Here is a 53502-nt window from a genome sequence, read left to right on the forward strand (position 1 = left end):
TTTATTACGGGCGCTTCTTTGTGTATGGTGTTGGCCGCTAACCCGCGCGGGGGCTCACCCCGCCCGGGAATCGGCCCCGCGCGGGCCCCTCCGTGCGGAGGAGCCGGGCCGTCGGTGCTGCCGGGGGTCAGACCGAGGCGGTCTGCGGGGCCCGGGCGGGCAGCTGATCGGCGGCCGCCGCGTCCGCGCGGGTGCGCAGGGCGAGCGGGACGCGCAGCGCGGCGATCCAGGTGAGGGCGGCGAGCAGCATGTGCAGGCCGACCATGAGCTCGGGCGCGTCGGTGAAGTACTGGACGAAGCCGAGCACGCCCTGCAGCAGCAGGACGGCGAGCAGTTCCTTGGCCCGGGCGCGGGCGGGCTGCGGGGCCTTGACGGCGGCGAAGACGAAGATCACCGCGATGGCCAGGCCGACCGAGACGAACGCGAAGTCGGCGTGGAACTGGGCGAGGCGGTCGTAGTCGATCGGGATGCGCGGGACGATCTTGTTGTCCTTGGGCGTGCCGGGGTGGTGGCCGGCGCCGGTCACCAGGGTGCCGGCCGCGACGAGCAGGCCGATCACGGTGACCAGGACGTACGAGAGCTGGTGGATCGGCCGGGCCACCGAGAGGCGGGGCGGGCCGTCGCCCTCCTTGGACCGCTCCCACATCAGCAGCGCGACCCAGACCAGGGCCATCGCGGCGATCATGTGCAGCGCCACGGTGTACGGGTTGAGGCCGGTCAGCACGGTGATGCCGCCGAGCACGGCGTTGCTCATCACCAGCCAGAACTGCGCCCAGCCGAGCCGGGTCATGCTGTGCCGCCAGGGCCGGTGGCAGCGGGCGGCCAGGATGGCCCAGCCGACGGCGGCGCTCAGCACGTAGGTGAGCATCCGGTTGGTGAACTCGACGACGCCGTGGAAGCCCATCTCGGCGGTGGGCGTCAGGCTCTCGTCGGTGCATCGGGGCCAGGTCGTACAGCCGAGGCCGGAGGCGGTGAGCCGGACGGCGCCGCCGGTGACGACGATCACCACGCTCATCACCAGCGCGGCGAACGTGGCGCGGCGGACCATCTCGGCGGATGGCTGCCAGCGCTCGGCGAGCAGGGAGAAGGGGTTAGGCACGGGGTCAATCGTAGGCGGCCTTACAGGCGATCTTGGGGCGGGGCACGGCTGCGCGCGGCCGTGGGCGGCGGAGTCCGGGGCCGGCGACACGCCGGGACGGGACACGCGGACAAAGGGGGTGAATCCCTCAAGATGCGCATTGGTCTTGACCAATTGTGGTTCGGGTGGAGAGAGTGCGCCTCTGGTCCATACCTTTTTTCGGACCTCTCTCCCACCTCCTCCCGCACGTAAGCGGAGACCTGCACATGCGCATATCCACTTCCGCCGCCGCGCTCGCCGTCGGTGGCTCCCTCGCACTGGCCGGCCTCATCGCGCCGGCCGCCCAGGCCGTCGGCGCCGACCAGGAGTGCCGCGGTCTCGGGGTCGCCAACCTCTACGGCGAATTCATCGAGGGCGACGACACCCACACCCCCGACGCCGAGGGCGCGGTCGCGGTCGGCGGCAACGCCGACTTCACCGGCGGCTTCTCGGTCGGCCAGGAGCTCACCGCGGCCCAGGTCGACGCCCTGCCCGGCAAGAACGCCCTGGTCGTGGCCGGCCGGATCACCGGCCACAACACCCAGGTGATGAAGGGCAACGGCGTCTTCGGCTCCAAGGCCGACGGCGCCACCGTCCAGGCCCACCAGGGGGCCGTCGCCCAGGGCTCCTCGCCGATCGACTTCAAGGCCGAGTTCGCCAAGCTGCGCGCCGCCGCGACCTCGCTGGCCGCCGTGCCGCAGACCGCCGGCGCCACCGTCCAGGCCGAGGGCGCCAAGCTGACGTTCACCGGCGGGGACGCGAAGTACAACAGCTTCACCGTCGACGCGGCCAGGCTGCAGGGCGCCAAGGACGTCTTCCTCAAGGTCCCGGCCGGCTCGGTGACGGTGGTCAACGTGACCGGCGGCTCGTACGACATGGCGGCGGCCGGGACCACCGGCTTCCACCTGTGGGACGAGGGCCGGAAGGCCTTCGTGCTGGACGACAAGCTGCAGAGCGCCGCGGGCGGGGCGATCCGCTCCAAGCTGCTCTGGAACTTCCCGACCGCCACCAAGGTGGTCAAGAACAGCCAGGCCGCCTGGGCCGGGACCGTGCTCGCGCCGAACGCCGCCTTCGACCTCGGCAGCGGCGGTCCGGTCAACGGCTCGGTGATCGCCGCCTCGCTGACCGGCAAGGGCGGTGCGGAGACGCACCACTACCCCTTCACCGGCTGCCTGCCGGGCACCGTGCCGACGCCGTCCGGCACGCCGACGGTGCCGCCGACCGTGCCGAGCGGCTCGCCGTCGGCCACGCCGAGCGCCTCGACCTCCCCGAGCGGTTCGGCGAGCCCCTCGGGCGGCCCGTCCGCCCCGGCGACCGGCACGCCCGGCGCGAGCGGTTCGCCCAGCGCGTCGGCCGGTGGCGCGACCACCGCCCCGTCGGCCTCGGGCAGCCCGTCCGCCCAGCCGGACGCGGGCGGCAACCTGGCGCACACCGGCTCCGGCCCGGTGCTGCCGCTGGCGATCGGCGGTGCGGTCGTGCTCGCGGCCGGCGGCGCGATCGTGGTGGCGGCCAGGCGCAAGGCGGCCAGGAAGGCCTGAGCCGGTCGAGCCCGCCCCGGCCGCGGCCCCGGCCGCGGAGGGGCGGAATCGACGGAAAGGCCGGAATGGCCCGCTGTTCGTCGGCTGACTGAATAGGAGCCCTCGGTGATTGAACCCGATCACCGAGGGCTCCGTTCTGTCTTGAAGGTGACGAAGTCCATTCAGGTTTGTCGAATCCGCGTTCCGCGAGGTGACAGCTGTGATGGGCTGGTCATGCACATCGGAAGACGGACGGACAGTCGATATCCGGTCGTACGGCGGGGTGTGGCGGGGTGCGGGACTGCCGGTAGAGTCCCCCGGACAGTCGTAGCGGGCCACCGCGAACCACTCAACACGCCTGCTGCACAAGACCGTTCGGAGGGGAACAAAGTAATGGCACGACAGCAGCGGCACTTCGCGATCGGTGCGACGGCGCTTGCCGGAACGGCTGCGGCCGGTTTTCTCCTGCCCCTGGCGCTGGCCACCAATGCCTCGGCGCACGTGCCGAGTTGGACGGTGACCTGCGACAAGATCGTGATCGATCTGATCAACTACAGCGGCAACGAGACCGTGAAGAACACCGTCAGCCTCACCATCGACGGCGAGAAGGTCCTGGACGGCAAGACCTTCCCGAAGGAGTACCACGGCACCTTCCCGGTGAAGGATCACAACGCCCCGATCAAGGCGAACCTGGTGGTCACCACCACGGAGAACCCGAACGAGAAGGGCTGGAACATCAACGAGACCAAGACCATCGAGCCGTGCCACACGCCGACTCCCACCCCCACGCCCACCCCCACCAAGACGCCGACCCCGACGCCGACGCCGACCGCGACCCCGACCCCCACGCCGTCGACCACGCCCCCGGCCACGCCGACCCCGTCGGCCACGCCCACCCCGAGCAAGACCCCGACGCCGACCCCGACGCCCACCACCAGCGCGCCGGCGCTCGCCCAGACCGGTAGCAGCGACTCGACCCCGATCATCGCGGCGGCCGGCGGCGGCGTGCTGCTGGTCGGCGGCGCGCTCGTCCTGCTCGCCCGCAAGCGCCGCGGCGGCAGCGAGAGCTGACACCCCGGCCCGATGACCACGACGCCCCCCGGCCCAAGGCGGCCGGGGGGCGTCGTGCGTCGGTACCCGCCGACCTACTCCCAGCGGAAGAAGCGGGCGGCCGCGGCCAGGCCGAGCACCGACCAGCCGGCCAGGATGCCGAGGTCGGCCCACGGCACCCCGGCGCCGTTCTGGAGCACCGACCGCAGGCCGTCCGAGAGCGCCGAGATCGGCAGCAGCTCCAGCACCGACCGCACGGCCTCGGGGAACCTGGTCAGCGGCACGATCACCCCGCCGCCGAGCAGCAGCAGGACGAACACCAGGTTGGCGCCGGCCAGGGTGGCCTCGGCCTTCAGGGTGCCGGCCATCAGCAGGCCCAGCCCGGAGAAGGCGGCGGTGCCGAGGACCAGCAGCGCGGCGACGGTCAACGGGTCGCCGTGCGGGGACCAGCCGAGGGCCAGTGCGATCACCGACAGCAGCGCCACCTGCAGCGCCTCCGTCACCAGGACGCAGCCGGTCTTGGCGGTCAGCAGCGCCCAGCGCGGCAGCGGGCTGGCGCCGAGCCGCTTCAGGACGCCGTAGCGGCGCTCGAACCCGGTGGCGATGGCCTGGCCGGTGAAGGCGGTGGACATCACGGCCAGCGCCAGCAGGCCGGGCGCCAGGAAGTCGACCCGCTTGCCGGGGCCCTCGACCGCGACGACGTCCACGGCGGAGAACAGCACCAGCAGCACGGTCGGGATGACAACGGTGAGCAGCAGCTGCTCGCCGTTGCGCAGCAGCATCCTGGTCTCGAACGCGGTCTGGGCGAGCAGCATCCGGCCGACGGGCGCGGGGCCCGGCGCGGGGGAGTAGTCGGTCGTGGCGGCGGTCATGGTTCCCTCGCTCCGTTCGCTCACGAGCGCAGCTCCCGTCCGGTCAGGTCGAGGAAGACGTCCTCCAGGCTGCGGCGCTGGACGGACAGCCGTTCGGGCAGGACGCCGGAGGCCGCGCACCAGCCGGTGACGGTGGCCACCAGCCTCGGGTCGACGGGCGCCTCGACGCGGTAGCTGCCGGGGGCGGTCTCGGTGGCCGTGGCGCCCTCGGGCAGCTCCTTGAGCAGCGGTCCGAGGTCGAGGCCGGGCGGGCCGTCGAAGCGCAGGGAGTCCTCGGCGCCGCCGCGGCACAGCTCCTCGGTGGTGCCGTCGGCGATCACCCGGCCGCGGTCCACGACGGCGACCCGGTCGGCGAGCTGCTCGGCCTCGTCCATGTGGTGGGTGGTGACGACCACGGTGACGCCGTCCCGGCGCAGGTCGCGCACCAGCTCCCAGGTGGCCCGCCGGGCCTGCGGGTCGAGGCCCGCGGTGGGCTCGTCCAGGAAGACCAGCTCGGGGCGGCCGACCACGGCCATCGCCAGGGCGAGCCGCTGCTGCTGGCCGCCGGACAGCCGCCGGTAGGCGGTGCGGCCGCAGGAGCCGAGGCCGAGGCGCTCGACCAGGGCGTCCACGTCCAGCGGGTGGGCGTGCAGCTTGGCGGTGTGCCGCAGCATCTCGACGGCGCGCGCGCCCGCGTACACGCCGCCGGACTGCAGCATGACGCCGATCCGGGGCCGCAGCGCGGCGCTCTGGGTGACCGGGTCGAGGCCGAGGACCCGGACGGTGCCGGCGTCGGGGCGGCGGTAGCCCTCGCAGGTCTCGATGGTGGTGGTCTTGCCGGCGCCGTTGGGGCCGAGGACGGCGGTGATCGCGCCGGCCGGGATGGTGAGGTCGAGGCCGTCCACCGCGAGCTTGTCGCCGTAGCGTTTGACCAGCCCGGCGATCTGGACCGCGGGTTCGGAGTGCATACCGGCGAGTGTAAGAGGGCCTGACGCGCGGGCCGGACGGCGGCTCGATGATCGTTTTCGCAGGTCAGGTAAGGCTAACCTGCGTGACAGATGACACCGGTGAGGCCTGGATCACGGGTTGTCCCGGCGGAAGGAATTACGCAACACTGGTGTTGTGAAAAACATGCGCGAGCACGCCCAGCAGCAGGAGGCCGAGACGGCCTCCTCCTGCGACGTGCCCGTGACGGCGGCCGAGGTGCTGCTGGAGGGCCACCGGGCCACCCGGGACCGGGTCGCCCGGTCGATCCTGGACCACGGCCCCTCCTCCGCCGCCGACCTGGCGAACCGGCTCGGCCTCACCGCCGCCGCCGTCCGCCGCCACCTCGACGGGCTGGTCGCCACCGGCCTGGTCGAGTCCCGCGAACAGCGGGTCTACGGAAGCCGCGGCCGGGGCCGTCCGGCCAAGGTCTTCGCCCTCACCGACGCCGGCCGGGACGCCTTCTACCAGGCGTACGACCAGCTCGCCGCCGACGCGCTGCGCTGGATCGCGGACTCGGTGGGCGGCGGCAAGGCGGGGGAGGAGGCGGTCGCCGCCTTCGCCCGCGCCCGGTTCGGCCAGCAGGCCGAGAAGTACCTGGAGGCCCTGCGCCTGGCCGCCGCCGGGGAACGCACCGAGGCGCTGGCCCAGGCGCTGAGCGCGGACGGGTACGCTGCCACGGTGCGGCGTGTCCCGTCGGCCGCGGCCAAGGCCCCGGCGGGCGCCCAGCTCTGCCAGCACCACTGCCCGGTCGCGCACATCGCCGAGCAGTTCCCGCAGCTCTGCGAGGCGGAGACCGAGGTCTTCTCCCAGCTCCTGGGCACCCATGTGCAACGGCTGGCCACGATCGCCCACGGCGACGGGGTCTGCACCACCTATGTGCCGGCACCCGGTGCCGCATCGTCGCCCGCCCAGCCCCCGGCGGGACGCGGCTCCGATGCAGTGCCGACTGCCGGTACGTCCACCGAAGATTCAGCGTCCGCGCGTTAGGAAGCTCGCATGACTGACACCGTTTCGCACCCCGAGCTCGAAGGCCTCGGCAATTACGAGTACGGCTGGGCCGACCCGGACACCGCCGGTGCCGCGGCCAAGCGCGGGCTCAGCGAGGAGGTCGTCCGCGACATCTCGGCGAAGAAGAACGAGTCCGAGTGGATGCTGAACCTGCGGCTCAAGGGCCTGAAGCTGTTCGGCAAGAAGCCCATGCCGACCTGGGGCTCCGACCTCTCCGGCATCGACTTCGACAACATCAAGTACTTCGTCCGCTCCACCGAGAAGCAGGCCGAGTCCTGGGAGGACCTGCCCGCGGACATCAAGGCCACCTACGACAAGCTCGGCATCCCGGAGGCGGAGAAGCAGCGCCTGGTCGCCGGTGTCGCCGCCCAGTACGAGTCCGAGGTCGTCTACCACCAGATCCGTGAGGACCTGGAGGAGCAGGGTGTCATCTTCCTGGACACCGACACCGCGCTGCGCGAGCACCCGGAGATCTTCAAGGAGTACTTCGGCACCGTGATCCCGGTCGGCGACAACAAGTTCGCCGCGCTGAACACGGCCGTGTGGTCCGGCGGCTCGTTCATCTACGTGCCGAAGGGCGTGCACGTGGACATCCCGCTCCAGGCCTACTTCCGGATCAACACCGAGAACATGGGCCAGTTCGAGCGGACGCTGATCATCGTCGACGAGGACGCCTACGTCCACTACGTCGAGGGCTGCACCGCCCCGATCTACTCCTCCGACTCGCTGCACTCGGCGGTCGTGGAGATCATCGTCAAGAAGGGCGGCCGCTGCCGCTACACGACCATCCAGAACTGGTCGAACAACGTCTACAACCTGGTCACCAAGCGCGCCGTGGCGTACGAGGGCGCGACCATGGAGTGGGTCGACGGCAACATCGGCTCCAAGGTCACCATGAAGTACCCGGCCGTCTACCTGATGGGCGAGCACGCCAAGGGCGAGACCCTGTCGATCGCCTTCGCGGGCGAGGGCCAGCACCAGGACGCCGGCGCCAAGATGGTGCACATGGCGCCGAACACCTCCTCCAACATCGTCTCCAAGTCGGTGGCGCGCGGCGGCGGCCGGACCTCCTACCGCGGCCTGATCGAGATCGGCGAGGGCTCCAAGGGCGCCAAGTCCAACGTGCTGTGCGACGCGCTGCTGGTGGACACCATCTCCCGCTCGGACACCTACCCGTACGTGGACGTCCGCGAGGACGACGTGTCCATGGGCCACGAGGCGACCGTCTCCAAGGTCAGCGAGGACCAGCTCTTCTACCTGATGAGCCGCGGCCTGACCGAGTTCGAGGCGATGGCGATGATCGTCCGAGGCTTCGTCGAGCCGATCGCGCGCGAGCTGCCGATGGAGTACGCGCTGGAGCTCAACAGGCTGATCGAGCTGCAGATGGAGGGCGCGGTCGGCTGACCCCAGGCCGCCGCCGCCGTCCACTCATTTCCGAGGAAGAGAGCACTACGAACAGCCATGGCTGAGCAGAACACCACCGGCTCCACCACCGCCGGGTCGATCGAGGTCGGCACCGCCGGCGCGGGCGCGCAGCTCGCCGGCCCCGGCACCGGCCGCACCGCGGTCCAGCAGCCGATCGACGCGCGCGTCGCGGTCAAGCCGTCCTTCGACGTGAACGACTTCCCGGTGCCCACCGGCCGCGAGGAGGACTGGCGGTTCACCCCGCTGCACCGCCTCGGCGGGCTGCACGACGGCACCGCCGCCTCCGCCCCGCGCGGTGAGGACAAGGTCGAGTTCACGCTGCCGGACGGCGTCACCGCCGAGACCGTCGGCCGGGACGACGCCCGCCTGGGCAAGGCCGGCAAGCCGGTCGACCGGGTCGCCGCGCAGGCGTTCAGCGCCTTCGAGCAGGCGCTGGTGGTCACCGTCCCCAAGGAGTCGGTGCTGGCCGAGCCGGTCAGGATCGACGTGCGCGGCGAGGGCGGCGTCCGCTTCGCCCACGTGGTGATCGACGTCAAGCCGTTCGCCGAGGCCGTCGTGGTGCTGAACCACGAGGGCACCGGCACCCGGGCCGCCAACGTCGAGCTGCTGGTCGGCGAGGGCGCCAAGCTCACCTTCGTCTCCGTGCAGGACTGGGAGCGCGACGCCGTCCACGCCGCCCAGCACAACGCGCTGATCGGCCGGGACGCCTCCTTCAAGTCCGTGGTCGTCACCTTCGGCGGCGACCTGGTCCGCCTGCACCCGCGGGTCACCTACGCGGGCCCCGGCGGCGAGGCCGAGCTGTTCGGCCTCTACTTCGCCGACGCCGGCCAGCACCTGGAGCACCGCCTGGTGATCGACCACGACACGCCGCACTGCCGGTCGAACGTGGCGTACAAGGGCGCGCTCCAGGGCCAGGACGCGCACGCGGTCTGGGTCGGCGACGTGCTGATCCGCGCCGCCGCGGTCGGCACCGACACCTACGAGCTCAACCGGAACCTGGTGCTCACCGACGGCGCCCGGGTCGACTCGATCCCGAACCTGGAGATCGAGACCGGCGAGATCGTCGGCGCCGGCCACGCCTCGGCGACCGGCCGCTTCGACGACGAGCAGCTGTTCTACCTGCAGGCCCGCGGCATCCCGGCCGACGAGGCGCGCCGCCTGGTCGTGCGCGGCTTCTTCGCCGAGCTGCTCCAGCAGATCGGCGTGGCCGAGGTCCAGGACCAGCTCATGGAGAAGATCGACGCCGAGCTGGAATCGGCGGTCTGAACGCGATGACCTTCCTCCGTGCCTGCGCGCTGAGCGACCTCCAGGAGGACGTTCCCAAGCGCGTGGACCTCAACGGCGTGCCGGTCTCCGTCGTCCGCACCGACGAGGGGGTGTTCGCGGTCAACGACACCTGCTCGCACGCGAACGTCTCGCTCTCCGAGGGCGAGGTCGAGGACTGCATGATCGAGTGCTGGCTGCACGGCTCCAGCTTCGACCTGCGCACCGGCAAGCCGTCCGGCCTGCCCGCCACCAAGCCGGTCGCTGTCTACCCCGTAAAGATCGAAGGGGACGATGTGCTCGTCTCCGTCAACCAGGAGTCCTGAGTACACATGGCAACCCTTGAAATCCGCGACCTGCACGTCTCCGTGGACGCCGAGAACGGCCCGCGCGAGATCCTGAAGGGCGTGGACCTGACCGTGAAGCAGGGCGAGACCCACGCCATCATGGGTCCGAACGGCTCCGGCAAGTCCACCCTCGCCTACTCGCTGGCCGGCCACCCCAAGTACACCGTCACCGGCGGCTCGGTGCTGCTGGACGGCGAGGACGTCCTGGAGATGTCCGTCGACGAGCGCGCCAAGGCCGGCGTCTTCCTGGCCATGCAGTACCCGGTCGAGGTCCCCGGCGTCTCGGTCTCCAACTTCCTGCGCACCGCCGCCACCGCCGTCCGCGGCGAGGCCCCCAAGCTGCGGCTGTGGGTGAAGGAGGTCAAGGAGGCGATGGCCGCCCTCCAGATGGACCCGGCCTTCGCCGAGCGCAACGTCAACGAGGGCTTCTCCGGCGGTGAGAAGAAGCGCCACGAGATCCTCCAGCTGGAGCTGCTCAAGCCGAAGATCGCGATCCTCGACGAGACCGACTCCGGCCTGGACGTCGACGCGCTGCGGGTCGTCTCCGAGGGCATCAACCGGGTCCGCTCGACCGGCGAGGTCGGCACCCTGCTGGTGACCCACTACACCCGCATCCTGCGGTACATCAAGCCCGACCACGTCCACGTCTTCGCGGGCGGCCGCATCGTCGAGTCCGGCGGCGCCGAGCTGGCCGACAAGCTGGAGGAAGAGGGCTACGAGTCGTATGTGAAGGGGGGCGCGTCCGAGTGACCCATCCGTTTGCGGGACTGCTCGACACCGACGCGATCCGCAAGGACTTCCCGGTCCTCCAGCGGGTGCTGCACGACGACAAGCCGCTGGTCTACCTGGACAACGCGGCCACCTCGCAGAAGCCGCGCCAGGTGCTGGACGCCCTGAACGCCTACTACGAGCGGCACAACGCCAACGTCCACCGCGGCGTGCACGTGCTCGCCGAGGAGGCCACGGCGCTGTACGAGGGCGCCCGGGACAAGGTCGCGGCCTTCGTCAACGCGCCGAGCCGCAACGAGGTGATCTTCACCAAGAACGCCTCGGAGTCGCTCAACCTCGTCGCCAACATGCTGGCCTGGGCCGACGAGCCCTACCGGGTGGACGCCGACTCCGAGATCGTCATCACGGAGATGGAGCACCACTCCAACATCGTCCCCTGGCAGCTGCTGTCGCAGCGCAGCGGCGCGAAGCTCAAGTGGTTCGGGCTGACCGACGAGGGCCGGCTCGACCTGTCGAACATCGACGAGCTGATCACCGAGAAGACCAAGGTGGTCTCCTTCACCCTGGTCTCCAACCTGCTCGGCACGATCAACCCGGTCGAGACGATCGTCCGCAAGGCCCAGTCGGTCGGCGCGCTGGTCGTCATCGACGCCTCGCAGGCCGCGCCGCACATGGTGCTGGACGTGCAGGCGCTGGAGGCCGACTTCGTCGCCTTCACCGGCCACAAGATGCTGGCCCCGACCGGCATCGGCGTGCTCTGGGGCCGCCAGGAGCTGCTGGAGGACCTCCCGCCGTTCCTCGGCGGCGGCGAGATGATCGAGACCGTCACCATGGGCTCGTCCACCTACGCCCCGGCGCCCCACAAGTTCGAGGCCGGCACCCCGCCGATCGCCCAGGCGGTCGGGCTCGGCGCGGCCATCGACTACCTCCAGGGCATCGGCATGGAGAAGATCGCGGCGCACGAGCACGCGATCACCGAGTACGCCGTCGAGCGGCTGCTGGAGGTCCCCGACCTGCGGATCATCGGCCCGCGCACGGCCGTGGACCGCGGTGCCGCGATCTCCTTCACCCTCGGCGACATCCACCCGCACGACGTGGGCCAGGTGCTGGACGAGCAGGGCATCGCCGTGCGCGTCGGCCACCACTGCGCGCGGCCGGTGTGCCTGCGGTACGGAATTCCGGCGACCACGCGGGCGTCGTTCTATCTGTACTCGACGCCGGGCGAGGTCGACGCGCTGATCGACGGCCTGCACCACGTCCGGAACTTCTTCGGCTGAGGGACGGGGCAGGACGACCATGAAGCTCGACTCGATGTACCAGGACATCATCCTGGACCACTACCGCAACCCGCACGGCAAGGGGCTGCGGGACGGTGACGCCGAGGTGCACCACGTCAACCCGACGTGCGGCGACGAGATCACCCTGCGGGTGAAGCTCGACGGCGCCACCGTCACCGACGTCTCGTACGAGTCGCAGGGCTGTTCGATCAGCCAGGCGAGCGCCTCGGTGCTCAACGACCTGGTGGTCGGCAAGACCGTGGGCGAGGCGCAGGCGGTCCAGGAGGCCTTCCTGGAGCTGATGCAGAGCAAGGGCCAGGGCGAGGGCGACGAGGAGGTGCTGGAGGACGCGGTCGCGTTCGCCGGCGTCTCCAAGTACCCGGCCCGGGTCAAGTGCGCTCTGCTCAGCTGGATGGCCTGGAAGGACGCCACCGCCCAGGCGCTCGCCCACAACCCCGCCGTGAACGACTGACCCCGCAGAGGAGGACAAGACCATGAGTGACGAGAGCACCACCACCACCGGCACCGAGGCCCCCGCTGCGGAGCAGCAGACCGGTCTCATCGTCGGCACCACCGCCGGCACGGTCTCGGTCGAGGACCTGACCGAGGCCCTGATGGACGTCGTCGACCCCGAACTGGGCATCGACGTCGTCAACCTGGGCCTGATCTACGGCATCCACATCGACGAGTCCGACGTGGCCACCATCGACATGACGCTCACCTCGGCGGCCTGCCCGCTGACCGACGTCATCGAGGACCAGGCCAAGACCGCCACCGACGGCCTGGTGCAGGACCTGCGCATCAACTGGGTCTGGATGCCGCCGTGGGGCCCGGACAAGATCACCGACGACGGCCGCGACCAGCTCCGCGCCCTCGGCTTCAACGTCTGAGGACGTTCGCCGATCGTCAACCTGCTGCCGCGCGAACCTCTCCTTCGAGGGAAAGGTTTGTGCGGCAGTGGTATATCTGCGACCGGGCGGCCAGGCTGGAGCCGCGACCGTGGAGGGAGCGACGAATGGCTGTGGAAGCAACCGGGCACTGGACGTTGCCCGACTCGCCGTACGCCATGTGGGTCCGGGGCGAGCTCCAGGGGTATCTGCGGATTCCGGACGACGGCACTCGGGTCGAGGTCATCGGAGGGGAGTTCGTCGTGTCACCGGCGCCGGCAGTTACTCATGCGGTGTTCCTCTCGCACATTGAGCGACGGTTCACGCTGGCCCTGGGTTCGGATCCGGCCTTCCCGTGGAGGGCACTGCAGACGGTCAATCTGGACCTGGTGGAGATCGGTGACGGCTACATCCCGGAGCTCGTCATCGTGGGCACCGAGGTGGAGGAGCGGGCTCTGAACGGAGACGTCTCCCGCCTCCACCCGGACGACATCGGCATGGCGGTCGAGGTGACCTCCCCCTCCAATGCCCGCTACGACCGCCGCCCGATGTTCGGTCGGCAGATCAAGTCCACCAAGTGGAACGGGTACGCCCGGGGCGGAGTGCCCTACTACCTGCTGGTGGACCGCGACCCGCGGCAGTCCGGTGTCACCCTGTTCGGGGAGCCGAACCGGGGCGAGGGAACGTACGAGGTGCTGGGCGAGTGGAAGTTCGGTGAGACCGTCCGGCTGCCGAAGCCCTTTGACGTCGAGATCGACACCGGCAAATGGAAGCCCTGGGAGTAGGGACCGAAACGCCGGCTGCCCGGGACTTCTTCGGAAGTCCCGGGCAGCGGCTTTTCTCTTGGGGTCAGGCCGTGGGCCTGGGTTTGCGGGCGACGGCCATCGCCAGGCCGGTGCAGGCGAGGGCGGCGAGGGCGGCGAAGCCGCTGACGGAGGGGAGGAGGCCGTAGGTCTGGACGAGGGCGCCGAGGGCGATGATGGGGGCGGAGCTGCCGAGGTAGACGATGACCCAGAGGGTGCTCAGCTCGGAGCCGCGGCGTTCCGGGTTCATCGCACCGACGGCGGCGGTGAACAGGGAGCGGAAGGCGACGCCCTGGGAGATTCCGCCGAGGACGCTGCCGATGAAGAGCAGCGCCGGCGTGCCGGTGTACTGGGCGGCGACGACCAGGCCGAGGCCGGCGGCCAGGCCGGCCATGCCGAGGGCGGTCACCACGCGGTCCGAGGTCGGCGGGACGAGCAGCTGGGTGGCGGCCGAGGAGCCGAGCAGGAGGGCCGCCACGATCGCGCCGACCAGCTTGGAGTCGGTGTGCAGCAGCTGGGCGGCGAAGGCCGGGGCCAGGCTGAGGTAGACGCCGAACACCGCGTAGGAGATGAAGCCGGCGGTGGCGGCGAGCAGGAACTCGCGGCGCCCGGTGCGCGGCAGCCGCAGGCGCTGCGGGCGCAGGTGGGCCGGGGTGGTGATGCGGGGCGGGGAGGCCGGCGGGCGGCTGCGGCCGGGCATCCGGGGGTGGAGGAGGGCCAGCGGCACGCAGAGCGCCAGCAGGGCGACGGCGTGCAGCAGGAACGGGGTGAGCAGCGGGTCGGAGCCGCCGGCCAGCAGGGCGCCGACCACCGGGCCGAGCGCGACGCCGCCCGCCGAGCAGGCCAGGGTGATCTTGGCGGCCTGGGTCGGCCGGTCGGGCAGCAGGTCGCCGAGGGCGGCCCCGGCGGCGCCGGTGGACAGGCCGACGGCGATGCCCTGGACGGCTCGGCCGGCGGCGAGCTGCCAGAAGCTGCCGGAGGTGGCGAACACGACGTCGCCGGCGGCGGCCAGTGCGACGGCGGGCAGGATCAGGGCGCGTCGGCCGAGGTGGTCGGACCAGTGGCCGACCACGGCCAGCACCGGGACCAGCGCCAGTACGTAGATCGCGAACAGGACGGTGGTGTCGAGCGCGGTGAGGTGCAGCCGCTGCTGGAGGAGCGAGTAGATCGGCGTCGCGAGGTTGGCGCCGATCAGCATCAGCAGCAGGGCGGCGGCCACCAGGCCGACGCGGACGCCGCGCAGCGCGTTCCAGCGGCTGATCGCGGCGAGCTGGAGCTGGGCGCGCGGCGCGAGCTCCAGGGGAAGCAGGGCCTCCGACAGTCGGCGTCCGTCGAGCTGCGCGGTGCGCAGGCCGGAGCCGGCGGGGGAGAGGTCCGCCATGGCAGGGGTCTCCTGTGGCCGGGCACCACCGGGGTCGGCGGGGTTGTGCCGGCGCGCCCGTCCGGAGGCGCTGTGGTGGTGGCCGCGGGTACGGGCTCCCTGGTGGGGCGAGGTGAGCTGAAGAGGGCCCCTCCGGCCCGGGGTCGGGCGGAGGGCGGTTGGGCTTCGTTGCCCCGGTGGCAGGCGCGGGGTGTGCGCGCTACCAGACCGAAGGATAAGGGGTGGGCGCACGTCCATGGCGCGCGCCCCTGGGTGCGCCCCGTACGGCCGGGCATCGGGGGTGCCCGGCCTATACGCTGAGGTGATGGATCGGTACGCGGCGCTGTTGGGCTGACCGCTGGCTGAGGGAGAGCGCACAACGATGGCCGGACGACGTCGCAAGAACACCGGGGCTTCGGCGGGGGAGGGCGCGGCCGAGGCGGTGCTGCCCGCGGACCTGGAGCTCCAGGACCTCTACGGGGCGTTCGCCGCGCACGGGCTGGACGACGAGGACCTGGACGACGCGGCCGTCCTGGTCCCGCCGGTGAAGCTGCCCGCCGAGCGGGAGCTGGCCGAGCAGGCGAAGGCCGTACCGATGTTCGGGTACGCGCTGGCGCTGGCCCGCTGGGCCGCCCCGCACCGGGAAGTGGACGAGTTCGGCGACCTGGTCGAGGCGGACCGGGCACCCGCGGCCCGGCTGCTGGGCCTGGCCCCGGCCGAGGGCGAGGTGCCCGAGGAGGCCGAGGTCGAGGCGCTGCGGGCCTGGTCGCTGGCCTGCGACCTGGACCTGGTGGAGCTCGGCACGACCGCGGACGGCGAGCACGTCGCCGTCCCGGGCCCGGACCTGGAACCCGCCGAGCAGGGCGACCCGGAGACCGTCCTGGAGCTGTGGCTGACCGCCGCCGGGATCGTCCGGGAGCTGGCCGTCGAGGCGGACTCCGTCCCGGAGGGGGCCGAGGGCGCGGCGGAACCGGCCGGGGACGGCGCGGACGAGGAGGAGGACGAGGACGGGCTCTCCGAGGTCGAGGAGGCCCGCGACGAGGCCGCCGAGCTGCTGGACGAGGCCCTGCAGGTGCTCTACGAGACCACCGCCTTCGCCGAGCCGGGCAACGAGACCGTGCCGCTGGGCGTGCTGGCCGCGCTGCTGGTCGTCCCGGAGGGCGAGGAGCCCAGCGAGGAGCTGCTCGGCGACATCACGGACGTGATGGTCGCGCTGGACCCGATGCTGGGCGACCTCGCCGAGCTCGGCCTGCTGGACTACCGCCCGATCGACCCCGAGCTGTTCGACGAGGAGGACGGCGAGGAGTCCGCCGTGGTCGGCGAGGAGCCGCTGGACGAGGAGGAGTCGGCCCGCTTCGGGCTGGTCCGGCTCACCCCGCTCGGCCAGTACGGCATCCGCCAGTGGCTGCTGGAGGACGGCTACGACGCCCCGCTGGTCGGCGACCTGGCCCGGGGGAACGCGGCCGAGCTGCTGCGCGGGGTGTGCGAGTCCGCCAACGTGCTGCCGGAGGAGGAGCTGCGGGTGTGGACCGCCGACCGGGAGCCGGTGGCGGCGGCGCGCGAGCTGCTCGCGGCGGCGCGCGGCACCGACGGCTACGGCCCGCTGCGCCGGATGCTCTGCGTCTCGGCGCTCAACCTGCTCGGGCCGGACGCGGAGCCGGCCGTCCGGGAGGCCGTGGACGACCCGGAGCTGGGTGGCGCGGCGCGGGCCTGGCTGGCCGCGCAGGGCGCGACGGACGTGCCGGTGCCGGACCGGGCGATGGCCCTGTGGACGGTGGTCGACACCTTCGCCGCCCAGCTGCTGGACAACGGCGGGGACGCCGAGCTGCTCCGCGAACTGATCACCGACCTGCCGGTGAACGGCGATCCGGCCGGGTGGTTCGGCGAGCTGTGGCGGGTCGACCACCCGTACACGGCGGACGTCCTGGAGGCGATCGGGGAGCTGCACCCGGACCGGGCGCTGGCCAAGGAGGCGCGCAAGGCCGCCTTCAAGGCGCGCTCCAGGAGCTGATCCTCCCGCCCTTCACGGAGTGCGCCGAGCCGGGCCCGGGTCACGGAAGGTCCAGCGAGCCGTCCTCGGTGAAGGGGAAGAACGGGTTGTGGGCCAGCTCCCAGAGGTGGCCGTCCGGGTCCTCGAAGTAGCCGGAGTAGCCGCCCCAGTCGGTCGGGACCGGCGGCTTGACCACCACGGCGCCGGCCTCCACCGCCGTCCGCAGCGCGGCGTCCACCAGGGCGGGGGACTCCAGGTTCACCGCGAGGGTGACGCCGCGGAAGGAGGGCTCGCCGGCGGGGGGCAGGCCCGCGTCGGCGGCCAGCTCCTCGGTGGGGAAGAGCCCGAGCGCCGAGTCGGCGGTGCGGAACCAGACGATCTCCGGGCTGGAGGCGGCGGAGCGCTTCCAGCCGAGCGCCTCGTAGAAGCGGGCGCTGCGGTCGAGGTCGGTCACCCCGAGGGTGACGATGCTGATCCGGGCGGGGAAGGCGCCCTGCTGGGTCCGGTCCTGGGCGGCGCCGTCGTGCGCCGCCCCGTTCTGTGCTGCCTCGTTCTGTGCTGTCATGCCGCCAGGTTAGGGAGGGCCGCTGACAACGGGCGTCCTGACACGGCCACCACCCCCGTCCGGAGGCGGAGCTGATGACCCGGCAGCTGCGGGCACGTAAGGTTGGCGTCAGCGGTGCGGGTGCGAGGAATCGGGGGTGCGGCACAGGATGATGCGGGAGAACGGCGGCAGGCACCAGAAGCGGAACACCGGGCCCTCGGGGTCCGTCCCGGCTCCGGACCGGCCGGTCCGGGAGGACCGTTTCGCCGGTCGGCCCGCGGAGCGCGGCGCGGACCGGACCGCGGAGCAGCCCGCCGACCGGCCGTCGGGCCGGGCGGCCGAACCGCCCGTGGACCGGACCGCCGGCCGGCCCGTCGACCCGTTCGCCGATCAGGAGGCGTTCTCCCGCCGGACCCTGGCGGCGGCCGACTTCCCGGTGTACGGCGTGGTCGCCGGTCGAACGGTGGCCGGGGACGTGCGGACCGGTGACGCGGCGGCCGGTGACGGGGCCGACGGTGAGGCGCTGGACGGTGAGGCGCTGGCCGCCTTCGAGACCTCCGGCGGCGAGCTGCGCTGGGTCGAGGTCCAGTGCGGTGACTGGCGCTCGGCGGCCGGCCCGTACGTCACCGTGCGCACCTACCGGCCGGGCGCCGACCGGGGCGAGCGGCTGCCCGAGCTGGAGGACCTGGTCGAGGACGAACGGGACCGAGTCTACGAGCAGTTGGGCATCGACGAGGGCGACGGGCCGGGCCGGGTACGGGCGTTGCGCGCCTGGATCACGGTGGACGGCGAGCCCTGCGCGGTGGAGGTGCACGAGGACCGGCCGGTGCCGGAGCCCGGCGCCCCGGCGGCGTCCGGGCCGGAGGCGGTGTGGGCCGGGCGACTGCGGGTCGGCGGGCTGACCGTGACGGTCTGCGGGCGCGGGGTGGCCCCCGGCGCGGTGGAGCTCGGCGCGATCGGCGACTTCGAGCGCTGCCTGCGCGGACGCACCGGACTGCTGCGCGACCTGGCCGCCCGGCGGGCCCGCCACGTGCCGGTCGAGGAGCGCGAACTGCCGCCCGCCGTCGGGATGGAGGCGCACCGGGCGCTGATCGCGCAGACCGTCGCCGAGTCCGCCGCGATCGAGGCGCAGGTGCGGGTCGGGCGCACGCCGCGGCTGCCGCGCGGGCTGCGCGGGGACGTCGGCGCGGTGCGCTGGGAGACGGCGGTGCGCCAGCAGATGCGGCTGGCCACCGAGACCCGGGAGGAGGCCGCGGCGGCGGTGACCTCGATGGTGAACCACCTCAACCGGCTGTCCCAGCAGACGCACTGGCTGGTCGGCACGGCGGAGGGCGAGGCGGCCGTCGAGGAGGTGGTCCGGTACACGGTGTTCGCGAGCGAGGTGGCGAGCCTGCCGGCGCAGCGGGCCTGGGCGCAGCTGTGGCGGGAGCGGCCGGGCGGCGGCGGGGCGGGCGTGTGGGAGGAGCAGCGGCTGTCCGAGCAGCTGTGGCTGGCGGCCTGGGAGCAGTGGCGGGCGGCGCGGCACTGACGGGCTGTCGGCCCGCGCGGCGTCCGACGGAGCGCCCCTCCGGAGGGGGCCGGCGTAAAGCCGAGGTCATGTGAAGGTCATCGGTCGGCAAATGGCCGCCTGGGCGTGAGGTGGACGTCATGCCGGGTTCACCCGTCCGGCGGAGCCTGCTGGGCGTCGGCATCCCGCACCGACGCCCCCGCTCATCCTCAGGAGTTGCTGCCATGTCGCTGTCCCGCCGGGACTTCGTCAACCGTTCCACCCTCGTCGGGGCCGGCGTGCTGATCGCCGGCAGCGCCGAGGCGCTGGCCAGCGCCCCGGGCGCGATCGCCGCCCCGGTCGGCGGCGAGGCCCCGGTCGCCGCGGCCGCCGGGACCAACTCGGCCGCCGGCACCGCCGTCGGCTACGGCCCGCTGGTCCAGGACCCGGGCGGCCTGCTGTCCCTGCCGAAGGGCTTCTCGTACAAGGTCCTCAACCGGGCCGGCGTCACCAAGCTGCGCACCGGCGAGTTCACCCCGAGCAACCACGACGGCACCTCCGCCTTCGAGGACGAGCGCGGCGGCAACTACATGGTCGTCAACCACGAGCTGGCCGGCGCCCGCGCCAACTGGCCGCACCCGGTGCCGCTGACCGAGGGCCACGTCTACGACCCGGGCGCGGCCGGCGGCTGCACCATCGTGCACGCCAAGCGGGACGGCTCGGTCGAGCAGTGGGTCGGCATCGCGGGCACCGCCACCAACTGCGCCGGCGGCGTGACCCCGTGGGGCACCTGGCTGTCCGGCGAGGAGACCGAGGACAAGGCCGGCAAGAACGGCTTCACCAAGGACCACGGCTACATCTTCGAGGTCGACCCGTTCGACGACGACTACAACCGCGACCCGCAGCCGGTCAAGGCCTTCGGCCGCTACGCCCACGAGGCCGTCGTGGTGGACCCCAAGCGCGGCCAGGTCTACCTGACCGAGGACGCCTCGAACCCGAACGGCCTGCTGTTCCGCTGGACCCCGCCGGCCGGCTTCAAGCACGGCCGCTACAAGCTGCGCCGGCTGGCCGCCGACGCCGGCGTGCTGGAGGCCTTCAAGGTCTTCGACGCGCAGGGCAAGTTCATCGACGACCTCTCCCGCGCCACCGCGGTCGGCACCACCTACGGCGTGGACTGGGTCAAGGTCGCGGACCGCGACGCCAAGACCGTCTCGGTGCGCAAGCAGTTCAAGGACGGCGAGGTCACCCGCGCCCGGAAGCTGGAGGGCATGTGGTGGGGTGACGGCGGCTTCTACTTCGTCTCCAGCTTCGCCCGCTCGGAGAGCCCGCTCCAGCACGACGGCCAGGTCTGGTTCTACAACCCGGCCCGCCGCACCATCACCCTGAAGGTCCTGCTGGGCGTCAACACCGACGTCTGGGGCGACCACGACAACTTCGACGGCCCGGACAACATCACCGTCTCGCCGTACGGCGGCATCGTGATCTGCGAGGACGGCGAGGGCGTCTCGCACCTGTTCGGCGCCACCGAGGAGGGCCTGGTCTTCCCGATCGCCCGCAACGAGCTGAACATCGGCACCGCCGAGAAGCCCGAGTTCAGCGAGTTCACCGGGGTGACCTTCTCGGACGACGGCAAGACCCTCTTCGCCAACATCCAGACCCCGGGCATCCAGCTGGCCATCAGCGGCCCGTGGCGCCGGCTGAACGAGCACAAGCGCGGCCAGGGCTACGGCGAGTGACCCTCCGAGCGTGAAGGGCTGCCCGCGGACCACTCGTCCGCGGGCAGTCGCAGTTGCAGCATGGCCAGCAGGCGCTGCTGCGGCTGGGCGAGGTCGATGCCGGTCAGCTGCTCGGCCCGGCGGACCCGGTAGCGCAGGGTGTTGGGGTGGATGTGCAGGGCGTCCGCGGCCACCCGGACCTCGCCGAGCGCGTCCAGCCAGGCCAGCACCGACTCGGCGAGCCGGGTGCCGTGCCGGCGGTCGTACGCGGCGAGCGCGGTCAGCCGCGGGTCGCGCAGGCCGGAGCGTTCCTGGAGCAGCGCCAGCATCTCGCTGACCAGCACCTCCGCCTGGACGTCGATCAGCGCCGCGACGTCGAGGTCCACCCCGCCGCGGCCCATCGCGTCCAGGATCCGGTCCGCCTGCGCGCGGGAGTCGGGCACCTGGGCCAGGCCGTCGACGGTCGAGCCGATCGCGGCGCGCAGCGGGACGCCCAGGTGCTCGCGGGCGGCCGTCACCACCTCGGAGGCCCAGTCGCGCACGGTGGTCATCGGCAGGCCGGGCGGCAGCTCGGGCAGCAGCACGTACACCCGGGACTCGATCGGGGCGAGCAGCGCGGTGCGGTGCCGGGCCGCGGTGTGCACCGAGATCAGGCCGGTGACGTCGGAGCGGTGCAGCGCGTCCGTGGTGCGCGCGCTGTACGCCAGCACGGTGGCCGGGCGGCGCAGGTCCAGGCCGAGGTGGGTGGCGAGCGACTGGGGGCCTGTGGAGCCCTCCAGCAGGCCGGTGAGCAGGGTCTGGGTGAGCCGGACGTCGGCGGACAGCTCCCGGCGGCGGCGCACCAGCTGGGCGGCCGCGACCCGGGCGGCGCCGACCAGGGACTGCTCGGCCAGCGGGGCCAGCGGCTGGGCGCCCTCCTGCACCCAGATGGTGCCGAGCGGCTGCGCCCCGGCCCGGATGCCGACCGCCAGGCGGCGGCGCAGGCCCAGCTCGGGGTGCGGCTCGACCGCGATCGGGGCGTCCGAGCTGCGCAGGTGCTGGAAGATGCCCCACTCGCGGAGCTTGGAGAGGTACGGCTCCGGGCCCTGCCAGCCGAGGATGGACAGCCGGCGCAGGTCGTCGACCTCGTCGGAGTCGGAGGAGCGGGAGTAGGCCAGCACCCGGCTGGAGGTGTCCTCGATCGAGACGATGCCGTTGGTGAGCACGGCGACGGTCTGGGCGAGGGAGAAGAGGTCGCCGGCGTTGGGTTCGGGGGAGCCGGGGGCGTCCGGGGCGTCCGGGCCGGCGATGATCGCCCGGGCGAGCGAGTCGAGGTGCTCCCAGCGGGTCTCGCGGCGCACCGAGAGCAGGGCGACGCCCGCGTCGGTGGCGGCCTCGCGCAGCGCGTCGGCCTGGCCGGGGCCGTCCAGCTTGACCGCGACGGCGGCGGCCCCGGCCCGGCCGGCCGCGCGCAGGGCGGGCAGGGCGGCGCGGCCGCGGGCGCCGATCGCGAGGACGAGCTCGCCGGGGGCGGCGGTCGGCGGGTCCTCCGGGTCGAGGATGGCGACGTCGCGCACCGCGACGTCCAGGCCCTGCGGGGCGGCCTGCAGTTCGACCAGCGGTTCGCCGAGGGACATCAGGAGTTGACGGAGCGGCAGGCCGGAGGTGGTCACGCCGGTCCTCCTTCATCCGCCCGGACAACGTTTCGCGGTCGATTTTAGCCGGGCGGACAGAGTTCGGGGCTGTCGTCGGGCGGAAGGCCGTCCGTGACCCCGCCGGCGCACCGCGTGCGCCGTCCGCGCACGGTTCGGAGGCCGAGCGCTGTTCGGAGTCCGAGCGCCGGAGCGCGAGCCGGTGGCCGGGGCCAGGAGCGTGAGCCGGTGGTGCACGGAGGTGTGAACCATGGGGTAGGAGGGGACGATTCGTGACCGCGGCGTGACCAGGTTCGTCGGGCCGGACAACGCCGTACGGGGGAATTTAGCCGCGCGGCCAATCAAGTGGCCCGGTGGCCAGGAATAGCGTTCGTGCTGTGGTCGGCGTGCAACCCGCGCCGGCAGTCCCCCCGCACTGAACGAAGGAGAGCGTGCGCTCTATGGACGCTGTGACCCAGGTCCCCGCGCCGGTGAACGAGCCGGTCCACAGCTACGCCCCCGGGAGCCCGGAACGGGCTCGCCTGGAGGCCAAGCTGAAGGAGCTGGGCGGCCAGGAGCCGGTCCAGCTGACCATGACGATCAACGGTGAGCGCCGGATGGGCGGCGGCACCGAGATCCACGTCGTCCAGCCGCACAACCACGCGGCTCGGCTCGGCACCCTGCGCAACGCCACCCAGGCCGACGCGCAGGACGCCATCGACACTGCCCTGGCCGCTGCCCCGGCCTGGCAGGCGCTCTCCTTCGACTCGCGCGCCGCGATCTTCCTCAGGGCCGCCGACCTGCTGGCCGGCCCCTGGCGCGAGACCCTGGCCGCCGCCACCATGCTCGGCCAGTCCAAGACCGCCCAGCAGGCCGAGATCGACACCCCCTGCGAGCTGGTCGACTTCCTGCGCTTCAACGTGCACTTCGCCCGCCAGATCCTGGCCGAGCAGCCGATCTCCTCGGACGGCGTGTGGAACCGCAGCGACCACCGCCCGCTGGAGGGCTTCGTCTACGCGATCACCCCGTTCAACTTCACCGCGATCGCCGGCAACCTGCCGACCGCGCCCGCGCTGATGGGCAACGTGGTGCTGTGGAAGCCCTCCCCGACCCAGCAGTTCTCCGCGCACCTGCTGATGCAGCTGCTGGAGGAGGCCGGCCTGCCCAAGGGCGTCATCAACATGGTCACCGGCGACGGCCTGGCCGTCTCCGAGGTCGCGCTCAAGCACCCGGCGCTGGCCGGCATCCACTTCACCGGCTCCACCGCCACCTTCCAGCACCTGTGGCGCGAGGTCGGCAACAACATCGCCGGCTACCGCACCTACCCGCGGATCGTCGGCGAGACCGGCGGCAAGGACTTCCTGGTCGCCCACCCGTCCGCCGACCCGAAGGTCCTGAAGACCGCGATGACCCGCGGCGCCTTCGAGTTCCAGGGCCAGAAGTGCTCGGCGCTGTCGCGGGCCTACGTCCCGGCGTCGATCTGGGCCGGCCTCAAGGACGAGTTCGCCGCCGAGGTCGAGGGCCTCACCATGGGCGACGTCAGCGACCTGAGCAACTTCATGTCGGCCGTCATCGACGACCGCTCCTTCGCCAAGAACAAGGCGGCCATCGACCGCGCCCAGGCCGACCCGCAGGTCGAGGTCCTCGCCGGCGGCAGCTACGACGACTCGGTGGGCTACTTCGTGCGCCCGACCGTCCTGGTCTGCCAGGACCCGGCGAGCGAGTACTTCAAGGACGAGTACTTCGGCCCGATCCTGGCCGTGCACGTCTACGAGGACGAGAAGTACGAGGAGATGCTGGCCCAGATGGAGTCGGTGTCCCCGTACGGCCTGACCGGCTCGATCATCTCCCAGGACCGCGCCGCGGCCCAGGACGCGATGCACAAGCTGCGCTTCGCGGCCGGCAACTTCTACATCAACGACAAGCCGACCGGCGCCGTCGTCGGCCAGCAGCCCTTCGGCGGCGGCCGGGCCTCGGGCACCAACGACAAGGCGGGCGCCAAGCAGAACCTGGCGCGCTGGACCTCCACCCGCTCGGTCAAGGAGACCTTCGTCCCGCCGACGGACTACCGCTACCCGCACATGGGCTGACCAGCCCCGTGCCGCTGATCGTACGGCTCGTCCAGTAGCCACCGGTCACCCGCGACGCCCGGTCCCGCAGCCGGGCGCCGCCCGCCGGGGCGGCGGGGCCCACCCACCCGTCGCCCGCCGCCACCCTTCTTGGGACGCGCTGCGCGCGGCTCCCCGGATGCCCGCCGCCCCGGCCCTTCTGCCACCCTTGGAAACACCAGCTCCAGGAGTCACGATGCTCCGTTCCGCCCTTCTCGCGGCCTCCCGGTCCCCGCAGGTCCGCACCGTGGTCGAGAAGTTCCCGCCGACCCACGCGATAGTCGAGCGCTTCGTCGCCGGCGACGTCCTCGACGACGCCGTCACCGCCACCGACGACCTGATCGCCACCGGCCGCAAGGTCACCCTGGACCACCTCGGCGAGGACACCCAGGACGCCGCCCAGGCCGCCGGCACCGCCGAGGCCTACGAGCACCTGCTCAAGGCCCTCAAGGACACCGGCCTCGCGGCCGGCGCCGAGGTGTCGGTCAAGCTGTCGGCCGTCGGCCAGTTCCTCCCGGTGGACGGCGAGAAGATCGCGCTGGAGAACGCCCGCCGCATCTGCGAGGCCGCCGCCGACGCCGGCACCACGGTGACCCTCGACATGGAGGACCACACCACCACCGACTCCACCCTCGCCATCGCGCGCGAGCTGCGGGCGGACTTCCCCTGGCTGGGCGTCGTGCTCCAGGCCTACCTGCGCCGCACCGAGGCCGACTGCCGCGACTTCTCGGGCGAGGGCTCCCGCGTGCGCCTGTGCAAGGGCGCCTACAAGGAGCCCGAGTCGGTCGCCTTCCAGGGCAAGCACGAGGTCGACCTCGCGTACGTCCGCGCCCTGAAGGTCCTGATGGCGGGCGAGGGCTACCCGATGATCGCCTCGCACGACCCCAACATGATCAAGATCGCCGGCCAGCTGGCCCAGTGGAACGGCCGCAAGCGGGACTCCTTCGAGTACCAGATGCTGTTCGGCATCCGCCCCGAGGAGCAGCTGCGCCTCGCCGGCGAGGGCAACACGATGCGCGTGTACCTCCCGTACGGCCAGGAGTGGTACGGCTACTTCATGCGCCGCCTCGCGGAGCGCCCGGCCAACCTGACCTTCTTCCTGCGCGCCATGGCCACCCGCGGCTGACCCGGCGCCCCAGGCCACGGCCCGCACCCCTGACGGGGGGTGCGGGCCGTCCGCGTTCCCGGCGTCAGAGGAAGGGCTTGGTGTCGAGGTCGAATGCGAACGGCGCGGGGATGGCGAGCGGTTCACCGAAGGCGGCGAGGTGGGCCTCGGTGTACTCCTCGCGATGCGGTTTGCCGAAGAGGCTGACCTGGGACTTCTCGCGGTCTATCAGCAGGTAGAGCGGGATGCCGGCCCGCGCGTAGCAGTGCCGCTTGGTGATCCGGTCCTGATCGGGTTTGGCGGACGTCGCCTCCGCGACCATGGCGACACCGTCCGGTTCCATCCAGGACGGCGCGCCGCGGAAGAGGCGGAGCTCCTCGGGAGCGAACGTGGCGTCGGGGATGACGTGGTTCTTCGGGCAGAGCCCGCCGCTCACAAGGCGCAGGCCCTTGCCGCCCGAAACGCTCATGTCGGTCCTGGAGAGGCGGATCACCTGCTTGAGCAGGTGATTGATGTGGTCCTCGTGATCGCCGTCCGGCGGTGGTGCCACGATGATCTCTCCCTCGATGAGCTCGGCTCGGAAGCCTTCGGGGGAGTGCAGGCTCAGGAAGCTCTCCAGCAGGATGTCGGCCTGCGTCGGGGAGCCCGTGATCGGTTGCTCATGCGCCACAGCACTCATGATGCCCCTCCTTCAGAGGGTGGTCACGCTATTGGCGGCTCGACCGGGCTGTGCCGTAGGCGGCGGAGTTTCACTCGATGGTGTGAGTTTGAAGCCTGGCATAGGATCCGGGCTGGTGAACTGGGCTGTCGGTGAGAGGAGTTGGCGATGCTGAAGGCTTTCGCGGAGCTGTCCACGCCGTTGGTGGCGGACGCCTGTGTGCGGCTCGGGGTGGAGCCGCGGGTGGCGCCGGTGGGAGTGGGGGCGGTGGTGGCCGGGGCCCGGGTGGCGGGGCGGGTGCTGCCGGTGCGGCACTACGGGAGCGTGGACGTGTTCCTGGAGGCGTACGGCGCGGCCCGGGACGGGGACGTGCTGGTGGTCGACAACGGCGGGCGGACCGACGAGGCCTGCATCGGGGACCTCGCGGTGCTGGAGGCGCGGGCCGCCGGGGTGGCCGGGATCGTGGTGTGGGGGCTGCACCGGGACACGCCCGAGCTGCTGGAGATCGGGCTGCCGGTCTTCAGTTACGGGGCGCTGCCGCTCGGCCCGGTGCGGCTGGACGGCAGGGAGCCGGAGGCGCTGCTGACGGCGAAGTTCGGCCCGCACCCGGTGAGCGCCGAGGACGTGGTGTTCGCCGACGCGGACGGGGTGCTGTTCGTGCCCGCCGACCGGGTCGGCGAGGTGCTGGAGACGGCCGGCGCGATCGCCCGGACCGAGCGCGCGCAGGCCGGGCGGATCGCGGCCGGGGACACGCTGCGGCGGCAGACCGCCTTCGACGAGTACCTGCGGCGCCGCGCCGCGGACCCGGCGTACAGCTTCCGGCAGCACCTGCGGCGGGTCGGCGGGGCGATCGAGGAGTAGGGCGGTTACAGCGGCCGGTGCATGACGTGCAGGCCGACGTATCCGTCCACCGGGTGGAGGAAGGCCTCGGGGACGGTGCCGACGATCTCGAAGCCGAGCGATCGGTAGAGCTTCACGGCGTGGTGGTTGCTGGCGACCACCGCGTTGTACTGCATGGCGCGGAAGCCGGCCCGGCGGGCCCAGTCGAGGGTGTACTCGACCAGGGCCCGCCCGATCCCCTCGCCGTGGCGGGCCGGGTCGACCATGTAGCTGGCGCTGGCCACGTGCGAGCCGTTGCCGGGGCGGTTGCGGTTCATGTTGGCGGTGCCGAGGACCCGTCCGTCCTCGTCCACCGCGACCACCGTGCGGTTCGGGGCGGCGAGCATCCACCACTCGCGGCCCAGCTCGGAGGGCATGTCCAGCGGGTAGGGGAAGGTCTCGCCGGCGGCGACGACGGCGTGGAAGAACGGCCAGATGGCGGGCCAGTCCTCGGGGGTGGCCTCGCGGATGTCGATGGGCATCGGACCAGGATGATCCCCGACGGGCGGGCGGGCCACCGGTTTTCGGTGGTCCCGCCCGTCGGGCCGGTCGTCGGGGGCCGCGTCGCGGGGCGGGTCAGCCGCCGAGGAGGGCGTCCTCGACCAGGGCGGCGGTGTGGGCCTGGCCGCGGGCGTTGGGGTGCACCACGGCGTATTCGAGGGGGATGACGCTGGTCAGCACGCCGTCCAGCCAGTGGTCGGCGTCGCAGACGCTGTGGCCGGCGCTGGCGGGGTAGAGGTTCACGAAGGTGTCGCCGCGGGCGGCGGTGTCCTGGGCGATGAGCGCGTTGAGCGGCTCCAGGAGCGCGGTGCGGGCCCAGGCGAGGTCGCCGGTGGTGAAGGTGCCGAACTGCAGGGGGTTGCCGAACTGGCAGAGCGTGGCGTCCTCGGGGACGAGGTGCGGGTAGCCGACGGTGAGGACCCTGGCGGACGGGGCCTTGGCGTGCAGCGCGGTCAGCATCCGGGCGTAGTCGCCGCGCAGCCGGTTCAGGCGGTCGGGCAGGCTCGCGTCGAACTTGTTCTTGCAGGGCGTGCCCCGGCCGAGCTGGACGGCGCCGAGTTCGATGCAGCTCTTGAGGATCTCGGCGAAGCCGAGGTCGTTGCCGCCGATCCCGACGGTGACCAGGTCGGTGGCCGGGTCGACTGCGTCGATCTGCGGCGGGACGGACGGGTAGGGGCCGTTGGGGTCGGTGCCGAGCGGCGGGAGCGGCCGGCCGAGCGGGGACTGCGCGCCGGTGTCGACGCTGCCGGTGGTGGCGCCGCTGCAGCTGACGTTGCGCAGGGCGACCAGGGAGCCGAGGTCGCGGCGGAGGATCTCGGGATAGGAGTCGACGGTGCGGGCGCAGCCGTCGCGCGGTTCGGTCTCGTCGCCGGTGGCCACGACGACCCCGGCGGTGTAGGAGTCGCCGAGGGCCGTCCACCGCAGTGCGGCGGCGCGGTCGCCGGGCCGGGCGGCGGCCTGGGCGCTGGCCTGGGCGGTGGTCGGGGTGATCAGTCCGGCGGCGAGCACGGTGGCGGTGCCGGCGACGGCGAGGCGGGACAGGAAGTGTGGCACGGCTCTCCTCCTCGGGGTGCGGGGGAGAGAGCGGATTCACCCCCCTGAGAGTCAATCGAGTCGCCGTGGTGGTGACTTGATGCCTCAAGGGGGTGAATTCACGGGCGCGGATGTGACGTCGTGAGGTCGTCGCGTGGCGTCGCGGCCTCGCGGGACCGGCGGCGGTGTGCGGCTACAGCACCGCGGCGGCGGGCTCGATCATCGCCCGCGCGGTCTTGCCGTCGACGTACTCGCCGATTGCCGTCATCTCCCACTCGCCGCCCGGACGGCGGACCAGCTTGCACATCATCACACCGGTGTGGGGCTCGGAGTTGGTGAGGTCGAAGCGGACCAGCTCCTCCTCCGTCCGGGCGTCCAGCAGACGGCAGTAGGCGTCGCGCACGTCGGTGAACTTCTGGCCGGAGAAGGAGTTCACGACGAAGACCAGCCCGTGGACCTCCGCCGGCAGGCCCTCCAGGTGGACGGTGATCGCCTCGTCGTCGCCGCCCTCGCCGCCGACCAGGTTGTCGCCGGAGTGGGAGATCGCGCCGTTGAAGATGCTCAGCTTCATGAACCAGGCCGTCTCCAGCCGCTTGTGCCGGGCGTCGAAGGCGAGGCAGGAGGCGTCCAGGTCGATGTCACGGCCGCGGCCCGCGGACTTCCAGCCGAGAGCCATCCGGACGGAGGAGAGGAACGGGCGGCCGTTCTTGACCAGGGAGACCGAGCTGCCCTTGACCAGGTTGACCCGGCCCTTGTCCAGGGTGATCTTGGCGGGGGCGGCCGGGGCCGCGGGCGCGGCGGGGGCCGGGGGAGCCGCGGGCGGGGCCGGGACGGCGGTCTGGCCGGTGGCGAGGGCGATCCGCGGGTCGACCGGGGTACCGGAGACCGGGGTGGCGGTCGGGTGCCCGGCCGGTGCGGGCGGGGCGGCCGGCGGAGCCGGGAGCTGGACGGTGCGGTCCACCGGGGCCGGCGGCGCGACCGGCGCGGCGGGGGCCGGCGCGGCGGGGGCCGGGGCGGCCGGGGCCGGGACCGCGGCCGAGGAGGCGGGGGCCGGGGAGTCCTCGACGGAGACGCCGAAGTCGGTGGCGATGCCCGCGAGGCCGTCGGCGTAGCCCTGGCCGACGGCGCGCACCTTCCAGGCACCGCCCCGCAGGTAGACCTCGACCACGATGAGCGCGGTCTCCAGGCCCAGCCGGGGCGGGGTGAAGGTGACCAGCACCTCGCCGGTGTCGGCGTCGCGGACGGTGGCGGTGGGCTCCATCCCGGCGAAGGTGGAGACCTGGTCGGCGGGGCTCGCGGTGACCACGATCTTGGTGATGCCGGCCGGGACGGCCCGGGTGTCGACGGTGATCGCGTCGGGGGTGCCGGCGGTGGCCGGGCGGTGGCTGACGCCGGGGCCGTTCGGGGCGTTGAAGAAGACGAAGTCGTCGTCCGAGCGGACCTTTCCGGCATCGGTCAGCAGCAGGCCGGAGACGTCCAGCGCCTTGGGCGCGGTGACCTCGACGCTCACTCGCGCGGCGGTCAGCGGTGCGTTGCCGCCTTGGGTCAGGACGGTGGACACGGACTCCTCCTCGGGTGCGGAACGGCGGCCCGGCCGGGGCCGTCGGGGCGCCGGGCCGGGGTGCTGCCCACAGTAACGAACGAGGTTCGGGGATGTGCCCGTCCGGAACGGCCGACCGCGGATCGTCGAACGACCGTTACACCCGGCCGTCGGCAGGTCAGCGCGCCGCGGTGGCCGGGGCGGTGGACGGTGCGGAGCCCGGGGAGGGGGCCGTTGCGGAGGCCGTTGCAAGGGCCGGGCCGTCGGCCGGTTCGGGGAGCTGCGAGGCGGCCCGGGCGCGGGGCGCGCACGGCTCGACGGGCGGCGGCTGCGCCGGGCCGAAGCCCCCGAGCGCGGCGACCGCGCGGGGGTGGTCGAGGGCGAAGGCGGAGACGCTCCAGCTCTCCGCCGGGGCCGCCTTGCGCGCCGCGGCGGACGGCTCCGCGGCCGGACGGGCGCCGCGGACGCCGAAGGTGTAGTGGCCGGGCCGGACGTCGGTGCCGGGCGGGGTGGTGAAGCGGTAGACGAGGGTGCCGCGTTCCTGCTGGGCGGTGACCACGGCGCCCGGCAGGTCGGTCCAGGCGGCGCCGGTGCCGGGTGCCGACTCGCCCGGGGCGAGCCGGAACTCGGCCTGGAACGCGGTGACCGGCTCGGCCACCGCGAGGGTGAGCCGGTGGCGCAGGCCGTCCCGGCCGAGCGGGGAGAGCAGGGCGGCGCCGGACAGCGCGTGGTCGGTGTCCGGGGCGCTCCCGGGGTCGGCCGGGCCGGCGCCCTCGACGGGGTCGACGGGGGCGGTGGGCCCGGTGGGCGCGTCCTTCCCCGGGGCGCCCGCGGCGCCGACGTCCGGGAGGGACGCGGCGGGCGGCGGCACCGGGCGGCCGGGCACGGTCGGTCGCAGCCCGGGGATGTTCGGTCCCTGGCCGGGGGCGGAGGGGTCGTAGCCGGGCTGCTGGGCGTTCCAGGGCGGGGCGGGGACGGAAGGGGAGGGCGAGGGGCCGGCCGGGGCGTCGGCGCCGGTGCCGGTGAGCTGGGTGCCGTGGGCCGGTGCGTCCTGCCCGGCCGAGGCCTGGCCGCCGGTCTGGGGCGTGCCAGGGCCCGGTGTGCGGGACGCGGGCGGGGTGGCGGCGACCGGCGCGGCTCCCGACGGGCGTGCCGAGAGGTGCGAGGAGGGGGCCGTCGAGGGGTGGCCCGCGGCGGGGCGGCCGGCGGCGGGGGCGGACGACAGGCCGTCGGTCGGGGTCTGCTCCGAGGCCGCCACGGCCTGGTCGGTGGCGCCCGGCGTGGGCGGCGGGGTGGAGCCGACCCGGGCGACGCCGGCCCGGCGGCCGATCCCCTGCTGTTCGTTGAGCAGCAGGGTGGTGGCGATGCTGATGCCGACCACGGTGGACATCGCCATCGCGGCACCGGACAGGCGCAGGGTGGGCAGCCGGAACAGGCCGCCGAACGGGCGCGGCCGCCCGTGCCGACCCTGCCGTGCGGGCTCGTGGTGCACGTCCCGCGCGGTGTCCTCGCGCACAGCCACCGGACCCCTCCCTCCCCGAAGCCGCCGTCGCGTCGCCGTATTCTCCCACGCGTCGCCGCCGGGTCCGGCTCCGGCCGTCGCGGGCCGGTTCCGCGCGGGCCCGCCCGGGGAGAGGGCAGAGCGTACCAGTGGGTGATCACCTCCCGGTCGGCCCCCGTCCATTTCGTGGACGCCCTTTCGACACACGGAAGTTGACGGTCCGTCTGACAAGGGCTGGTAAGGAGCGGCCGCCCCGGACGGGGGTTATTGCAACCCCCTTGCAACCCTTGCCCGGTGCGCCGGGCGTGACGCAGGCTGAGGTCATCCCACGCCGTCCCGGAGAGACCGTCATGCCGCCCGACCCGCTGTCCGCAGCCTCAAGTGCACCCCTCGCCGCCACCCCCACGGGCGGCGATGGGGACGGCTCCACCGCCGCTCCGGCGGCGGTGGAGGAGGTGCTGATCCTGCGGATCTCGCTGGGCGAGGAGGTGGTCGGCGAGGTGCGCACCCGGTTCCGGTTCGTCGCCGCGCGCCCGTACGAGGTCCTGCTGACCTTCCACCTGGGGCGGCCCGACGAGGCCGACTGGGTGTTCTCACGCGAACTGCTGCGCGACGGGCTGCGCGCGCTGAGCGGCCAGGGCGACGTCAAACTGTGGCCGGCGTACTGCCCGTGCCACGGCGCGACGCTGCACCTGGCGCTCGAATCCCCGCACGGCAGCGCCCTGCTGGAGGCCTCCAAGCCCCGGGTGCAGGCCTGGCTGGACCGCACCTACGCGCTGGTCTCCGAGCACCAGGAGCGCCGCTGCGGTCCCACCGACGCCGAGCTGGCCGCGCTGCTCGCGAACGGCTGACGACGGGGCGCCGGATCCGCTCCGCCCGGCCGGCGGCGGAGCGTCAGCGGCGCTCCGTCGGCGCGGCGACGCGCGGCGGCGGCAGGGGCGGCGCACCGGGCAGCCGGGCCGTCCCCGCGGCCAGCGCGGCCCGCAGCCGCCGCACGGCCGGGGCCGAGGAGGAGGGCAGCAGGTCGTACGGGTCGTCCGGCCCGTCCACGGTGACCAGCACCGACTCGGCGATCCGGTACGGCCGGTGGGCCAGCAGCCCGCCCAGGTAGCGGCGCAGCCGGGAGAGCTCCGCGCGCACCGTCACCGTCCGGCCCGGGTCGCCGAACAGCGCGTCGGCGAGCTGGGCGGCCGTGCTGCCCTCGCGTCCGGTGGCGAGCAGGAGCAGCAGTTCGGCGTGGCGCGGGCTGAGCGGGTGCGACCAGCTGTCGGCCGCGCCCCGGACGGACAGCCCGGGGCGGTCCGGGCGGCGCAGGTCCAGCCGGAGGTGGGCGCCCTCGGCCTGCTCGGCGGTCACCGTGCCCGAGCCGTTCTCCCCGGGCGGCCGGACCGGGCGCACCAGCCAGCCGTCGGCGAGCGGCTCCAGCGCGCACTCGCCGAGGCCCGGCACCCAGTGCACGCCTGCCGGGGTCCAGCCCTCGCTGGGCACCCGCAGCCGGCTGGGCGGCGGCAGCCCGGCCGCGGCGGCGGTCCAGCCGGCCGCGTCCACCACCAGCGCCGGGCCGCCGACCCGGGCGAGCAGCGGGGCGGCCAGGGTGCGCAGCTGGTGCAGCGCCTCCAGCCGGTGGGCGCGCAGCTCGGTCTCGGCCAGCCGGGCGGCGGTCGCGGTGAGCTGGAGCAGGTACGGGCGGATGCTGTGCGCGGGGCCGCTCAGGTTGATGGCGCCGACCAGCTGCCCGGTGCCGGGGTCGCGCACCGGTGCGGCCACGCAGGTCCAGGAGTGGTGGCTGCGCAGGTAGTGCTCGGCGGAGTGGACGTGCATCGGGCGCCGGGCGCGCAGCGCGACCGCGATGCCGTTGGTGCCGACGCTCTCCTCGATCCAGCGGGCGCCGGTGATGAAGCCGATCCGGTCGGCGCTGCGGCGCAGGCCGCGTTCGCCCTCCTGCCAGAGCACGTGGCCCTCGGCGTCGGCGACGGCCAGCAGCAGCGGGGCCGTGCCGCCCGTCTCCACCAGGGTCTCGCGCAGCACCGGCAGGACGGTGTCGAGCCCGCTGGTGCGGCGTCGCTGTTCGATTTCGCCGGGGCCCAGCAGGACGGCGGCGGCGCCGGTGTCGGGGTCGAGGCCGAGGCGGCGCAGCCGGGCCCAGGAGTCGCCGATCTCGGGCCGGGGTTCGAGCAGGCCGGGGCCGCCGGCCTCCTCGGTGCGGGCGGGGGTGGACAGTTCCCGGGCGGCGGCGTCGGCGAGGGTGCGGTCGTGGACCTTGGCCAGCTCCGTCGCGGACGGCGGGGTGCGGCGCTCTGGTCGTCGGGACTGCCGTCCGGTCTGCCGCACTCGCTTCGCTCCTCGCCGCCGTTCGAGGACGCGTCGGGGCCGACGCGCTGACGAAAGCGTACGGGTGCGGTGGGCCGCTGGGGACGGGGTCGGGCAAGTCGGCATACCGGGCGGTACGGAACGCGGGTCCGGCCCCGGGCCCGGCCGTGCCCACCGGGGTGCGGGGCCCGACCCCCGGCGGCCACGGCCGGCGGTCAGCGCTGGGCGCCGGAGCCCTGCTGGGCCGCCTCCACGGTGTGGTGCAGGTCGGCGGTGGCCTCCAGAGCGGCGCCGGTGCTCAGCGCCAGGCAGGCGGCCAGGGCCACGGCGGCGGCCCGCAGCCAGGTGCCCGGGGCGGAGGCCGGGCGGGGCCGGAGCAGTGCGGCGACCCGGCGCGGGACCGGGCCGGAGTGGGCGGTGGCGACCGTCCGGGGGCGGGCCGGCCAGGGGGAACGGCTCGCGGCCAGGGCCGCCCGGCCGACCGCGCGGGCGGTCACGGCGCGGTCGCCGACCCGGGCCGCCGCGACCTCGTCGGCCCAGCGCTCCAGGTGGTACCCGAGGGGTGCGCGCAGCGGGCGCAGCGCCGGATGGACGTCGGCGGCGTGCTCGGCGAGGGCGAGGAAGAGGTGGTGGCGGGCGGTCAGGTGGGCCCGTTCGTGGGCGAGCAGGGCGGAGCGCTCGGGGCCGTCGAGGGCGCGCAGCATGCCGGAGGTGACCACGATCCGGCCGGGCTCGCCCGGTCGGCCGGGGCGGCCAAGGCGGCCGGGCAGGGCGAAGGCGTCGGCGCAGTCGTCGTCCAGCACGGTGAGCGGGTGGTCGGCGGGCCGGAACAGCGCGGCGGGCCGCAGGAGGGCGACCGGCCGCAGTCTGGCGGCGAGCCGGGTGAGCGCGGGCGGCCACGCCGAGGGGCGTGACCGGCGCACGGAGGCGCACGGGGGGCGCATGTCCGAATGCTGGGCAGAGGAGGGGGCGCGGCCCGGCCGGTGGGCGCCCGTCCGGTCCGTCCGGTCCGTCCGGTGGCGGTCGGTGCCGCCGGTGCGGTCGGTGCCGTCGGTGGGTCGGCCGGGGTGGTCGTGGGCCGGGAGCACGGCCCGGGCGGTGCGCAGCTCCCGCTGCCGCCGGTGGACGGTGCGCGCCGCCAGTGCGCCGAGCGCGAGGAGCGCCAGGGCGGCGAGCGCGGCCGCGAACGGCGCGCCGGGCGAGGCGGCGGTGAGCCAGGGCAGCGAGAGGTGGCCGAGGGCGGCGACGGGCGGGAGCTGGAGCAGCCCGTCGGCGGCGAGCAGGCCGAGCGAGCAGAGCGTGCCGCCGGCCAGCACGGCGGTGGTCGCGGCCAGCATCCAGGCGGCGGCCCGCGGCGGCAGCGCCTCGGCGAGGCGGCGGGCCAGCGGGGCGGCCAGGAAGGGCAGCAGCAGCGGGACCCAGACGGCGAGCATCATCGGCCGGCCGCTCCCGGGGTGCCCGGGCCCGCGGTGTCCGGGCCCGCGGCGCCGGCCCCGGTCGCCTCCGCGCCCGGGGCGCCGTCGCCGAGCAGTTCGCGGAGCAGCTGCTCGTCCTCGGCGGAGAGGTCGGAGACGAAGCGGGCCAGCACGGTGGAGCGGTCGGACTCGCGGCCGAGTTCGGTGTGCATCCGGCGGGCGGCGAGCCCCGCGGTGTCCTGGACGGTCGGGGTGTAGGCGTAGGCCCGGCCGGCCCGGGTGCGCACGACCGTGCCCTTGTCGAACAGCCGGCCGAGGATCGTCGCGATGGTGGTGCGGGCGAGGTCCCCGCCGAGCGCGGCCTGGACGTCCTGCGGCGTCATCGGCTGCCGGGCGGACCAGAGGGCGGCCAGCACCTCGGCCTCCAGCTCCCCGGCGGGCCGGCGGGCGGACGGTACGTCGGGCATGGCGGCGCTTCCTCCAAGTTTCGTCTACAGTCATGTAGACCGTCTACGCAACTGTAGACGGTCTGGGCGGGTTCCGATGCGAACCGCCCCCCAACGTACGGGAGGTCCGTCGGCCTTGCTCCAGTTCCTCGCCGATCCGGCCGTTCACCTCGCGGTGAATCCGCTGGACGCGTCCTCACTGCTCGCCGCCTTCGGCGCGCTCGGCATCGCCGTGGTGCTGTTCGCCGAGACCGGTCTGCTGGTGGGCTTCTTCCTGCCCGGTGACTCGCTGCTGTTCACCGCCGGACTGCTCTGCGTCCCCGGCGCCACCAAGGGCCCGCAGCTGCACCTGTGGCAGGTGCTGCCCGCCGCCCTGGTCGGCGCGCTCGTCGGAGCCCAGGTCGGCTACCTGATCGGCCGCCGCGGCGGTCGGGCGCTGCTGGCCCGGACCCGGCGCAAGAGCCTGCTGGAGGGCGTGGCGCGGGCCGAGGAGCTGCTGACCAAGTACGGGCACGGCAAGGCGATCGTCCTCGCCCGGTTCATCCCGGTGGTCCGTACGGTGCTGAATCCGCTCTGCGGCGTACTCGACGTGCCGGTCCGCTCGTTCACCCTCTGGCAGGTGCTCGGCGGCGTGGTCTGGACGGTCGGCGTGGTGCTCGCCGGGTACGGGCTCGGCTCGTCCGTCCCCAGTATCGACCGGTACCTGCTGCCCATCATCGGTCTGGTAGTAGTTGTCTCCGTGCTCCCCATTGTTCTCGAACTGTTCCGCGCCCGTAAGGCGCGACGTCACGGAGGTGACATGTGACGCCATCCCGGGCGCTCGCCGTGTACGACGGCAGCGGAATCGACGGCGGCCTGTACACCCGGGTCAACGGCTGGGCGCAGTCGGCCCCGCACTGGCTGGACGAGCTGATCAAGGTCTGGTCGGCGCTCGGCCTCGGGCTGTTCGCGGTCTTCATGCTCCTCGCGTGGTGGCGGGCGCGCGGCGCGGACTCGGCCGTGATGGCCAGGGTGCTCGCCTCGCCGGTGATCGTGGTCGTCGCCTACGGCGTCAACTCGGTGTTCAAGGGCATGGTCGAGGAACTCCGGCCGTGCGCCCAGATCCCCGGCAGCGTCGCGCTGGAGACCTGCCCGGGCACCGGGGACTGGTCCTTCCCGAGCAACCACTCGGTGATCGCCTTCGCCGCCGCGGCCGCGCTCTGGTTCGTCGACCGGCGGCTCGGCTGGGTGGCCGGCCTGTTCGCGGTGCTGATGGCCGCCTCCCGGGTCTGGGTCGGCGTGCACTACCCGCACGACGTGGCGGTGGGCGCGCTGGTCGGGCTGCTGGTCGCGGTGGTGCTGGCGCCGCTCGCCGGGCGCTGCGGACCGCTGGTGGACCGGATGCGGGCGGGTGCGCTGCGGCCGCTGCTCGGGCCGGGCGCGCTGCCTCCGGTCGACCGCGGCTACGCGACGCAGGGGCGCTGACCCCGCCGCCGACGCCGCCGGGCACTCCGACGCCGCTGCGCGCTCGGACGCCGTTTCCCGGGCCGCCCGCCCCTTGTCCGGTTTCGGACGACGGGTGGAGCATGTGAGCCGGGCGTGGGGCCTCCTCCGGGGGGCGCCCGCCCGGCTCAGTCGTGCTCGGGCGCGCGGGCGCCGGGCGTGCCAGCGGAGGGAGTGCCGAATGCCGTACCGACTCGACATCACGCAGGGGGACTGGCCGGGGGACCTGCTGCACAAGGGCGTCGAGGGGCTGCTGGCCGAGGCCATGGTGCTCACCCTCGCCACCGCGGGGCACGAGCACGGCCCGCACGCCAACCTGGCCTTCTTCGCGTACGACGACGACCTCGTCCTCTACTTCGTCAGCGAGCGCTCCACCCGGCACAGCCACCACCTGGCCGAGGAGGCCCGGGCCGCCGCCACCGTCTTCCTGCCGCCGCCGGTCTTCGGCGAGCAGCTGCGCGGCCTCCAGCTGACCGGCAGCGCGGGCGAGGCCTGGGGGCGGCAGGCCGAGGCGGCGCTGGCCGCCTACCAGGGGCGCTATCCGGCCTTCGCGCGGGACGAGGAGGCCCGGCGGCAGTTCCTGACCGGCGGCGGGGCGGCTGCGCTGTACCGGTTCCAGGTGGAGGAGCTGACGGCGGTGGACGAGCCGAACTTCGGCCGGCGCAACTACCTGCGGGCGCGGGTGGTGCGGTCGTAGCCGCCCCGGTCGTCCCGACGGGCCCGGCGGCTGCGACCGCCGGGGCCGCCGGGGTCACGGGGCCGCAGGCGCGGCCGGGGCCGTGGGCGCCACCCCCGAATGGCCGTCGGGTTGTCTGTACAACTTCCCAGGTGGTTCATCTCCGGGACGGCAGTCCGACGCCCCTCGGACACCCGGGCGCATCAGCCTGGACGCATGAGAGTCATCGTCGTAGGAGCAGGCGTGCTCGGCAGCATGCACGCCTGGCAGGCCGTCGAGCGCGGCCACGAGGTCGTCCACCTGGAGCGCGAGACCGAGGCCCGCGGCGCCTCGGTGCGCAACTTCGGCCTGGTCTGGGTCAGCGGCCGGGCGCAGGGCGAGGAACTGGACACCGCGCTGCGGGCCCGCGAACTGTGGGAGTCCATCGGCGCCCGCGTCCCGGACCTCGGCTTCCGGGCGAACGGGTCGCTCACCGCGATCCGCACCGAGGCCGAACTGGCCGTCGCCGAGCAGGCCCTGACCCTGCCGGACGCCGCCGCCCGCGGCTACCGGCTGCTCGACCCGGACGAGACCCGCGCCGTCAACCCGGCCCTGCGCGGCAAGCTGCTCGGCGCCCTGTGGTGCGAGCGCGACGCCGCCGTCGAGCCCCGCACCGCCCAGCGCGCGCTGCGCGGGTACCTGGAGTCCACCGGCCGGTACACCTTCCTGCCCGGGCGCGAGGTGCGCGAGGTGGTCGGCGAGAACGCCGTCCGCGACGACCACGGCGACATCCACACCGGCGACCTGGTGATCCTCTGCACCGGAGCCTGGCTCGGCGGCCTGGTCCGCGAACTCGCCCCCGCCCTGCCGGTCCGCCGGGTCCGCCTCCAGATGATGCAGACCGACCCGCTCGGCGAGACCCTGACCACCTCCGTCGCCGACGGCGACAGCTTCCGCTACTACCCGGCCTTCGCCGGCACCGCCCTGGACCGGCTGCGCGAGACCCAGCCCCAGCCGCCGGTCGCCGCCGAGCACAGGATGCAGCTGCTGATGGTCCAGCGCCGCGACGGCGGCCTGACCATCGGCGACACCCACGAGTACGACCAGCCGTTCGGCTTCGACGTCGTCGAGGACCCGTACGACCACCTGGCCGGCGTGGTCGAGGAACTGCTCGGCCGCCCGATGCCGCGGATCCGCCGCCGCTGGGCCGGGGTGTACGCCCAGTGCGTCGACACCACCCGGGTCGTCCACCGCGAGCGCGTGCGCGACGGCGTCTGGCTGGTCACCGGCCCCGGAGGCCGCGGCATGACCTGCTCGCCCGCCATCGCCGAGACCACCGCCCAACTCGCCAACCTGTAAGGAACCTTGTTGTGACCACCGATATCCGCCTGGTCGTGCTCGACATGGCCGGCACCACCGTCGCCGACGACGGCCTGGTCGAGCAGGCCTTCACCGCGGCCGCCGCGTCGCTCGGCGTCGAGGCCGGCAGCCCGGAGTTCGACCCGATGCTGGCCCACGTCCGGGCCACCATGGGCGAGTCCAAGATCTCCGTCTTCCGGCACCTGTTCGGCGAGGAGGAGAAGGCCCGGCGGGCCAACGCCGCCTTCGAGGCCGCCTACGACGACCTGGTCGACGCCGGCCACTGCGCCGCCCTGCCCGGCGCCGCCGAGGCCATCGCCGAACTGCGCGGCCGGGGCCGCAAGGTGGTCCTCACCACCGGCTTCTCCCGGACCACCCAGGACCGCATCCTGGACGCCCTGGGCTGGCGGTCCGTCGCCGACCTGACCCTCTGCCCCGCCGAGGCCGGCCGCGGCCGCCCGTACCCCGACCTGGTGCTCACCGCGCTGCTGCGCACCGGCACCGACTCGGTCCACCAGGTCGCGGTCGCCGGCGACACCGGCTACGACATGCTGACCGGCACCCGGGCCGGCGCCGCGGTCGTCGCCGGCGTCCTCACCGGCGCCCACGACGAGGCCCGCCTGCGGGCCGACGGCGCGACCCACGTCCTCGGCTCGATCGCCGAACTGCCCGCCCTGCTGGGCTGATCCGGCACCCCGCCCCGGGCCCGGCCCGGGGCGGTTGCCGGTCGGCTCAGACGGTCGACGGCCCGGGCCGGCGCACCGACCAGAGCACGACGCCGTCGATCAGGACGTTGCAGCCGAGGAACAGCAGCAGGTAGGCGGGGGAGTCGACCTCGCCGGGGAGCTTGGGGGCGACCCGCCCGGCCGGGTCCATCCGGACGGTGACCACGTCGCCGCGCTTGAACAGCGCGTCGCGCTCCTCCAGCGGGCCGCCCGGGACCTCGTCGTTCAGCTCCGTGGCGGCCAGGGTGTACGCCCGCCCGGTGCCGTGGAGCGAGTCGGTGACCTTCTCGTCGACCACCACGGCCCGCACCGTCCGGCCCGAACCCAGGATCAGGTTGGTCCAGGCGGCGGAACCCGCGAGGTACGCGACGAAGGCGACCGCGCAGATGCCCGCGCTCCAGCCGAACATCCTCTTCTGGAACGCGGGGTTGGTGTCGGCGTCGCGGCGCAGGGCGAACGCGATCAGCATCACCAGGGGGTAGCCGAACCCGACCACGGTGGCGAGGAACGAGTTGACGTAGACGTCCAGCGCGATGACGGCGACGAGCACGGCGGTGGAGAGCGCGATGAGCGCCACCGCGCCCCCGAGCCGGCGCGGGCCGCTTCGGGTCTCCTGGGCGGGCGGAGCGACTGTCATCCGAAGGCCTTCCGGACGTTGTCCCACTGGTCGGGCGGCGCGGTGTCGCGGCTCTCGTCCCGGGGCGGGTGGAAGGAGATGCCCCGGTACGCGGCGGCGACCAGCGGCAGCCACTCGTCCCAGTGGTCGACGTCCTCGGTGGTGAAGACGGCGGCGACCACGTACGGGCTCCACGGGTGCGGGATCAGCAGTTCGAGCTGGCGGACCGTGCCGACGGCCGACTCCGGTACGCCGAAGACCGCGCCGGGCACCGGGACGGTCAGCTCGCGGGCGGCCAGGGCGGCGCGGCCGAGCGGCAGGTCCACCACGCCGACGTCGGCGTCCGGCCAGGCCTCGGCCAGCTCCGCGGCGACCCGCGCGGGGTAGCTGCCCGGCGCGCCGAGGTCCTGCGGGCGGAGGAAGACGGAGAGCACGCCGTGGATCGGACCGCCGTCCCCGGCCCGGACCAGACAGCCGGACACGTGGACGGCGCCCTCCCGCAGCTGGGCCTGGAGCGCGGTCTCGGAGGCGATCACGGCGGCGAGCTTCTGCTCGGCCCCGGCGTCGGGGAAGAGCGTGTCCAACTGCTCCGCGGCCCGGGCCATCCGGTCGCCGGGGTCCTCGTCCAGGTCGACGGCGGTGAAGCCCGCGGGCAGGTCGAGCCAGAGCGGCGGGGCGGTGGCCCCCGGGGTCTCAACGGCCATAGCCGGCCGCCCATCCGCCCATGCCGAGCAGGTTGCCGACGGTGGACACGCTGCCGATGATGACGTTGGCCTTGCCGCCGCCGGCCGCCATGCCCGCCGAGCCGATGACGCTGTTGCCGCCGGTGGTGTAGTTGACCGCGCCGGCGAGGTTGTCGCTCGGGTTGTCCTGGGTGAGCGCGTACGCGGTCGGGGCGTTGAGCCCGGCGGTGGTGGCGGCCTGGACGCCGTCGGAGACGTTCATCGCGGTGGCCTTGGAGACGCCGAGCTTGATGGCCGGCTTCTCGATCGCCGTGGTGAAGAGCGGGTTGGCCGGGTCGATCCCCCGGGCGGCGGTCCGGACCTCGGTGGACCCGGCGGAGACCGCGCCGCGCACGCCCGCACCGGCGGCGCGGGCCTCCCGGACGGCGGTCACGCCCTTGGCCGCGACGCCCACGCCGGGAATCGCGCCGAGGACGTCGCCGCCCAGGGTCAGCCAGTTGCCGATGTTCTTCTGCGGCGGCCACAGCTGGCCCTTGGCGGCGTACTGGGTCGCGTGCGCGCCCGCGGCGGCGGCGCTCAGCAGGAGCGCCGGCAGCGCGAAGGCGGGGAAGAAGATCGCCGCGACGCCGCAGACGCCGGCCGCGACGGTCAGCAGGTCCGCGCCGTGGTTCTTGAACCAGTCGCCGACCTTGCTGAGCCAGCCGGGCTCCGGCGGGGCCTTGCTGTCGGCGGCCTTGCGGACGGCCTCGGCCGTCTTCTTCGCGTCCGACTGGTGGGTCCCGGCGAGCTCGTGGGCCTGCTTCTGGAGGCCGGCCAGCTCGTTGGAGGCGCTGGTGAGCAGGCCGGCGGCCGAGTCGAGGTGGCTCTTCGCCGTGTTGTAGCGCTGTTCGGCGGCGGCGAGGCTCGCGTCGTCGGAGTAGTGGCGGCCGGCCAGTTGGAGGTCGGGGGCGGCGGCCGCGGCGCTGTGCGCCCGGTCCGCTTCGTCCTTCTTCTTCTTGGCGGCGACCGCGGAGGCGGCCAACTCGGCCGCCTTGGGCTGGTGTTCGGTCAGCGCCTTGTACCAGACGTCGAGCGCCGTGTAGGCCGCGGTGATCGAGTCGGCGGCGTCCTGGAGGTAGCCGGGGAGCTTGTCGAACTGCTTGGCGAACTGCTTGGCGGCCTCGCCCGTCCACTCGCCCTGGTTGGAGGAGAGCTGGGAGAGCGTGGTGTGCACGCCGGTCAGGTGCTGGCCCACCCGGCGCAGGCCGGCGCTGAGCGCGGTGACGGCGGCGGAGTCGCCGGGGGTGGGGTTGAAGCCGAGGCCGGACCAGTCGGGCGCCGGCGGCGTCGGGGCGCTCACGACTGCCCCGCCGGGGTGAGGACCTTGACGATGCTCTGCTCGGTGCCGTCGTAGTTCTTCTGCACCTGCTCCAGGCCCTCGTCCAGGACCTTGACGCACTCCCGGACCTTCTTCAGGCCGAACTGCCACTTGTCCTTGAAGTGCCCGCAGGCCTCGTCCAGGAAGTCGAAGCCGGTGCCGGTGTGGCCGGCCGCTTCGAAGGCCTTGAGCCCCTGTTCGAGTTCGTCGCCGCAGCCTTTGAGGTCCTGGGCCAGCTTGGCGAGGAATTCTGTACTGACTTTGAAGTCGGACACTTTCGCCCCCCGATGCGTCGTTTGTCGGACCGGGCGAGCATAGCCCCGACCAGTGCGCCGATGATCGCCCGCGCCGGGGTCCGGGGGAGGATGTTTGCGGGACCTTTACGGGCCGTCGACGCCTTCTTGACGTCGGCGGCCCGGCCCGGTGGGACGTGCGAGGGTCGGTCTCAGCGGCGCCAGAAGCCGCGCTTCTTCGGGGTGACGAGCTGCACCACGGCCGTGACGAACAGTTCGGCGACGGGCGAGGGCCCCGGGCCGTGGTTGAGGTGGCTCTCGGCGGTCCACTCGCCGAGGACGGTGCCGGGGCTGCCGTCGAAGGGGCTGAACGCGTGCTCCAGGGTCACGTAGCGCACCGACCTGGCGCCCTGGGGCTGGACGGCGGCGACGAAGTGGGCCTCGGTGGCGCCGACCGCGGTGGGCAGGGTGACCAGCAGCATGTGGTGGCCGTCGACCGACAGGTGGCGGCAGTCGAGGCCGTGGTGGGGCAGGCGGTCCTCGGGCGGCAGGGCGGCGCCGAGGTCGTCCCAGATCTGGGTGACGACGGGCAGCAGGCTGCCGCCGTCCGGGGTCGGGGTGGCCACGCGCGGGCCGAACTCCAGTACCTGGCGGGCGAGTTCGCGGTGGACGAAGCGGTAGTGATGGGGTCGGGGGTCCGTCATGGGGGACACCGTAGCGAAGGCTTCGGGGCGGGAGGCCGGCACGTCCGACGTCCCGCCCCGACAGGGTGGTTGACCAGCGTATTCGGAAATTGACGGAGCGTCAGGAGTGTCCGCCCTTGAGGTTGAGCACGACCACCCCGACGATCACCAGCGCTATGCCCAGCCACTGGAGCCGCCCGAGCGACTCGCCGAAGGCGACCACGCCGATCCCGGCGACCGCCGCGGTGCCGGCCCCGGACCAGACCGCGTAGGCGACCGAGACCGGTATGTGCTTGAGCGCGCGGCCGAGCAGCACGAAGGAGAGCGCGTAGCCGATGCCGACGCCGAGGCTCGGCCAGAGCCGGGTGAACCCCTCGGTGAGCTTGAGGCAGCTGGTGGCGCAGACCTCGCTGACGATGGCGAGGGCGAGCAGAAGATAGGGCATGTCAGGGTCGAACCGCGCCGGGACCGGCGAGCTTCCCGAGCAGGGCGAGGTCGGCCTGCTCCAGGCTGGCGAGCAGGGTGATCCGCTCGCCCCGGGGCATCGGCACCGCGGTGGACGGCACGGCGAGCACGGCGCAGCCGGCCGCGGTGGCGGAGGCGACCCCGGTCGGGGTGTCCTCGACGGCGAGGCAGGCCGCCGGGTCCAGGCCGAGCCGCTCGGCGGCGGCGAGGTACGGGTCGGGCGCGGGCTTGGTGCGCTCGGTGTCCTCGGCGGCCAGGGTGACGGCGAACCAGTCCCGGCCGATGGCGGACAGCACCAGGTCCACCACCCGGCGCGGGGAGGCGGAGACCAGCGCGGTGGGCACCCGGGCGTCGCGCAGCGAGGCCAGCAGGGCCAGCGCGCCGGGGCGCGGAACCGTCTCGGCGGCGACCTTGCCGGCGAAGGACTCGCCGAGCCGGGCGGCGAGTTCGGCCTCGCCGAGCGTGGTGCCGCTGACCCTGTGCAGGTGGGCGGCGGTGTGCTCGATGGCCTGGCCGAGCACCTCGGGGGCGTCCTGGTCGGTGAGCGGGCGGTTCAGTTCCTCGGCGAGTTCGGCGGCGGCCTGCCACCACAGCTGCTCGGTGTCCACCAGGGTGCCGTCCATGTCGAAGAGGACGGCGGCGGGCAGGACGGCGGCGGGCAGCGCGGCGGCGGGCGGGGCGGAGTTCTCGGGCAGGACGGAGTCGGGCAGGGCGGAGTCAGGCATGGCGGTACCTTCGGTGGTTCTTCGGTGCCCCGGTGGACGGAGCAGGGAGGTACGAGGTTCTCAGGCGGTGCGGCGGTCCACCAGCACCGGGCGCTCCGGCAGGGTGAGCGCGGCCCGGGCGCCGGCCGGAAGGGCGGCGGCGGCCTCGGTGGGCAGGTCGGCCTTGACCTCGGTGCCGTCGTCCAGGCGGACGGTGAGCCGGGTGACGGCGCCCAGGAAGGAGGCGGTGACCACCAGCGCGGGGCCGTCCTCGGCCGGGGTCAGGGTGACGTTCTCCGGGCGGACCAGCACCTGGAGCTCGCCGTCGGCCGGGATCGCGCCGTCCACCGCGTGCCGGCGGCCGAGCACCTCGACGCCGTCCGAGGTGCGGGTGCACGGGATGCGGCTCATGGTGCCGACGAACTCGGCGACGAAGGCGGTGGCCGGCCGGCTGTACAGCTCGGACGGGACGGCGCACTGCTCCAGCCTGCCGGCCCGCAGCACCGCGACCCGGTCGGCCATCGACAGCGCCTCCTCCTGGTCGTGGGTGACGAACAGGGTGGTGATGCCCAGCTCCTGCTGGAGGCGGCGGATCTCGTCGCGCAGTTGGAGGCGGACCTTGGCGTCCAGCGCGGACAGCGGCTCGTCCAGCAGCAGGACGCGCGGCTGGAGGGCGAGCGCGCGGGCGAGCGCGATGCGCTGCTGCTGGCCGCCGGACATCTGGTGCGGGTAGTGGTCGGCGCGGTGCGGCAGGCCGACCAGCTCCAGCAGCTCCTGGGCCCGCTTGCGGCGCTCGGCCTTGCCGGTGCCGCGCATCCGCAGCCCGAAGGCGACGTTGTCCAGGGCGGTCAGGTGCGGGAAGAGGCTGTACGACTGGAACACCATGCCCGCGTCGCGCTTGTGCGCGGGGATCGCGGTGATGTCCCGGCCGTCGACCAGCACCTCGCCGGAGTCGTGCTGCTCGAAGCCGGCCAGGATGCGCAGCGCGGTGGTCTTGCCGCAGCCGGACGGGCCGAGCAGGGCGATCAGCTCGCCCGGGTGGACGGTCAGGTCCAGGCCGTCGAGGGCGGTGGTGGTGCCGAACGCGCGGCGCAGGGAGCGGAATTCGACGGTGGCGCTGCCGGGGGAGAGCGAGACGCCGTTGGCGATGGCGGTGGCCGTGGTCATGACTGGTGACTCCGGGGGGTTTCAGGAGGTGGCGGTCTTGGCGCGGCGCTCGCGCCCGGCGGTGGCCAGCAGGAGCAGCAGCAGCCAGGTGAGCAGCAGGCTCAGGATGGAGACCGCGACCGACATGTGGGCCTGGCTGTTGCCGACCGAGTAGATCCAGACCGGGAAGGGCTGGAAGCCGAGGATCGAGGCGGTGGTGAACTCGCCGAGGACCAGGGCCAGGGTGAGGAAGGAGGCGTTCAGCAGGGCCCCGCGCAGGTTGGGCAGGACCACGGTGAACACCGCGCGCGGCCAGCTCGCGCCGCAGTTGCGGGCGGCCTCGACCAGGGTGCGCACGTCCATCGAGCGCAGGCCGGCGTCCAGGGCGCGGTAGGCGAGCGGCAGGGCCATCAGCACGTAGGCGATGACCAGCACCAGCGGGAAGTCCGGGTCCTGGACGAACACGAAGGTCTGGAAGAACGGGGTGTCCATCAGGTAGTCCGGGCCCCAGCGCAGCACGCCGATGAGGCCGGCGGTCAGGGCGACCGGCGGGACGACCAGCGGCAGGGTGCAGAGCACGTCGATGACCGGGCGCAGCTTCGGCGAGCCGAGCCGGACGGCGATCAGCGCCGGGACGAGCAGGAGCAGCAGCACCACGACGGTGACCACGGCGAGGCCGAGGGTCAGCCAGAGGCTGTCCAGGAAGCCGGGGGCGGAGAGCAGTCCGGTGTAGGCGGAGAAGGAGATGCCCTTGGGCTCGTCGATCGAGAACCAGAAGGAGGCCGCGAGCGGGACGACGAAGTAGACGCCGGCGAGCAGCAGCACGGCACCGCGCCACCAGCGCACGTCGCGTCGGCCGGGGCGGGCGGGGGTGGTCAGCTGAGCCATCGGGCGCTCCGGCGCTGGAGGGGGAGGTACACGGCCATCACCAGGACGGCCACGACGATCATGTTGAGGCTGAGGGCGAGGGCGAGGTTGCCCTGGCCGACCAGCACGTTGCCGGAGAGCGCGTCCGCGATCGAGCGGCTGACCAGCGGGACGGTCGCGCCGACCATGGCGGCGGCCGTCGCGTAGGCGGCGAAGGCGCTGCCGAAGAGCAGCACGAAGCCGCCGAGCAGGGAGGGCAGCAGGATCGGCAGGGCGACGTGGAGCCAGTACTGGACGGTGGTGGCCCGGTTGTTCTGGGCCGCCTCGCGCCACTGGGTCCGCAGGCCGTCCAGGGCCGGGGTGATGGTGAGCACCATCAGCGGGACGAGGAAGTACAGGTAGACGACCGTCAGGCCGGTGAAGGAGTACAGCGACCAGCCGTGGTCGGTGAGGTGCAGCAGCCTGGTGATCTCACCGGCGTTGCCGAGGGTGGCGACGAACGCGAAGGCGAGCGGCAGGCCGCCGAAGTTGGCGAGCACGCCGGAGGCGGTGAGCACCGCCTGGCGCAGCCAGCCGCGCCGGGAGGTGACGACGGCCTGGGCGAGCGGTACGCCGAGCACGGTGGCGAGCAGCGCGGTCAGCGCGGAGAGCTTGAGGCTGCTCAGCATGGCCGTCCGGTAGCCGCCCTGGACGGAGGCCGTCAGGTTGTCGAAGGTGAACTGCCCGGCGCCGCTCTCCGCGTCGCTGGAGGTGGTGAACGCGCCGATCACGATGGCGACGCAGGGAAGTCCGAAGCCGATCAGGAAGAACAGCAGCAGCGGCACGGTGGCCAGCCAGGAGGCGCCGCCGAGGCGGGCGAGCGGCCGGCGCCGCGGGGCGGGGGCGGTGCTCGTGGGGGAGGTGGTCGTGGCGGTGGCGGACGCCCCCGCGCCGCCACCGGGGGAGGTGGCGGCGGGGGTGGTCGGCACCGGGGTGGGAGCCGTGGTCATGAGTGCCTTTTCTCAGCCCGAAGTGCGGTACGTGGCCGGGGTGTCAGCCGGCGACGGCCTTGGTCCAGTTCTCGGTGACGACCTTCTTGGCCGCGTTGATCTGGTCGACGGTCGGGAAGGTGGTGAACGGCTTCTCGACGGCCGGCAGCTTGGCGGCGGCGGTGGCGTCCAGGGTGCCGTCCTTCTTCAGGGCCTCGAAGGTGGACGGGGTGGCGTAGCCGCCGAGGAAGAGGTTCTGGCCCTCGGTGCTGAACAGGTACTCCTGCCACAGGCGGGCGGCCGCCGGGTGCGGGGCCCACTTGTTGACGGCCTGGTTGTAGAACTGGGCGTAGGAGCCGTCGGTCGGGATGGAGACCTTCCAGTCGACGCCCTTGTCCTTGAACTCGTCGGTGTAACCGGCGTTCAGGTAGGACCAGTCGATCGAGATCGGAGTCTCGCCCTTCTCGATGGTGGCCGGGGTCGACTCGACCGGGTTGAAGTTGCCGGACTGCTTCAGCTTGCCGAAGAAGTCGATGCCGGGCTGGACGTTGTCCAGCGAACCGCCGTTGGCGAGCGCGGCCGCGTAGACGCCGCCGAAGGCGGAGCCGGACTTGGTCGGGTTGCCGTTGAGGGCGACCTGGCCCTTGTACTCGGGCTTGAGCAGGTCGGCGAAGGTCTTCGGGCAGTTGGCGATCTTCTTGGCGTCGCAGCCGATGGAGACGTAGCCGCCGTAGTCGTTGACGGCGGCGCCGTTCGCGTCCTTCATGGTGTCCGGCACCTTGTCGAAGGTGGCGACCTTGTAGGGGGCGAGGATGCCGTCCTTGACCGCCTGGAGGGCGAAGGCGCTGCCCAGGTCGACCACGTCGGGGGCGCGGTCCTGGCCCTTGCGGGAGTTGACCGCGTTGATCTCGTCCTGGCTGGAGCCGTCCGGGTTCTCCTCCTCGACCTCGATGCCGTACTTGGCCTTGAAGCCGTCGATGATCTTGCCGTAGTTCGCCCAGTCCCGGGGCAGCGTGATGACGTGCAGCTTGCCCTCCTTCTTGGCCGCGGCGATCAGGCCGTCCATGCCGCCGAAGTCGGCGGCCGAGGTGGCCGTCTTGGCGTCCTTGGCGCCGTCCTTGGCGGCGTCGCCGGACTTGGCGCTCGAACCGGCGGAGCCGCAGGCGGTGAGGGAGAGCGCGGCGGCGGTCAGTACGGCCGCGAAGGCGGCGGCGCGGGCGCGGTGCACGGTCACGGGGAAGTCTCCTGTTAAGGGGGCGTACTGCGAGGGGCGTTCGCGGGGGGTTCCGCGGGCCTGCGTCTCGCGAAGGGCGGCGGACCGGCCGGGTGAGCGATCGATCGACGTCGTCCGAGTTGACTAGCCAACTTCGCTGACAGCAGTAAGTACGCCGGAGGCCGGTGACGGGAAGGTGAACGGACGGCCCAGAACCGGGGTCGGCTGCGGGAACGGTGGAATCCGGCCATCGGAGCGTGAACCGTTCGGTGCGATGCTTCGAAGGCGCAGCGGGATAAGGTCGGGCTGTCCGCGCCGGTACGGCTGCGCAGGACACCGCCCCAGGAGGGACATTGACTGACGTGGCAACTGAGCCCCAGCGCCCCGGGGCCGAGGGGCGCCCGGCCGCCGGGGACCACTCGGCCGCCGCGGAGCCCGCGGCCGAGCGCCCCGGCGCGCTGTACCGGAAGGTCGCCGCCGACCTGCGCGAGGCGATCACCACCGGCGCCTACGGCGAGGCCGGCCGGCTGCCCGCCGAGGGCGCGCTGGCCGAGCAGTACGGCGTCTCCCGCGGCACCGTCCGCCAGGCCCTCGCGGTGCTGCGCTCCGACGGACTGGTCACCTCCCGGCGCGGCACCCGCCGGGTGGTCCTCGGCGGCGCCCGGGTGCAGAGCTTCTCCGAACTCCTCAGCTTCACGCACTGGGCGTACTCGATGGGCGAGGAGCCCGGCGGCATCCTGGACTCGCTGGTGCGCCGCCCGGCCGACGCGGCCGAGCGCGAGCAACTGCGCCTGGAGCCGGGCGCCGAGGTGTACGTCATCGTCCGGCTGCGGACGCTGTCCGGCACGCCGGTGATGGTCGAGCGCACCGTGTACCCGCCGCGGGTCGGCGAGATCGTCGCCGAGCTGCCGCCGGACGTGGTCTCGCACACCGAAGTGCTGCGCGAGCACGGCATCCTGTTCACCGACGCCGACCACACCATCGACGTCGTCCCGGCCAACGCCGAGGACGCCCGGCTGCTCGGCTGCCGCCGGGGCGGTCCGCTGCTGCGCGAGCGGCGGCGCACGACCGACCCGACGGGCACGCCGGTGGAGTGGTCCCAGGACCGCTACCTGCCCGGGACGGTGGCGTTCAGCGTGCACAACTCCCTGGCCACCTCGGCGCTTTCGCGGCACGCGCGGGAGCTGGACTGAGCCCCTCGCGCGTGCCGCCCGGGTGCCCCCGGCGCGGGGGCGTCACCGTGCGGGCGTCCTGACGGCGTGAGCAGTGAGCGCCCGCACGGCGTGAGTGCCCGCACGGCGTGAGCGCCCTCAGCACGTGAGCGCCCTCAGCGCGTGAGCGTCCTCACCGCATGAGGGCGGCGAGCAGCGGGCGGTAGTGCTCGAAGCCGGGCGTCGGGGCGCCCGCCACCTTCGCCCGCTCGTCCCAGCGCCGCACCGCCACCGCGTCCCGCGCGCCCGGGAGTTCGGCGAAGGCGGCGGCCCGGCGCTCGTCCATCGGGCCGCCCTGGACGCCCAGCGTGTACTCGGAGGCCGCGGAGAGCCGCTCCCGGTACCCGGGCTCGACCGCGCACAGGTAGCGCTTGGCGGCCACGTGCAGCCGGACCGGCTCGGTGACCTCCGGGCCGAACCAGCGGGCCAGCCAGTCGGCCCCGGAGTCGCTGTGGCGATTGTCCTGACCCTTCATCAGATCCCTTCCGTGCGCGGATCCCTGGCCGTGCTCGTCGAAGAAGTGGCCGACGTCGTGCAGCAGCGCGGCGGCGACCAGGTGCGCCGGCGCCCCGGCGGCCTCGGCGGCGGCGGCGGCGGCCTGGAGCATGTGCTCGGCCATGGTGACCTCCTCGCCCAGGTACTCCCCGGCGCCCTCGCCCGCGAACAGGGCGGCGATCGCGTCCAGCGCGGCGGCACGGCGGCGCAGCACCGCGAGGGTGCTGTGCAGGGAGTCGAGGTCGGCGTAGCAGCCCTGGAGGTGGCGGTGGCCGTCCTGCCGGAAGGCCGTCCGGGCGTGCATCAGGCGGGTGTTGTCGAAGATCAGGCAGTCGCCGGGGCCGAGGCGGAAGGTGAGCCGGAGCCCGGGGCGCAGGGTGATCGCGGCGAAGCGCCGGTAGGCGGCGTAGAAGGCGTTCAGGCCGTTCGGGGCGCCGGCCCGGACGGTGCCGATCGAGCGGTTGTTGAACCTGACCTCGCGGATCCGGCCCAGCGGGTCCACGTCGATCAGCGGGCGGTCGGCGCGCAGTTCGGTGCCCCGGTCGCGGAAGACGAACGGGACGGGCGTACGGGTGAGGACCTCGAACGCGGCCGGCGCCTCCTCCCGGAGGAGCGCCGCGGCCTTGAACCCGTCCACCAGCCCGGAGTCGCCGCCGGTCGCCGAGTTCTCCAGGCAGTGCAGCAGCTGGAGGGTCGGCACCGGGTCCCGGTACGGGTTGTCGGTGTGCGGGGCGATGGCGACGCTGGTGAAGGCGAGGTTGTTCGGGTCCGGCTCGACCCGGACGTCGAACAGCTCCCCGTAGTTGGTGACCCGTACGTGGCCGAAGCTCTCCGCCACCCGCAGCACCTGCCGCTCGACGGCCGGTACCCCGCGCAGCACGGCGAAGCCGTCGTCCCGTACGGCGGCCAGCACCGCGGCCCGCTCGGCCGGGTCGGCCAGGTAGGCCTCCCACCGCGCCTGCGGGAGGCCGGACGCGAAGTCCGCCGCCGTCCAGAGCCGCTTGCCCCGCTCGGTGCGCCCGTCGCCCTCGTCGGCCCGGTCGAGCCACTCCAGCGGGTAGCGGGAGCGGTGGCCGTCCGACCAGCGCACCTCCAGGTGTCCGTCGGCCTCCGCGCTCCCGGCGACCGCCAGGTCCTCGGGCAGGTCGTCGATCTGGAACAGCTTCTGTCCGTTGCGCGGGTCCCGGCACTCGGCGCACGGGCAGTTGTCGCGCAGCCAGTACGGCGGCAGTTCGGTCATCGGTCTTCTCCTCGGCGGCACTACGGCTGTCGTATGGGCTGAAGTTGTATAGCCAACTTCAAGCACTGTCCGGGAGCCTGCCTGCCGCCGGTGAGTTCCACGTGCCGGGCGGGTGAACGCTTCGGAAACTGTGCCGGCGGGCGGTTCCCGCGGGCTGTTCGGGTGAGGGGCGCGGAGTGCGGGGCGTTTCGGGGAGGGGAGGCGCCCGGGCTGGGGCACTGTCGGAGGAATTCCTCCTGCTTCGAGAGGCGATCGGCCATGGCCCATTCCTCATCCAATCCGCCCGGCTCGGGGCACACCGGGCTGCGGCGCGAGGTCGGCGTCATCGGACTGCTCTGGGCCTCGGTCGGGGCGATCATCGGCTCCGGCTGGCTCTTCGGGGCGCAGAAGGCGGCGGTGGCCGCCGGGCCGGCGGCGCTGCTGTCCTGGGGCATCGGCGCGGTGGCGATCATCCTGCTGGCGCTGGTCCACGCCGAGCTGGGCGGGCTGTTCCCGGTGGCGGGCGGGACGGCGCGCTACCCGCACTACGCCTTCGGCGGGTTCGCCGGGATGTCCTTCGGCTGGTTCACCTGGCTGCAGGCCGCGACCATCGCGCCGATCGAGGTGCAGGCGATGATCAACTACGCCCAGCACTGGAGCTGGGCGGACGGCCTGCTGAACAAGAACCTGACCCTGACCGGCTGGGGATTCGTCGTCGCGGCCGCCCTGCTCGGAGTCTTCGTCGCGGTCAACTTCCTCGGCGTGCGGCTGCTCGCCCACACCAACAGCGCGGCCACCGTGTGGAAGGTCGCCATCCCGGTGCTGACCATCTTCGCGCTCGGCCTCACCGAGTTCCACGGCTCCAACTTCGACGTGCACGGCTTCGCGCCGGACGGCGCCAAGGGCGTGCTCACCGCGATCAGCAGCAGCGGGGTGATCTTCGCGCTGCTCGGCTTCGAACAGGCCATCCAGTGGGCCGGGGAGAGCCGCAACCCGCGCCGGGACATCCCCCGCGCGGTGCTCGGCTCGGTGGTGGTCGGCACCATCGTCTACGTGATGCTCCAGGTGGTGTTCATCGGCGCACTGCCGCCGGAGACCTTCGCCCAGGGCTGGAGCACCCTCGACTACCCCGGGATCAGCGGACCGTTCGCCGGCCTGGCGACCCTGATCGGCCTGGGCTGGCTGGCCACCGTGCTGTTCATCGACGCGGTCATCTCGCCGGCCGGCACCGGACTGGTCTACATCACCTCCAGCTCCCGGGTCACCTACGGCCTGAGCCGCAACGGCTACGCACCGCAGGTGCTGCAGTCCACCGACAAGCGCGCGGTGCCCTGGCTGGGCCTGCTCATCGCCTGGGTGGCCGGGGTGATCTGCTTCCTGCCCTTCCCGAGCTGGCAGCGGCTGGTCGGCTTCATCACCTCGGCGGTGGTGCTGATGTACGCGGGCGCCCCGCTGGCCTTCGGGGTGCTGCGCAAGCGGCTGCCGAAGATGGAGCGCTCGTACCACCTGCCCGGCGGCTCGGTGATCTCGCCGCTGGCCTTCGTGGTGGCGAGCCTGGTCATCTACTGGTCCGGCTGGGACACCCTGTGGCGCCTGGGCCTGGCGATCGTGATCGGCTACGCGCTGCTCGGCGGGTACTCCTGGTACGCGCGCTCCAAGGGGCTGCCGAACGCGCCTCGGATGGACTTCCGGGCCGGGCAGTGGCTGCCGGTCTACCTGCTCGGCATGGGCCTGACCTCCTGGCAGGGCACCTTCGGCGCGGGCGCCAAGGGGAACCTGCCGCTGTGGTGGGACATCGTGGTCGTGGTGGTGTTCTCGCTGGTCGTCTACTACTGGGCGCTGGCGATCGCGCTGCCGACGGAGGAGATCGAGCGGAACATCCGCGGCGTCGAGGTGGTGGACGTCAACGGGCACTGAGCCCGGGCACGGCCGCGGCCCCCGCAGGACGTCCTGCGGGGGC

51 protein-coding genes are annotated in these 53502 nt (G+C 73.5%); 25 read left to right on the plus strand and 26 right to left on the minus strand.

Annotated elements, in window-relative coordinates; all coding sequences use genetic code 11:
* Window positions 1–127: 127 nt before the first annotated feature.
* Window positions 128–1099 (minus strand): heme A synthase, encoded by a 972-nt coding sequence (locus tag ACFVHV_RS25365; protein WP_380353692.1) that lies wholly within the window; start codon window positions 1097–1099, stop codon window positions 128–130.
* Window positions 1100–1344: 245 nt separating this feature from the next.
* Between ACFVHV_RS25365 and ACFVHV_RS25370 the strand changes: the two genes are divergently transcribed.
* Both ACFVHV_RS25370 and ACFVHV_RS25375 read left to right on the plus strand, forming a co-directional pair.
* Complete coding sequence (locus ACFVHV_RS25370) at window positions 1345–2655, plus strand: choice-of-anchor A family protein (RefSeq protein ID WP_380353695.1); 1311 nt, start codon at window positions 1345–1347, stop codon at window positions 2653–2655.
* Window positions 2656–3027: 372 nt separating this feature from the next.
* Window positions 3028–3705 (plus strand): LAETG motif-containing sortase-dependent surface protein, encoded by a 678-nt coding sequence (locus tag ACFVHV_RS25375; protein WP_359905283.1) that lies wholly within the window; start codon window positions 3028–3030, stop codon window positions 3703–3705.
* Window positions 3706–3779: 74 nt separating this feature from the next.
* On the opposite strand, the gene ACFVHV_RS25380 is transcribed toward ACFVHV_RS25375, so the two are convergent.
* Both ACFVHV_RS25380 and ACFVHV_RS25385 read right to left on the minus strand, forming a co-directional pair.
* The gene (locus ACFVHV_RS25380; RefSeq protein WP_380353698.1) at window positions 3780–4556 is read right to left on the minus strand and encodes an ABC transporter permease; all 777 of its coding nucleotides are present in this window, start codon (window positions 4554–4556) and stop codon (window positions 3780–3782) included.
* 20 nt (window positions 4557–4576) lie between these two features.
* Entirely contained in the window at window positions 4577–5503 is a 927-nt protein-coding gene (locus ACFVHV_RS25385) for an ABC transporter ATP-binding protein (RefSeq protein ID WP_380353700.1), read from the minus strand.
* Between the two features lie 163 nt (window positions 5504–5666).
* On the opposite strand from ACFVHV_RS25385, the gene ACFVHV_RS25390 reads away from it, so the two are divergent.
* The 9 genes from ACFVHV_RS25390 (at window position 5667) to ACFVHV_RS25430 (ending at window position 13243) form a co-directional block, all read left to right on the plus strand.
* Window positions 5667–6509: a MarR family transcriptional regulator gene (locus ACFVHV_RS25390; RefSeq protein ID WP_359905292.1), complete on the plus strand. Its 843-nt coding sequence runs from the start codon at window positions 5667–5669 to the stop codon at window positions 6507–6509.
* A gap of 9 nt (window positions 6510–6518) precedes the next feature.
* Window positions 6519–7934, plus strand: a complete 1416-nt coding sequence (gene sufB / locus ACFVHV_RS25395) for a Fe-S cluster assembly protein SufB (RefSeq protein ID WP_359905296.1) — start codon at window positions 6519–6521, stop codon at window positions 7932–7934.
* A 57-nt stretch (window positions 7935–7991) separates the two neighbouring features.
* Complete coding sequence (gene sufD, locus ACFVHV_RS25400; RefSeq protein ID WP_359905299.1) at window positions 7992–9221, plus strand: Fe-S cluster assembly protein SufD; 1230 nt, start codon at window positions 7992–7994, stop codon at window positions 9219–9221.
* Window positions 9222–9226: 5 nt separating this feature from the next.
* Entirely contained in the window at window positions 9227–9544 is a 318-nt protein-coding gene (locus ACFVHV_RS25405; protein WP_359905302.1) for a bifunctional 3-phenylpropionate/cinnamic acid dioxygenase ferredoxin subunit, read from the plus strand.
* 6 nt (window positions 9545–9550) lie between these two features.
* The gene (gene sufC, locus ACFVHV_RS25410) at window positions 9551–10315 is read left to right on the plus strand and encodes a Fe-S cluster assembly ATPase SufC (RefSeq protein WP_359905304.1); all 765 of its coding nucleotides are present in this window, start codon (window positions 9551–9553) and stop codon (window positions 10313–10315) included.
* A complete protein-coding gene (locus ACFVHV_RS25415) occupies window positions 10312–11571 on the plus strand; it encodes a cysteine desulfurase (protein ID WP_359905307.1) in 1260 nt (419 codons plus the stop codon). The genes sufC and ACFVHV_RS25415 overlap by 4 nt, the downstream gene beginning before the upstream one ends.
* A 19-nt stretch (window positions 11572–11590) precedes the next feature.
* Complete coding sequence (sufU, locus tag ACFVHV_RS25420) at window positions 11591–12043, plus strand: Fe-S cluster assembly sulfur transfer protein SufU (RefSeq protein WP_359905310.1); 453 nt, start codon at window positions 11591–11593, stop codon at window positions 12041–12043.
* A gap of 22 nt (window positions 12044–12065) precedes the next feature.
* Window positions 12066–12461 carry a metal-sulfur cluster assembly factor gene (locus tag ACFVHV_RS25425; RefSeq protein ID WP_380353706.1) on the plus strand — a complete coding sequence of 132 codons (396 nt, stop codon included), beginning with the start codon at window positions 12066–12068 and terminating at the stop codon, window positions 12459–12461.
* Window positions 12462–12586: 125 nt separating this feature from the next.
* Window positions 12587–13243, plus strand: coding sequence for a Uma2 family endonuclease (locus tag ACFVHV_RS25430; RefSeq protein ID WP_380353708.1), 657 nt, complete (start codon window positions 12587–12589; stop codon window positions 13241–13243).
* A 64-nt stretch (window positions 13244–13307) separates the two neighbouring features.
* Here ACFVHV_RS25430 and ACFVHV_RS25435 read toward each other — a convergent pair whose 3' ends face one another.
* A complete protein-coding gene (locus ACFVHV_RS25435; protein WP_359905349.1) occupies window positions 13308–14642 on the minus strand; it encodes an MFS transporter in 1335 nt (444 codons plus the stop codon).
* Window positions 14643–15003: 361 nt separating this feature from the next.
* Between ACFVHV_RS25435 and ACFVHV_RS25440 the strand changes: the two genes are divergently transcribed.
* Complete coding sequence (locus ACFVHV_RS25440) at window positions 15004–16632, plus strand: hypothetical protein (RefSeq protein WP_359905352.1); 1629 nt, start codon at window positions 15004–15006, stop codon at window positions 16630–16632.
* 40 nt (window positions 16633–16672) lie between these two features.
* Here ACFVHV_RS25440 and ACFVHV_RS25445 read toward each other — a convergent pair whose 3' ends face one another.
* Window positions 16673–17176: a VOC family protein gene (locus ACFVHV_RS25445; RefSeq protein WP_359905355.1), complete on the minus strand. Its 504-nt coding sequence runs from the start codon at window positions 17174–17176 to the stop codon at window positions 16673–16675.
* Window positions 17177–17312: 136 nt separating this feature from the next.
* Between ACFVHV_RS25445 and ACFVHV_RS25450 the strand changes: the two genes are divergently transcribed.
* The gene (locus tag ACFVHV_RS25450) at window positions 17313–18683 is read left to right on the plus strand and encodes a hypothetical protein (RefSeq protein WP_380353712.1); all 1371 of its coding nucleotides are present in this window, start codon (window positions 17313–17315) and stop codon (window positions 18681–18683) included.
* A 203-nt stretch (window positions 18684–18886) separates the two neighbouring features.
* Window positions 18887–20377: an alkaline phosphatase PhoX gene (locus ACFVHV_RS25455; RefSeq protein WP_359905361.1), complete on the plus strand. Its 1491-nt coding sequence runs from the start codon at window positions 18887–18889 to the stop codon at window positions 20375–20377.
* Here ACFVHV_RS25455 and ACFVHV_RS25460 read toward each other — a convergent pair.
* Window positions 20365–22008, minus strand: coding sequence for a helix-turn-helix domain-containing protein (locus ACFVHV_RS25460; protein WP_359905364.1), 1644 nt, complete (start codon window positions 22006–22008; stop codon window positions 20365–20367). The genes ACFVHV_RS25455 and ACFVHV_RS25460 overlap by 13 nt on opposite strands.
* Window positions 22009–22427: 419 nt before the next feature.
* Here ACFVHV_RS25460 and pruA point away from each other — a divergent pair, with 419 nt between their 5' ends.
* On the plus strand, window positions 22428–24056 hold the full coding sequence (gene pruA, locus ACFVHV_RS25465; RefSeq protein WP_359905367.1) for an L-glutamate gamma-semialdehyde dehydrogenase: 1629 nt from the start codon (window positions 22428–22430) through the stop codon (window positions 24054–24056).
* Window positions 24057–24270: 214 nt separating this feature from the next.
* Window positions 24271–25200 carry a proline dehydrogenase family protein gene (locus tag ACFVHV_RS25470; protein WP_359905370.1) on the plus strand — a complete coding sequence of 310 codons (930 nt, stop codon included), beginning with the start codon at window positions 24271–24273 and terminating at the stop codon, window positions 25198–25200.
* 64 nt (window positions 25201–25264) lie between these two features.
* Here the strand turns inward: ACFVHV_RS25470 and ACFVHV_RS25475 are convergent, their stop codons facing one another.
* Entirely contained in the window at window positions 25265–25858 is a 594-nt protein-coding gene (locus tag ACFVHV_RS25475) for a Uma2 family endonuclease (RefSeq protein WP_359905373.1), read from the minus strand.
* A 147-nt stretch (window positions 25859–26005) separates the two neighbouring features.
* Between ACFVHV_RS25475 and ACFVHV_RS25480 the strand changes: the two genes are divergently transcribed.
* Window positions 26006–26698: an RraA family protein gene (locus ACFVHV_RS25480; RefSeq protein ID WP_359905375.1), complete on the plus strand. Its 693-nt coding sequence runs from the start codon at window positions 26006–26008 to the stop codon at window positions 26696–26698.
* 5 nt (window positions 26699–26703) lie between these two features.
* Here ACFVHV_RS25480 and ACFVHV_RS25485 read toward each other — a convergent pair whose 3' ends face one another.
* The 4 genes from ACFVHV_RS25485 to ACFVHV_RS25500 all read right to left on the minus strand — a co-directional run bounded on the left by ACFVHV_RS25485 (window position 26704) and on the right by ACFVHV_RS25500 (window position 31311).
* Entirely contained in the window at window positions 26704–27192 is a 489-nt protein-coding gene (locus ACFVHV_RS25485) for a GNAT family N-acetyltransferase (protein WP_359905452.1), read from the minus strand.
* Between the two features lie 100 nt (window positions 27193–27292).
* Entirely contained in the window at window positions 27293–28270 is a 978-nt protein-coding gene (locus ACFVHV_RS25490; protein ID WP_359905378.1) for an SGNH/GDSL hydrolase family protein, read from the minus strand.
* A 172-nt stretch (window positions 28271–28442) separates the two neighbouring features.
* Entirely contained in the window at window positions 28443–29798 is a 1356-nt protein-coding gene (locus tag ACFVHV_RS25495) for a TerD family protein (protein ID WP_380353751.1), read from the minus strand.
* Window positions 29799–29967: 169 nt separating this feature from the next.
* Window positions 29968–31311, minus strand: coding sequence for a hypothetical protein (locus ACFVHV_RS25500; protein WP_380353717.1), 1344 nt, complete (start codon window positions 31309–31311; stop codon window positions 29968–29970).
* Between the two features lie 329 nt (window positions 31312–31640).
* On the opposite strand from ACFVHV_RS25500, the gene ACFVHV_RS25505 reads away from it, so the two are divergent.
* Window positions 31641–32141, plus strand: a complete 501-nt coding sequence (locus ACFVHV_RS25505; RefSeq protein ID WP_359905384.1) for an SsgA family sporulation/cell division regulator — start codon at window positions 31641–31643, stop codon at window positions 32139–32141.
* A gap of 43 nt (window positions 32142–32184) precedes the next feature.
* Here the strand turns inward: ACFVHV_RS25505 and ACFVHV_RS25510 are convergent, their stop codons facing one another.
* The 3 genes from ACFVHV_RS25510 to ACFVHV_RS25520 form a co-directional block, all read right to left on the minus strand.
* Window positions 32185–33621, minus strand: coding sequence for a GAF domain-containing protein (locus ACFVHV_RS25510; protein WP_380353720.1), 1437 nt, complete (start codon window positions 33619–33621; stop codon window positions 32185–32187).
* A gap of 194 nt (window positions 33622–33815) precedes the next feature.
* Entirely contained in the window at window positions 33816–35036 is a 1221-nt protein-coding gene (locus ACFVHV_RS25515) for a M48 family metalloprotease (protein ID WP_380353723.1), read from the minus strand.
* Window positions 35033–35482, minus strand: a complete 450-nt coding sequence (locus ACFVHV_RS25520) for a BlaI/MecI/CopY family transcriptional regulator (RefSeq protein WP_359905392.1) — start codon at window positions 35480–35482, stop codon at window positions 35033–35035. The genes ACFVHV_RS25515 and ACFVHV_RS25520 overlap by 4 nt, the downstream gene beginning before the upstream one ends.
* 115 nt (window positions 35483–35597) lie before the next feature.
* Between ACFVHV_RS25520 and ACFVHV_RS25525 the strand changes: the two genes are divergently transcribed.
* The 5 genes from ACFVHV_RS25525 to ACFVHV_RS25545 all read left to right on the plus strand — a co-directional run bounded on the left by ACFVHV_RS25525 (window position 35598) and on the right by ACFVHV_RS25545 (window position 39643).
* A complete protein-coding gene (locus ACFVHV_RS25525; RefSeq protein WP_359905395.1) occupies window positions 35598–36266 on the plus strand; it encodes a DedA family protein in 669 nt (222 codons plus the stop codon).
* Window positions 36263–36925: a phosphatase PAP2 family protein gene (locus ACFVHV_RS25530; protein WP_380353726.1), complete on the plus strand. Its 663-nt coding sequence runs from the start codon at window positions 36263–36265 to the stop codon at window positions 36923–36925. The genes ACFVHV_RS25525 and ACFVHV_RS25530 overlap by 4 nt, the downstream gene beginning before the upstream one ends.
* Window positions 36926–37124: 199 nt before the next feature.
* A complete protein-coding gene (locus ACFVHV_RS25535; protein WP_380353729.1) occupies window positions 37125–37640 on the plus strand; it encodes a pyridoxamine 5'-phosphate oxidase family protein in 516 nt (171 codons plus the stop codon).
* A 195-nt stretch (window positions 37641–37835) separates the two neighbouring features.
* A complete protein-coding gene (locus ACFVHV_RS25540) occupies window positions 37836–38957 on the plus strand; it encodes a TIGR03364 family FAD-dependent oxidoreductase (RefSeq protein ID WP_380353732.1) in 1122 nt (373 codons plus the stop codon).
* A gap of 11 nt (window positions 38958–38968) precedes the next feature.
* A complete protein-coding gene (locus ACFVHV_RS25545) occupies window positions 38969–39643 on the plus strand; it encodes a phosphonatase-like hydrolase (protein WP_359905407.1) in 675 nt (224 codons plus the stop codon).
* Between the two features lie 46 nt (window positions 39644–39689).
* Here the strand turns inward: ACFVHV_RS25545 and ACFVHV_RS25550 are convergent, their stop codons facing one another.
* The 11 genes from ACFVHV_RS25550 to ACFVHV_RS25600 form a co-directional block, all read right to left on the minus strand.
* Window positions 39690–40319 (minus strand): hypothetical protein, encoded by a 630-nt coding sequence (locus tag ACFVHV_RS25550; RefSeq protein ID WP_359905410.1) that lies wholly within the window; start codon window positions 40317–40319, stop codon window positions 39690–39692.
* Window positions 40316–41002 (minus strand): hypothetical protein, encoded by a 687-nt coding sequence (locus ACFVHV_RS25555; RefSeq protein WP_359905413.1) that lies wholly within the window; start codon window positions 41000–41002, stop codon window positions 40316–40318. Before ACFVHV_RS25555 ends, ACFVHV_RS25550 begins: the two co-directional genes overlap by 4 nt.
* Window positions 40992–42320 (minus strand): WXG100 family type VII secretion target, encoded by a 1329-nt coding sequence (locus ACFVHV_RS25560; protein ID WP_380353736.1) that lies wholly within the window; start codon window positions 42318–42320, stop codon window positions 40992–40994. Before ACFVHV_RS25560 ends, ACFVHV_RS25555 begins: the two co-directional genes overlap by 11 nt.
* A complete protein-coding gene (locus ACFVHV_RS25565) occupies window positions 42317–42613 on the minus strand; it encodes a hypothetical protein (RefSeq protein ID WP_359905419.1) in 297 nt (98 codons plus the stop codon). The genes ACFVHV_RS25560 and ACFVHV_RS25565 overlap by 4 nt, the downstream gene beginning before the upstream one ends.
* 170 nt (window positions 42614–42783) lie before the next feature.
* The gene (locus tag ACFVHV_RS25570; protein WP_359905421.1) at window positions 42784–43275 is read right to left on the minus strand and encodes a hypothetical protein; all 492 of its coding nucleotides are present in this window, start codon (window positions 43273–43275) and stop codon (window positions 42784–42786) included.
* Between the two features lie 100 nt (window positions 43276–43375).
* Window positions 43376–43699 carry a multidrug efflux SMR transporter gene (locus ACFVHV_RS25575; protein ID WP_359905424.1) on the minus strand — a complete coding sequence of 108 codons (324 nt, stop codon included), beginning with the start codon at window positions 43697–43699 and terminating at the stop codon, window positions 43376–43378.
* 1 nt (window position 43700) lies between these two features.
* Window positions 43701–44444 (minus strand): HAD family hydrolase, encoded by a 744-nt coding sequence (locus tag ACFVHV_RS25580; RefSeq protein ID WP_380353740.1) that lies wholly within the window; start codon window positions 44442–44444, stop codon window positions 43701–43703.
* A 60-nt stretch (window positions 44445–44504) separates the two neighbouring features.
* Window positions 44505–45590 (minus strand): ABC transporter ATP-binding protein, encoded by a 1086-nt coding sequence (locus ACFVHV_RS25585; protein WP_359905430.1) that lies wholly within the window; start codon window positions 45588–45590, stop codon window positions 44505–44507.
* Window positions 45591–45611: 21 nt separating this feature from the next.
* Entirely contained in the window at window positions 45612–46457 is an 846-nt protein-coding gene (locus ACFVHV_RS25590) for an ABC transporter permease subunit (RefSeq protein WP_359905433.1), read from the minus strand.
* A complete protein-coding gene (locus ACFVHV_RS25595) occupies window positions 46445–47425 on the minus strand; it encodes an ABC transporter permease subunit (protein ID WP_359905435.1) in 981 nt (326 codons plus the stop codon). The genes ACFVHV_RS25590 and ACFVHV_RS25595 overlap by 13 nt, the downstream gene beginning before the upstream one ends.
* 43 nt (window positions 47426–47468) lie before the next feature.
* Complete coding sequence (locus tag ACFVHV_RS25600) at window positions 47469–48638, minus strand: ABC transporter substrate-binding protein (RefSeq protein ID WP_359905438.1); 1170 nt, start codon at window positions 48636–48638, stop codon at window positions 47469–47471.
* Between the two features lie 341 nt (window positions 48639–48979).
* On the opposite strand from ACFVHV_RS25600, the gene ACFVHV_RS25605 reads away from it, so the two are divergent.
* Window positions 48980–49810, plus strand: coding sequence for a GntR family transcriptional regulator (locus ACFVHV_RS25605; protein WP_359905441.1), 831 nt, complete (start codon window positions 48980–48982; stop codon window positions 49808–49810).
* Between the two features lie 151 nt (window positions 49811–49961).
* Here the strand turns inward: ACFVHV_RS25605 and ACFVHV_RS25610 are convergent, their stop codons facing one another.
* Window positions 49962–51563 (minus strand): TauD/TfdA family dioxygenase, encoded by a 1602-nt coding sequence (locus tag ACFVHV_RS25610; protein ID WP_380353745.1) that lies wholly within the window; start codon window positions 51561–51563, stop codon window positions 49962–49964.
* A gap of 258 nt (window positions 51564–51821) precedes the next feature.
* On the opposite strand from ACFVHV_RS25610, the gene ACFVHV_RS25615 reads away from it, so the two are divergent.
* The gene (locus ACFVHV_RS25615) at window positions 51822–53459 is read left to right on the plus strand and encodes an APC family permease (RefSeq protein ID WP_380353748.1); all 1638 of its coding nucleotides are present in this window, start codon (window positions 51822–51824) and stop codon (window positions 53457–53459) included.
* The last annotated feature ends 43 nt before the right edge of the window (window positions 53460–53502 follow it).

The sequence above is a fragment of the Kitasatospora sp. NPDC127116 genome, assembly GCF_042677365.1.
GTDB lineage: Bacteria > Actinomycetota > Actinomycetes > Streptomycetales > Streptomycetaceae > Kitasatospora > Kitasatospora lactacystinica.

Coding starts and splice junctions, on each gene's coding strand:
- ACFVHV_RS25370 (WP_380353695.1), top strand. CDS start 1,345: ATGCGCATATCCACTTCCGCCGCCGCGCTCGCCGTCGGTGGCTCCCTC.
- ACFVHV_RS25375 (WP_359905283.1), top strand. CDS start 3,028: ATGGCACGACAGCAGCGGCACTTCGCGATCGGTGCGACGGCGCTTGCC.
- ACFVHV_RS25380 (WP_380353698.1), bottom strand. CDS start 4,556: ATGACCGCCGCCACGACCGACTACTCCCCCGCGCCGGGCCCCGCGCCC.
- ACFVHV_RS25385 (WP_380353700.1), bottom strand. CDS start 5,503: ATGCACTCCGAACCCGCGGTCCAGATCGCCGGGCTGGTCAAACGCTAC.
- ACFVHV_RS25390 (WP_359905292.1), top strand. CDS start 5,667: ATGCGCGAGCACGCCCAGCAGCAGGAGGCCGAGACGGCCTCCTCCTGC.
- sufB (WP_359905296.1), top strand. CDS start 6,519: ATGACTGACACCGTTTCGCACCCCGAGCTCGAAGGCCTCGGCAATTAC.
- sufD (WP_359905299.1), top strand. CDS start 7,992: ATGGCTGAGCAGAACACCACCGGCTCCACCACCGCCGGGTCGATCGAG.
- ACFVHV_RS25405 (WP_359905302.1), top strand. CDS start 9,227: ATGACCTTCCTCCGTGCCTGCGCGCTGAGCGACCTCCAGGAGGACGTT.
- sufC (WP_359905304.1), top strand. CDS start 9,551: ATGGCAACCCTTGAAATCCGCGACCTGCACGTCTCCGTGGACGCCGAG.
- sufU (WP_359905310.1), top strand. CDS start 11,591: ATGAAGCTCGACTCGATGTACCAGGACATCATCCTGGACCACTACCGC.
- ACFVHV_RS25425 (WP_380353706.1), top strand. CDS start 12,066: ATGAGTGACGAGAGCACCACCACCACCGGCACCGAGGCCCCCGCTGCG.
- ACFVHV_RS25430 (WP_380353708.1), top strand. CDS start 12,587: ATGGCTGTGGAAGCAACCGGGCACTGGACGTTGCCCGACTCGCCGTAC.
- ACFVHV_RS25435 (WP_359905349.1), bottom strand. CDS start 14,642: ATGGCGGACCTCTCCCCCGCCGGCTCCGGCCTGCGCACCGCGCAGCTC.
- ACFVHV_RS25440 (WP_359905352.1), top strand. CDS start 15,004: ATGGCCGGACGACGTCGCAAGAACACCGGGGCTTCGGCGGGGGAGGGC.
- ACFVHV_RS25445 (WP_359905355.1), bottom strand. CDS start 17,176: ATGACAGCACAGAACGAGGCAGCACAGAACGGGGCGGCGCACGACGGC.
- ACFVHV_RS25455 (WP_359905361.1), top strand. CDS start 18,887: ATGTCGCTGTCCCGCCGGGACTTCGTCAACCGTTCCACCCTCGTCGGG.
- pruA (WP_359905367.1), top strand. CDS start 22,428: ATGGACGCTGTGACCCAGGTCCCCGCGCCGGTGAACGAGCCGGTCCAC.
- ACFVHV_RS25470 (WP_359905370.1), top strand. CDS start 24,271: ATGCTCCGTTCCGCCCTTCTCGCGGCCTCCCGGTCCCCGCAGGTCCGC.
- ACFVHV_RS25475 (WP_359905373.1), bottom strand. CDS start 25,858: ATGAGTGCTGTGGCGCATGAGCAACCGATCACGGGCTCCCCGACGCAG.
- ACFVHV_RS25480 (WP_359905375.1), top strand. CDS start 26,006: ATGCTGAAGGCTTTCGCGGAGCTGTCCACGCCGTTGGTGGCGGACGCC.
- ACFVHV_RS25505 (WP_359905384.1), top strand. CDS start 31,641: ATGCCGCCCGACCCGCTGTCCGCAGCCTCAAGTGCACCCCTCGCCGCC.
- ACFVHV_RS25515 (WP_380353723.1), bottom strand. CDS start 35,036: ATGATGCTCGCCGTCTGGGTCCCGCTGCTGCTGCCCTTCCTGGCCGCC.
- ACFVHV_RS25520 (WP_359905392.1), bottom strand. CDS start 35,482: ATGCCCGACGTACCGTCCGCCCGCCGGCCCGCCGGGGAGCTGGAGGCC.
- ACFVHV_RS25535 (WP_380353729.1), top strand. CDS start 37,125: ATGCCGTACCGACTCGACATCACGCAGGGGGACTGGCCGGGGGACCTG.
- ACFVHV_RS25540 (WP_380353732.1), top strand. CDS start 37,836: ATGAGAGTCATCGTCGTAGGAGCAGGCGTGCTCGGCAGCATGCACGCC.
- ACFVHV_RS25550 (WP_359905410.1), bottom strand. CDS start 40,319: ATGACAGTCGCTCCGCCCGCCCAGGAGACCCGAAGCGGCCCGCGCCGG.
- ACFVHV_RS25555 (WP_359905413.1), bottom strand. CDS start 41,002: ATGGCCGTTGAGACCCCGGGGGCCACCGCCCCGCCGCTCTGGCTCGAC.
- ACFVHV_RS25570 (WP_359905421.1), bottom strand. CDS start 43,275: ATGACGGACCCCCGACCCCATCACTACCGCTTCGTCCACCGCGAACTC.
- ACFVHV_RS25575 (WP_359905424.1), bottom strand. CDS start 43,699: ATGCCCTATCTTCTGCTCGCCCTCGCCATCGTCAGCGAGGTCTGCGCC.
- ACFVHV_RS25580 (WP_380353740.1), bottom strand. CDS start 44,444: ATGCCTGACTCCGCCCTGCCCGACTCCGTCCTGCCCGAGAACTCCGCC.
- ACFVHV_RS25585 (WP_359905430.1), bottom strand. CDS start 45,590: ATGACCACGGCCACCGCCATCGCCAACGGCGTCTCGCTCTCCCCCGGC.
- ACFVHV_RS25590 (WP_359905433.1), bottom strand. CDS start 46,457: ATGGCTCAGCTGACCACCCCCGCCCGCCCCGGCCGACGCGACGTGCGC.
- ACFVHV_RS25595 (WP_359905435.1), bottom strand. CDS start 47,425: ATGACCACGGCTCCCACCCCGGTGCCGACCACCCCCGCCGCCACCTCC.
- ACFVHV_RS25610 (WP_380353745.1), bottom strand. CDS start 51,563: ATGACCGAACTGCCGCCGTACTGGCTGCGCGACAACTGCCCGTGCGCC.
- ACFVHV_RS25615 (WP_380353748.1), top strand. CDS start 51,822: ATGGCCCATTCCTCATCCAATCCGCCCGGCTCGGGGCACACCGGGCTG.